Below are 55,124 nucleotides of genomic sequence, written 5' to 3' on the forward strand. Positions count from 1 at the left end.
TGCCGGCAGAGGGGCCGCTCGCCTGGCCGCAGCCATCGACCGATCTGTCGTTGCCCGGCAATGGCAGCCTGCACCTGATCGGTACGGCCCCGGCAGGCCGACTGCAGGTGCGCTACCGAGCCGGCGGCGAGTGGCTGGTACTGCCCGGCCGCGGCCGGCGTGACCTCAAGCGCTTGCTCAATGAGAACGGCGTGCCGGGCTTCGTTCGGGCGCGCCTGCCGCTGCTTTTCTGCGAAGACCAGTTGATCGCGGTGGGCAATCTGCCGCAACTCGACGCAGCTGCCGTTTCGCTGGTCTGGACGTTGCCGCCGGCTGACTGAGGTTTGAGCATGTGGGGCTGATCCAGTAGACTACGCTCCCGTCTCAATACAGCTTTCACGGATCTTCCGAACCGTAGCAGCTGAGCCGTTGCCGCCTCGGGCGCGATGGCACCTTCGCTTTCCCCTCGCGGCGCTAGCCGCTTAACGCAGACTTCTAGGGTTTTTCATGACGCGCTACATCTTCGTCACGGGTGGTGTTGTTTCTTCATTGGGGAAAGGCATCGCCTCGGCTTCATTGGCGGCCATCCTGGAGGCGCGGGGCCTGAAGGTCACGATGCTCAAGCTGGACCCTTATATCAACGTCGATCCGGGCACCATGAGCCCGTTTCAGCACGGCGAGGTGTTCGTCACCCACGACGGCGCCGAGACCGATCTCGACCTGGGCCATTACGAGCGTTTCATTCGCACGCGCATGACCCAGAACAACAACTTCACCACCGGTCGTGTCTACGAAGACGTGCTGCGCCGTGAGCGCCGTGGCGACTATCTGGGTGCGACCATTCAGGTGATTCCGCACATCACCGACGAGATCAAGCGGCGCATCATCAAGGGTGCCGGCGATGCCGAAGTGGCGCTGGTTGAAGTCGGCGGCACCGTCGGCGATATCGAGTCGCAGCCGTTCCTGGAAGCGATTCGCCAGCTGCGTGTTGAGGTTGGCGCCAAGCGCGCCATGCTAATGCATCTGACGCTGGTGCCTTACATCGCCACCGCGGGCGAGACCAAGACCAAGCCGACCCAGCATTCGGTGAAGGAATTGCGTTCCATCGGTCTGCAGCCGGATGTGCTGGTGTGCCGCTCGGAAGTGCCGATCGACCTGTCCTCGCGGCGCAAGATCGCCCTGTTCACCAACGTCGAAGAGCGTGCGGTGATCAGCCTGCCGGACGCCGACACCATCTACAAGATTCCCGGCATGCTGCATGCCCAGGGTCTGGATGACTACGTGCTCGAACGTTTTGGCCTAGAGTGCCGTGGTGCCGATCTTTCGGAATGGGATCGCGTGGTGGACGCCAAGCTGAACCCCGAAAAAGAAGTCACCATCGCCATGGTCGGCAAGTACATGGAACTTCTGGATGCTTACAAATCTCTGATCGAGGCGATGAGTCACGCTGGCATTCAGAGCCGTACCAAAGTGAACCTCCGTTATATCGACTCCGAAGACATCGAGAACCAGGGCACCGGCCTGCTGGAAGGCATGGACGCGATCCTGGTTCCGGGTGGTTTCGGTCTGCGTGGTGTGGAAGGCAAGATCGCCACGGTGCAGTACGCTCGCGAAAACAAGATTCCCTACCTCGGCATCTGCCTTGGCATGCAGGTGGCGGTGATCGAGTTCGCCCGCAACGTGCTGGGCTGGAGCGACGCCAACTCCACCGAATTCGACAAGGACAGTACGCACCCCGTGGTGGGCCTGATCACCGAGTGGGCCGATGCCACCGGTGCGGTGGAGACTCGCAGCGACGCCTCCGATCTGGGTGGCACCATGCGTCTGGGTGCCCAAGAGTGCGGTCTGGAGACCGGCTCCAAGGTGTTCGACTGCTATGGACAGGAGCGCATCGTTGAGCGTCATCGACATCGCTACGAAGTGAACAACAACCTGTTGCCAAAATTGCAGGAAGCGGGGTTGAAAATCACCGGACGGTCCGGTGACGGTGCGCTGGTCGAGGTCGTGGAAGCGCCCGATCATCCCTGGTTCGTGGCCTGTCAGTTCCACCCCGAATTCACCTCCACGCCGCGTGACGGTCATCCGCTGTTCAGCGGTTTTGTCCAGGCGGCGCTGGATTACAAGGCGAGCAAGGCATGAGCCAGAAGATCATCCGCGTCGGCAACATAGAAATCGCCAATGACAAGCCGTTCGTGCTGTTTGGCGGCATCAACGTGCTCGAATCGCGTGACCTGGCCATGCGGGCCTGTGAAGAATATGTGCGCGTGACCGAGAAACTGGGCATTCCCTACGTGTTCAAGGCCAGTTTCGACAAGGCCAACCGATCCTCGATCAACTCCTTCCGTGGCCCGGGGCTGGAAGAGGGCATGCGGATCTTCGAGGACGTGAAAAAGGCCTTCGGCGTGCCGGTCATCACCGACGTTCACGAACCGCATCAGGCGCAACCCGTGGCCGATGTCTGCGACATCATCCAGCTGCCGGCCTTCCTCTCCCGCCAGACTGATCTGGTGGTGGCCATGGCCAGAACCGGCGCGGTGATCAACATCAAAAAGGCCCAGTTCCTGGCACCCCAGGAAATGAAGCACATCCTTACCAAGTGCGAGGAAGCGGGCAACGATCAACTGATCCTGTGCGAGCGCGGCTCCTCGTTCGGCTACAACAACCTGGTGGTCGACATGCTTGGCTTCGGCATCATGAAGCAGATGAACTACCCGGTGTTCTTCGACGTGACCCACGCGCTGCAGATGCCGGGCGGTCGCGCCGATTCCGCCGGCGGACGGCGCGCCCAGGTCACCGAGCTGGCCCGTGCTGGTCTCAGCCAGGGGCTTGCCGGCCTATTCCTCGAGGCCCATCCGGACCCGGACAACGCCAAGTGCGACGGACCCTGCGCATTGCGTCTGGACAAGCTCGAGCCTTTCCTTGCCCAGCTCAAGCAGCTGGACGACCTGATCAAGAATTTTTCGCCAATCGAAACTGCTTGAAGCCTTGCAGCTATCTACGGAGTGTTAATAAAAATGGCAAAGATCGTCGACATCAAGGGGCGTGAAGTTCTCGATTCCCGTGGCAACCCTACTGTGGAAGCCGACGTGATTCTCGATAACGGTATCGTCGGCAGCGCCTGTGCACCCTCAGGTGCGTCCACCGGTTCGCGCGAGGCACTGGAGCTGCGCGATGGCGACAAGAGCCGTTATATGGGCAAGGGTGTACTGAAGGCTGTCGGCAACATCAACGGCCCGATCCGTGATCTGCTGCTGGGCAAGGACCCGGTCGATCAGAAGGCACTGGATCGCGCGATGATCGAACTCGACGGTACCGACAACAAGGCCAAGCTGGGCGCGAATGCCATCCTCGCCGTGTCCCTGGCTGCTGCCAAGGCTGCTGCGCAGGATCAGGACCTGCCGCTCTACGCGCACATTGCCAACCTCAACGGCACGCCGGGCCAGTACTCCATGCCGGTGCCGATGATGAACATCATCAACGGCGGCGAGCATGCCGACAACAACGTCGACATTCAGGAATTCATGGTCCAGCCGGTTGGCGCCAAGACCTTTTCCGATGCCCTTCGCATGGGTACCGAGATCTTCCACAACCTCAAGGCGGTGCTCCAGGCACGTGGCCTGAGCACCTCGGTTGGCGACGAAGGCGGTTTCGCACCGAACCTGGCGTCCAACGAAGACGCCTTGGCAGCCATCGCCGAAGCAGTCGAGAAGGCTGGCTACAAACTGGGTACCGACGTGACCCTGGCGCTGGATTGCGCTTCCAGCGAGTTCTACAAGGACGGCAAGTACGACCTGGCCGGTGAAGGCAAGGTTTTCGATGCGGCAGGCTTTGCCGATTACCTGGCGGGTCTGGCCCAGCGTTATCCGATCATCTCCATTGAAGATGGCATGGATGAGTCCGACTGGGACGGCTGGAAGGTGCTGACCGACAAGATCGGTGAGAAGGTGCAACTGGTCGGCGACGACCTGTTCGTGACCAATACCCGGATTCTCAAGGAAGGTATTGAGAAGGGTATCGGCAACTCGATCCTGATCAAGTTCAACCAGATCGGCTCGCTGACCGAGACGCTGGAAGCCATCCAGATGGCCAAGGCAGCCGGCTATACCGCGGTGATCTCCCACCGCAGCGGCGAAACCGAAGACCACACCATCGCCGACCTGGCTGTTGGCACTGCCGCTGGTCAGATCAAGACTGGTTCACTGTGCCGTTCGGATCGCGTTTCCAAGTACAACCAGCTGCTGCGCATCGAAGAGCAGCTGGCCGGCAAGGCATCGTACAAGGGTCGCGCCGAATTCCGCGGCTGATCCGCGGTACTTAAAAAAGGGCGGCGCAAGTCGCCCTTTTTTGTTTCAATCGCTCCGTGCCCGCGTGCAAACTCTTCGTGCCTCCAGAGCCGTCGCTGTTTGCCAATACCCGAATTTCAGCTGAAGTCGTTTCATGCCTTCTATGCGTCGCCCCTACTGGTTGTTCGTCGTACTGATACTGCTGCTGGGTGGTCTGCAGTACCGTCTCTGGGTGGGCGAGGGCAGCCTGGCTCAGGTCAATGGCCTGAACAAGCAGATCGCCGAACAGCAGGGTGAGAACGAGCGTCTCCTGGAGCGCAATCGAATCCTCGAGGCGGAGGTTCTGGAGCTCAAGCAGGGCATGGAGACCGTCGAAGAGCGGGCCCGCCAGGAACTCGGCATGGTCAAAGAGGGCGAAACCCTCTATCAGCTGATCGAATGAGCCTGCGCGATCAGCCTGCCTTCTGGGTCGTCATCCCGGCTGCCGGCGTCGGCAGTCGTATGCGTGCTGACCGTCCCAAGCAGTATCTGTTGCTGGGTGAGCGCAGCATTATCGAACACACCCTCGATTGTTTTCTGGACCACCCGGCACTTGCTGGTTTGGTGGTTTGCATCGCGCCTGACGATCCCTACTGGCCGGCGCTGCCCTGCGCCCACGATACTCGCGTGCAGCTTGCACCGGGCGGTCGTGAACGCTGCGATTCGGTACTCAGTGGGCTGCAGCGCCTTGATGAGCTGGGCGCGAATGAGCATGACTGGGTGCTGGTGCACGACGCGGCCCGTCCCAATCTGGCGCGTGAGGATCTGGACAGGTTGCTGGTCGAGTTGGCCGATGATCCGGTCGGTGGTCTGCTGGCTGTTCCGGCGCGGGACACCCTCAAGCGCGTAGGTCCGGATGGGCGTGTGGTGAAGACGGTGGACCGTAGCGTCATCTGGCAGGCTTTCACTCCGCAGATGTTCCGCCTGGGCATGTTGTGCGACGCGCTCGAAGCTGCACTCGCGTCCCGTATGCAGGTTACCGACGAGGCGTCGGCACTGGAGTGGGCAGGTCACTCGCCTAGGGTGGTAGAAGGGCGGGCGGACAACCTGAAGGTCACCCGGCCCGAAGATCTGGAGTGGCTGGCGCAGCGCTGGAAGACAGACCGCGAGTCTTGAGAACGGGCAGGGGTTGCCTGCCCGCCATTTACATCAGAAGCGATAGATCGCCGCCGCGCCGGTGCCGGTCGGCATCCGTTCAGTCGGTACCACAACCACGTCTCCACCTTGCTCGAGTGTCCAGATGGTCAGCTCGTCCAGCAGGTCGGGTGTGTTGACGTCATCTTCGCTGGTCGGCGTTGCCGTTCCGTCAGTTTTGTCGACATGGCCGGGAATCTGCCGCTCGGCCTCCACCAGCAAGGTGGCGACCCGGCCTTGGCGGGTGGCCTGACCGATATCCTCGAGGTGGTCGGATGCCAGCCCCTGGCCATGGGATGCCCCGAACTGGTTGAGCAAGCCTTCCAGGCGCTTGAGATAGCGCGGCTGCATCACCATCCAGCTTTTCTCGCGCAGCTCATTGACGCTCAATGCGTTCTGGCCGGTCTCGATGCCCTCCGGCAACAGGCAGTCATTGTGGCTGAGGCGTCGGAAGTGCGACTGCTGCTCGGGCAGAGCGGCGAGGATCAGCGGCAGGCCGGATGGGCGCGAGTGATGTTCGGTGATGGCGCGATCGACTTCGCGAAAGTAGCGATCACGGTCCCGGTCGATCTCCGCCTGCTTGCCGCTGCCGCCGGCCTCCACCTGCATCGGGTCGCCGCGTTCGCTGGAGCGGCCATAACCCTGGGGAAACCCACTTTGACCCTTCTCGGTGAGGTCGCTGCCCAGGGCGTCGGCGAGTGTCCGGGGCACACCGTCGTGCAGCTTCACCTCGTCGAGGGCATCACGGTTGCCCTCGAACAAGCGTACCGAGTCGCGCGAGAGGCAGAGGATCTGAAAGCGGTCGGCTGACTGCGCAATGCGTACCAGCGGTTTGAGGTGCATGCGCGCGTTGGCCACGGCCATTTCCGGCACGCTGCGTTGCAGTCGATAGACCTGGAAGTAGTCCTTGGCGGCAAAAGCGGCCAGGCCGTCGAGGCTGTGGTTCCAGAAGTCACTGTTATCGATCAGGGCGTAGAACGGCTCGAGCAGGGTGTGTGCCTTGTCGCCATGGCCTTGCTGCTTGAGTGATTCTTCCAGCTGCTTGACCAGGTGCTTGAAGCGGATCGGGTCCTGCTGACGCTCGGGAAAGCTGCGATGAGTGGGTTGGTACACGGACAGGCAGGGCCCGTCTCGTTTTGACAGCAGTTTGGTCAGGGTTTCGCGGTCGAGCAGTCGGTTCATGCGTGGCCTCCAGTAGCGGTGGTTCGGTCCCTCGCAGAAGTGTCGATGGCGCGCTCATTGGCCATCGAGGGCCAGTCAGTGGCGGTTGATCTTGTCCAGAACGTGGCTCAGTGCGTGGTTCAGCTTCTCCGCGGCGCCGTTGATTGCCAGGTCCAGCGTTTCGGCCTTGTGGGTGGCCGAGATGGGGTCGTGACCCTTGACCCTCGCCTCCATCTGGCAGCGCTTGTCATGGGGGCCGCTCTTGCTGCTGTTTTCGTCGTTGAGATGGACCTCGACTCGGGTCAGATGATCATCGAAGCGCTCCAGTTCGGTCTCGACCGTGGCCTTCACTCGCTCTTCCAGATCGGCGGTGACGCTGATGCTGTGGTTACTGTTCACCAGAACCTGCATGGTTTCCTCCTGATTGCAGCGCTGCGCTCGTCCAGCGCGGGCGGCTCGAAGAGCAGCAGCTACACAGGGTACGACGTGGGGGATTAAGGCGGGTTCCGCGTCATTAGAGGCGTCTGACGCGCGGTTCAGTGCCCGTTCCGGTCGCCAGTCCCGGCGTACTCCGAACGTCTGGCAAGACCGGTCTTGAGCGCCTCGATCAAGAGGCGAACTTTCGGTAGCGGGTAGCGCCGTTGCGGGTAAACCGCCCACACGGCGGTATCTGGCGGCTGATTGCTTTCCAGTAGCGAAACCAGCTCGCCGCGACGCAGCGGCCCTTGCACGTAGTAGTCCGGCAGCTGGCACAGGCCAAAGCCACGCAGGGCTGCATCCAGCACCGCCTCGCCACTGTTGCAGCGCCAGTTGCCGCTGGGCTTGAAGTGCTGCTCGCGGCCCTCGATCTGAAACGACCAGATGTCGCTCGTGCCGATCAGGCAGTTGTGTCGCGCCAGCTCCGACAGGGTGTGTGGCCGTCCGTAGCGTTCCAGGTAGCTCGGTGCAGCACACAGGTACATTGCTCGCGGCGCGATGCGGGTGGCGACCAGGCGCGACTCGCCGAGTTTGCCGAGGCGGATGGCCAGGTCGTAGCCCTCCTGAACCAGATCGAGGGTGCGGTTGGACAGCTCGATATCGACGCGCAGTTGCGGGTGCTGGGCCATGAATTCGTTCACCAGCGGCACGATGAAGCGCTCGCCATAGGCCACCGCAGCGGTCATGCGTAACAGCCCGGTCGGTGCGCTGTGCAGATCGCTGATGGCCAGAAAGGCTTCGTCACGTTCCTCGATCAAGCGTTGGCAACGGGTGAAGAAGGTATGCCCGGCCTCGGTCAGCGAGACGCGGCGGGTGGTGCGATAGAGCAAACGCGCCTGCAGGCGTTCTTCAAGGCGCGCGACCTGTCGGCTGACATGCGAGGATGAAACCCGCAGGTGCTCAGCGGCGCGCATGAAGCTGCCGCATTCGGCGACAGCCACGAATTCGTCGAGACCTTCCCAGCGGCTCATGGGTTCTCCGGTGTCAGATTCCAGCAAGCGGGTTGCAAAGATCTTAACGTGATGAGCGCCGATTGTCCCTCAACAGCAATAATGTTTTCCCGGGGCTGTCGTTAATCCCCGTTTGGCCATGAATTACACTCTCTGCTTTCCAGTCACATCGAGAGTGATGTCCATGACCATCAAGTCGCGCGCCGCCGTTGCCTTCGGCCCCAACCAGCCTCTGCAGATCGTGGAAGTGGACGTAGCCCCACCCAGGGCTGGCGAAGTCCTGATCCGCATCGTCGCCACCGGTGTGTGCCACACCGATGCTTACACGCTCTCGGGCGAGGATTCGGAAGGCGTGTTTCCGTGCATCCTCGGTCACGAGGGCGGCGGCATCGTCGAGGCGGTGGGCGAGGGCGTCACCTCGGTTGCCGTCGGCGATCACGTGATTCCGCTCTATACCGCCGAATGCCGGCAGTGCAAGTTCTGCAAGTCGGGCAAGACCAACCTCTGCAGCTCGGTTCGCGCCACTCAGGGCAAGGGCCTGATGCCCGACGGCACCACCCGCTTCAGCTATCAGGGCGAGCCGATTTACCACTACATGGGCTGCTCGACCTTCTCCGAGTACACCGTGCTGCCGGAAGTCTCGGTGGCGAAGATCCCGAAAGAGGCCCCGTTGGAAAAAGTCTGCCTGCTCGGTTGCGGCGTCACCACCGGTATCGGTGCCGTGCTCAACACCGCGAAGGTGGAAGAGGGGGCGACCGTGGCGATATTCGGCCTGGGCGGCATCGGTCTGGCAGCGATCATCGGTGCGAAGATGGCCAAGGCCAGCCGGATCATTGCCATCGACATCAATCCGGGCAAGTTCGCCATTGCCGAAGAACTGGGCGCCACCGATTTCGTCAATCCGAAGGACTACGAAAAGCCGATCCAGGACGTGATCGTCGAGATGACCGACGGCGGCGTCGACTATTCCTTCGAGTGCGTTGGCAACGTTCAACTGATGCGCGCGGCGCTCGAGTGCTGCCACAAGGGCTGGGGCGAATCGACCATCATCGGCGTAGCCGGTGCGGGGCAGGAGATCAGTACCCGTCCGTTCCAGCTGGTCACGGGACGCGTCTGGCGCGGTTCGGCGTTCGGCGGCGTGAAGGGTCGTACCGAGCTGCCGAGCTATGTGGAGAAGGCGCAGAGCGGCGAGATTCCACTGGATACCTTCATCACCCACAACATGCCGCTGGACCAGATCAACGAAGCGTTCGACCTGATGCACGAAGGCAAGAGCATCCGGACCGTCATTCACTTCTGATCCCAGGGTGGATAACGCCGTCGCCAGACGGATTGTCCACCTCGACCGGTGGAAGCCCGCGCGGTTTCCACCTTCGCGAGGCCTGTTCATGACCCTTGAAATCGTTTCCAGCAACAAGAGCTTCGGCGGCTGGCACAAGCGCTATCGCCACCGTTCCAGCAGCCTGAACTGCGACATGGTGTTCGCCGTGTACCTGCCGCCGCAGGCGGAGCAGGGCGAACAGCTGCCGGTGCTTTACTGGCTGTCCGGGCTGACCTGCACCGATGAGAACTTCATGCAGAAGGCCGGGGCGTTGCGGCTAGCTGCCGAGCTCGGCCTGATCATTGTCGCGCCGGATACCAGTCCACGCGGCGCCGGCGTGCCGGACGATCCCGAAGGGGCCTGGGACTTCGGCCTTGGCGCCGGCTTCTACCTCAACGCCACCCAGGAACCCTGGGCTCAGCATTACCGGATGTACGAGTACGTCGTCGACGAGCTGCCGGCACTGATCGAGGAAAATTTTCCCGTTTCCGATCGTCGCGGTATCAGCGGGCACTCGATGGGTGGCCACGGCGCGCTGATCTGTGCGCTGAAGAATCCGGGTCGCTACCAGTCGCTTTCGGCTTTCGCACCCATCAGCAATCCGCTCAACTGCCCGTGGGGCGAGAAGGCGTTCAGCCGCTACCTGGGCGCCGACCATTCGCGCTGGCGCGAGTGGGATGCCTGCGCGCTGATTGCCGATGCCGGCGAGAAGCTGCCGATGCTGGTCGATCAGGGCGATCGTGATGACTTCATGGAGGGTCAGCTCAAACCGCAGGCGCTGCGTGCCGCTGCGGACGCTGTCGGGCACCCGCTGACGCTGCGCATCCAGCCGGGCTATGACCATAGCTACTACTTCATCGCCAGCTTTATCGATGATCACCTGCGTCATCATGCCGAGGCGCTGAAGGCGTAGGGTGGATGACGGTGGAGCCTCAGCCGCGCGTCCGGTTCGGCTCGCCGCGCTGGTCGATACGTCAGGTGCCTGTGCGGCAGGAATAAAAAAGGCCCGTCCGGACATGCCGGTCGGGCCTTTCCATCGCCAGGAGCTTAGAGCGACGGATAATCGGTATAGCCAGCCGCGCCCTGGGCGTAGAACAGCTCGGGTTTCGGCTCGTTCAGCGGTGCGTCCTGACGCAGGCGCTCGACAAGATCCGGGTTGGCGATGTACGGGATGCCGAAGGCCACGGCATCGGCCTTGCCCTCAGTCAGCCAGGCGTTGGCCTGTTCCTTGGTGAAGCGTTCGTTGGCGATATAGATGCCACCGAATATCCTCTTCAGCTGTGGGCCGAGGCTGTCTTCACCGGCTTTTTCGCGAGTGCAGATGAAGGCGATACCGCGCTTGCCCAGTTCACCGGCAACATAGCCAAAGGTCTCGGCGCGGTTGGAATCGCCCATGTCATGGGAGTCGGCACGCGGCGCAAGGTGTACGCCAACACGCCCTGCGCCCCACACGGAGATGGCGGCATCGGTCACTTCCAGCATCAGCCGGGCGCGGTTTTCCAGCGAGCCACCGTAGGCGTCACTGCGCTGGTTGGTGCTGTCCTGCAGGAACTGGTCGAGCAGATAGCCGTTCGCGCCATGAATCTCGACCCCATCGAAACCAGCTTCCTTAGCGTTCTCCGCACCCTTGCGGTAGGCCTCAACGATGCCCGGAATCTCAGCGGTTTCCAGCGCACGAGGCGTCTCGTAATCCTTCATTGGTCGCACCAGGCTGACATGGCCGGCTGGTTTGATGGCGCTGGGTGCGACCGGTAGCTGGCCGTCGAGGTAGATCGGGTCGGAGATACGGCCGACGTGCCAGAGCTGCAGGACGATCTTGCCGCCTTTGGCGTGCACTGCATCGGTGACCTTTTTCCAGCCCTGAATCTGCTCGGCGGACCAGATGCCGGGGGTGTCCGGGTAGCCGACGCCCATCGGGGTCACGGAGGTGGCTTCGCTGATGATCAGGCCGGCGTCGGCGCGCTGGGCGTAGTACTCGGCAATCAGGTCGCCGGGAACGCGGCCGGGCTCGGCGCGGCAGCGGGTCAGGGGAGCCATGATGACGCGGTTGTTCAGTTCCAGATCGCCGATCTTGATCGGGTCGAAAAGTGTGGGCATAGCAATACCGCTCCTTTACTGGTGGTGCGAAAAGGGACTCAGAGTTCCTGGCCGATGCGCTCGACGAACGACTCGATGATCGCGTCGTTGCGCTTGAAGAAGTGCCACTGGCCGACCTTTTGGCTGGTGATCAGCCCGGCTTTCTGCAGGGTCGCCAGATGGGCCGATACGGTTGACTGCGACAGGCCGGCACGCTGATCGATCTGCCCGGCACAGACGCCGTTTTCCAGCGAATGGTGCTGCTCGGAGAAATACCGCTGCGGCTCCTTCAGCCAGCGCAGGATGTCGCGACGCAGCGGGTGGGCGAGGGCCTTGATGATGTCGTCAAAGTCGTCCGGCATGGGATGGCTCTGGGCTGTATATCGGAATGAGGCGAACTATATATCGCTTTTTTCCGATATGAGATCGATTCGACTGATGGTGGTTATTGGCTGTGTCGATGATCGGGAGGTGCCGCGGACACTCAAGCAGCACCCGGCTCCTGTAGAATCGCCGCCTCGAGATTTTCAGGGTTTTGCATCTATGCGTATCGGCCACGGTTACGACGTGCACCGCTTCGGCGAGGGCGATCACATCACGCTTGGCGGCGTGCGGATTCCACACAGGTTTGGGCTGTTGGCTCATTCCGACGGTGACGTGCTGCTGCATGCCTTGAGTGACGCGTTGCTCGGTGCCGCTGCGCTGGGCGATATCGGCAAGCACTTCCCGGACACCGACCCGCAATTCAAGGGCGCCGACAGCCGCGCTTTGCTGCGCCATGTGCTCGTCCAGGTCCAGGCCAAGGGATACGTCGTCGGCAATGTCGACGCCACCATCATCGCCCAGGCGCCGAAGATGGCACCGCACATCGACAGCATGCGCGCGTTGATCGCGGCCGACCTGCAGGTCGAGCTGGACCAGGTCAACGTCAAGGCCACCACGACCGAGAAGCTGGGTTTCACCGGGCGTGAGGAGGGGATCGCCGTTCACGCGGTTGCCTTGCTGGTCCGCGCATGACCGAAGATCAGCTGCTCGGGCCGCGCGCCCATGGCGAGCCCTGTGGCAGTGCCGTGCTGAAAGCGGTTGCCGAGGATTTTCAGGTCGATGAAGTGCTCGATATCCCGCTGTCCGGCGAAGGCGAGCACCTCTGGTTGTGGGTGGAAAAGCGCAATCTGAACACCGAGGAAGCCGCCAAACGCATCGCCCGCGCCGCTGGCGTGCCGCTGAAGATGATCAGCTACGCCGGGCTCAAGGACCGCCAGGCATTGACTCGCCAGTGGTTCAGCCTGCATCTGCCGGGCAAGAGCGATCCGGATCTTGCCGCTGCCGAGGGCGACGGCCTGGCGATCCTCAAGCGCACCCGGCATCAGCGTAAGCTGCAGCGCGGCGCGCACTCGGCCAATGGCTTCCGCCTACGCTTGACGGAGCTGCGCGGTGAGCATGCCGCGCTGGATGAGCGGCTGGCGCGGATCAAGGCCTCCGGCGTGCCGAATTACTTCGGCCTGCAGCGTTTCGGCTATGAGGGCAGCAACCTGCACGGTGCACGGCACTTCGCGGCGAAAGGCGAGCTTCCGGAGCAGCGCAACATGCGTTCGCGGCTGCTTTCGGCTGGCCGCAGTTACCTGTTCAACCGTGTGCTCGCCGAACGGGTTGGGGATGGCAGCTGGGATCAGGCACGGGTAGGCGATCTTCTGGCGTTCACCGACAGTCGCAGCTTTTTCCCGGCCGGGCCGGAGGAGTGCGGCGACCCACGCCTGACGATTCTGGATCTGCATCCGACCGGCCCTTTATGGGGCATGGAAGGCTCTCCAGCATGTGACGAAATTCAGGCACTGGAAAACGCCGTCGCCGAAACTGAACCCGCGGTCGTCAATTGGTTGGCGCAGGCAGGAATGAAGCACGAACGGCGCATTCTTCGCCTCCCCATCGGCGGTTTGTCGTGGCATTATCCCGAGCCTTACATTCTGCAACTGGAATTCGTCCTGCCGACCGGATGCTTCGCCACCGCCGTGGTGCGTGAGCTGGTCAGCCTGGCAGGGCAGACGGACATCTGATGCGTATTCTGATCGCCAACGACGACGGGGTGTATGCACCCGGGCTCGCCGCGCTTTATGACGCGCTGGCCGACTATGCCGAGTGCAAGGTGGTAGCCCCGATCCAGGATATGAGCGGCGCCAGCAGCGCCCTTACCCTGGACCGCCCGCTTCATCCTGTCAGCATGCCGAACGGCTTCATCGGGCTGAACGGCTCGCCCACCGATTGCGTGCATCTGGGCCTGAACGGGCTGCTCGAAGAAACACCGGACATGGTGGTTTCGGGCATCAACCTCGGCGCCAATCTGGGCGACGATGTGCTCTATTCCGGCACGGTTGCCGCGGCCATCGAAGGCCGCTTCACCGGCCGCCCGGCCTTTGCCTTCTCGCTGGTCTCTCGCTCCACGGAAAACCTGCCGACCGCTGCGCATATCGCGCGCCTGCTGGTGGAGAAGCACGACCAGCTCGAAGTGCCGCCGCGCACGGTGCTCAGCGTCAACGTGCCGAACCTGCCGCTTGATCACATTCGTGGTATCCAGCTCACTCGTCTGGGGCATCGCAGCCGTGCCAAGCCGCCGGTCAAGCAGGCCAACCCTCGGGGCAAGGAGGGCTACTGGATATCCGTGGCCGGGGACGTCGAGGATGGCGGACCGGGTACCGATTTTCATGCGGTGATGCAGGGTTACGTATCGATTACCCCGCTGCAGCTGGATCGAACTTTTCATGAGGCCTTCAACGGTCTCGAGAGCTGGCTGGAGAACGTGCTGTGAGACATCGCGAACAAGACAGCCTGCTGCATGGGTCGGGAATGACCTCCCAACGCACCCGTGATCGCCTCATCCAGCGCCTGTACGAGGAAGGTCTTTCCAGCGCCCAGGTGCTCGAAGTCATCCGCCGCACGCCACGTCATCTGTTCGTAGACGAAGCCCTGGCGCACCGTGCCTATGAAGATACGGCGCTGCCGATCGGACACAACCAGACCATTTCCCAGCCGTTCATGGTTGCACGCATGAGCGAGCTGCTACTGGCCGACGGGCCGCTGGACAAGGTTCTCGAAATCGGGACCGGCTCCGGCTACCAGACCGCCGTGCTGGCGCAGCTGGTCGAGCGGGTCTTCTCGGTCGAGCGCATTCAGGCGCTGCAGGACCGAGCCAAGGAGCGCCTCGCCGAACTCAAGCTGCGCAATGTGGTCTTTCGCTGGGGCGATGGTTGGGAAGGCTGGCCAGCATTGGCGCCTTACAACGGGATCATCGTCACCGCAGCGGCAGCCGATGTGCCGCAGGCCCTGCTCGATCAGTTGGCGCCCGGTGGGCGTCTGGTGATCCCGGTAGGGGCCGGCGAGGTCCAGCAACTCATGCTGATCATTCGAGAGGGGAACGGCTTTTCGCGTCATCTTCTGGATACCGTACGTTTCGTGCCGCTGCTCAATGGCCCCGTGATTTGATCATTCAGCGGAAGAAAGCATGAAAGACGCTTTATTGTTGTACGCCAAGGGCATGGCCATGGGCGCAGCGGATGTGGTGCCCGGTGTCTCGGGCGGTACGGTGGCTTTCATCACCGGCATCTACGACGAGCTGCTGCGTTCGATCAGTGCGGTGCCCTATGCCATCCGCCCGTTGCTGCGGGGGCGCGTCGCCGAGGCGTGGAAGACCGCCAACGGCAGTTTTCTGGTGGTGCTGTTTGCCGGCATCCTGACCAGCATCCTCAGCCTGGCCAGGCTGATTACCTTCCTGCTGGAAGAGCATCCGATTCCCGTCTGGTCCTTCTTCTTCGGCCTGATCCTGGTTTCCGTGCATCTGGTGGGCAAGGAGATCCAGCGGCGCAACCTGTCGCGGCTGGTGAGTTTCTGCCTGGGTATCGGTTTCGCCTACTGGATAACGGTGGCGGCCCCGGTGCAATGGGGCAGTGACGGCCTGAGCCTGTTCTTCGCCGGTGCCATCGCCATCTGCGCCATGATCCTTCCGGGGATCTCCGGCAGCTTCATCCTCGTCTTGCTGGGGCTGTATCCGGTGGTGCTGGGTGCGGTAAAGAACTTCGATATCGGCGTGATGGCGATCTTCGCTGCCGGTTGCCTGGTGGGTCTGCTCAGCTTTGCCAAGTTCCTCAGCTGGCTGCTCAAGCGCTGGCGCGACCTGACCCTGGCGTTTCTGACCGGATTGATGCTCGGCTCGCTGAACAAGGTCTGGCCGTGGAAGGAAACGCTGACCTGGCGTACCAACTCCAGCGGCGAGAACGTTCCGGTCCTGCAGCAGAATCTGCTGCCCGGCGCCTATGGCGATCTGACCGGCCAGGACCCGCAGTTGCTGCTGGCCATACTGCTGGCCGTGGGCGGCATCGTCCTGGTGCTGGGTCTCGAGTGGTTCGCCGGGCGACGCCAGCCGATGACGGAAGGCGTTTGACGCACGTGTCTATGAAAGGGAGCGGGCATTGAGGCTCACAGCAGTACGGCGGTGGATTCGCGACCCTTTGGTCCGCTCGATGGTCGGCGTGCTGGTGATCGCCGGCACGCTGGTCGGTTGCGCATCCTCGCCTCCGGGCGGTGGTGTGCAGGTCGTCGATCGCAACCAGCGTGATCGTGTCACCAGTGGGCAGTACATCGTGCGCCGCGGCGACACGCTGTGGTCTATCGCTTTCCGCTTCGGCTGGGACTGGCGCGATCTGGCCCGCGTAAACGGCATTCAGCCGCCGCATGTCATCTATCCCGGTCAGCGGATTCGCTTCAGCGGCGGCGCCACCCGAACGGCCGCTGCTACCCCGCAGCCGGTGCCCAAGCCTTCTAGTCCCGCCCCATCCACCCCGGTCGTGGTCGCCAATCCGGTGCCGCGCCAGCCGGCGATCACCACACAACCTAAGCCCGCGGTTAGCCAGCCGGCGCGCACTCCGGTTACGCCTGTGACCCGCTCTGCAAGCGGTTGGGCATGGCCAGCGAACGGCACGATCATCGGTCGTTTTTCCTCAAACGGTAGTTTGAATAAAGGAATTGATATCGCTGGGGATTTGGGACAGCCTGTCCTGGCTGCTTCTGATGGGACTGTTGTGTACGCCGGCAGTGGATTACGGGGTTACGGCGAACTTGTGATCATCAAGCACAGCGATACCTATGTAAGCGCCTACGGACACAACCGCAGGCTGCTGGTGCGGGAGGGTCAACAAGTCAAGGCTGGGCAAAGTATCGCCGAGATGGGATCGACGGGTACCGACCGGGTGAAGCTGCATTTCGAGATTCGTCGCCAGGGCAAACCCGTAGACCCGCTGCAATACCTGCCAAGACGTTGACCTGTCACCTGCCTGTTCCAGCACTAGGTTGGGCTTGAGCGTAGCCAGGGACCCGCGCCGCTTGGGCCTGTTGTCGAACTCGGAACAGGACAAGAATAAAATGGCACTTAAAGACCACGCGCTGGAGTTTGACGTCGATGATGCGGTTCTGCTCATGGAAACGCCGATCCACTTCGACCAGAAAGACAAAGTGACCAAGGCTGCCAGTGCAGGCAGACCCAAGGCCACATCCAGCAAACAGCACAAGTTCATCGACTACAACCGGGCGCTAGATGCAACCCAGTTGTATCTCAACGAAATCGGTTTCTCCCCCCTCCTGACCCCCGAAGAAGAAGTGCATTTCGCGCGTTTGGCGCAGAAAGGCGATCCGGCGGGGCGCAAGCGCATGATCGAAAGCAACCTTCGCCTGGTGGTCAAGATCGCCCGACGCTACGTCAATCGCGGTCTTTCCCTGCTCGATTTGGTCGAGGAGGGCAATCTTGGTCTGATTCGCGCGGTGGAGAAATTCGACCCCGAGCGCGGCTTCCGCTTTTCCACCTATGCCACCTGGTGGATTCGACAGACGATCGAGCGGGCGATCATGAATCAGACCCGCACGATTCGCCTGCCGATTCATGTGGTCAAGGAATTGAACGTCTACCTCCGGGCCGCTCGCGAGCTGACCCAGAAGCTCGACCACGAACCCAGCCCTGAAGAGATCGCCAACCTGCTGGAGAAGCCGGTCGGTGAGGTCAAGCGCATGCTGGGGCTCAACGAACGCGTCACTTCGGTGGACGTGTCGCTTGGCCCGGACACGGACAAGACGCTGCTCGATACACTTACCGACGATCGCCCGACCGATCCTTGCGAGCTTCTGCTGGATGACGATCTGTCCAACAGCATCGACCAATGGCTGTCTGATCTGTCCGAAAAGCAGCGGGAGGTGGTTATCCGTCGTTTTGGCCTGCGCGGCCATGAAGCCTCGACGCTGGAGGAGGTGGGGCAGGAGATCGGCCTGACCCGCGAGCGTGTTCGCCAGATCCAAGTGGAGGCGCTGCGCCGTCTGCGCGAGATTCTCGAGCGTAACGGCCTGTCGAGCGACGCGCTGTTCCAGTGACATCAATGTCGTCGGGTCTGGTGCCGGGCCCGACGACAATCCCGCCGCTGCTGCACTCTTCCTGACCCCTTACACACGCGGCCTTGGGTCGATCCCTTGGCTTAATCCGCCGCGGTCGATTTTCCTGGTTGTCCTCTCCCTGTGTACGCATTTGCTTACAAGCGTTGTAAGCAAAGCCCACGAAACAACTACGGCGACCGGCGATTTATGCCCGGCTCACTACGCAAATTACTGATTTTTATATAAATTATTAGATGCTCTGGATGGGCCAGGCAGTGCTGCGGCTGGATGCCACAGCTTGTTGTCGTCACGCCGATCATTAATATCGCACCCGTGCTCAGGGATTAGCGCGGCCTTCAGGATGAAGGTCAAGGACCGCCGCAGGAAGCGGTGTCATCTAGGAAGATGAGAAGGGATACAGGGAACAAGGAAGGAGGCGGGCGGGGTCAAACCCGCCCCTTTTTTTTGCCTGCGAGAAACTCCCGCTGAACCGAGTGGCCGGGGCACGGCCTAATGGGAACAGTCCATCAGCGGAGAACCACATGAACGGCGACCAGCACAACGACCAGCCCACCAAAGAGCAGGACGACGTGACCCGTCGGCCGGATGAGGCTGACGAAGATCAGCTCGATGAGGCTATCGAAGAAACCTTTCCAGCCAGCGATCCGATCTCGCCCTGATCAACCGGAGGCGCACGCTCAAACGGCTTGTTCCTTCCCCTCCGTACGCATCAATAGCGCAGGCATGATATGCCTGCGCAACAGCGGCGCCACATCCTCCCTCGCGCATGGCGCGATCTCCATCCAACCCAGTTCTTCCAGTTCGGCCTGCACCTTCACTGCGTGGGGCAGGCGTCCGATGAACACATCCGCCTCCACCTGATGGTCCGGCTCGTTGGCAGCCGGTGCGCGGAAGTGCCCGAACGACTCGAGGTCATCATCCTCGAGCCTCAGGTCGAGTTCTTCATGAAGCTCACGCTTGAGGGTTTGCAGAGGTGTTTCGCCCGGCTCTGCCTTGCCCCCGGGGAGCATGAAGAAGCGGGTGCTGCGTTTGCGCACGACCAGGAGGCGTCCGCGTTCGTCGATCAGGCAGGCGATGGCGATGTTCAGGGTTGCAGCTGGCATGGGCATCATCCTTCGGTCATGGAGCAGGGCAATCAGTGCCTTGGTCCGTCGGTAGCGGGCCAGTCGGTCGGCCAGGGTGTCAGGCAGCTGGTCCGTCATGACGAAGCCAAGTCGCGTATAGAAATCCAGAAGTTCCGGTTTACAGAACAGCCAGACCGGTCCGCTGTTCGACATCAGCGCTTCGCGTACAAGCTGCGCGCCGATGCCGCGGCTCCGCTGCGAAGGGGTCACCAACAAGCCGGTCAGAAAATGCCCATCCGCTACTGGCGTCAGGCAGAGCCCACCCAGGATGGCGCCGCGCCGGGCCACCCAGCATGTGGCCTCGGGACGTATGCGGTTACGGCTGTTGTGGGCTCGATAGAACCTGACCAGCAGCGGCTGCAAAGCCTTGGGGAGCGGCGAATAGTCGAGAGTGGGCATGACCGACCGTGGATTCTTCGAGGGCGCTAGTCTAGCGCCTGTGCTGCGATCACCAAACGCCCTGTATCCGACCGCTGCCGTTCATCCGTTCGCTGCATCTTTTCCGTCGTCTTGGCGCTCTCACCCTTAGCGTTTCCAACGACAGGAATAACAACATGTTGGATCTACTGATTGTGCTCGCATTCGTTTTCTACGGCCTTTCGGCAGGGATGCGCGCCCGCTCCAAAGCCTCGCAGAGCCTTCACGAATACTTTCTTGCCGGACGAACCATCAAGGGCTGGCGTGCAGGTGTGTCGATGTCCGCCACGCAGTTCGCGGCCGATACGCCGTTGCTGGTCAGCGGTCTGGTCGCGACTGCCGGGGTTTTTGCGTTGTGGCGGCTGTGGATATATGGGTTGGCATTCCTGCTGCTGGCATGGGTATTCGCCTCCGGCTGGCGCCGTGCCGGGGTGCTCACCGACGCCGAACTCACTCGTGTGCGCTACAGCGGTCCCGCAGTGGTGCCGTTGCGGCTGTTCAAGGCGATTTATTACGGCACCGTTATCAACTGTGTGGTGCTGGCAATGGTACTGGTCGCGGCCATTCGCATTGCCGAGGTGTTTCTGCCATGGCACGAGTGGCTGCCGGGCGGCGTCTACGCGGTGATCATGGGCGCAGTGGAAGCCAGCGGCATACGGCTTGGTAAGAGCATCAGTGGGCTCGATCAGCTGACGACCAGCACCAACAATCTCATTTCTATCCTGTTGATCCTGACCTTCACGGCGATGTACTCGATCACCGGAGGCCTGCGTGCGGTGGTGCAGACCGATGTCATGCAGTTCAGCGTGGCGATGCTGGGTACGTTGGTATACGCCTGGTTCGTGGTGGACGCAGCCGGTGGACTGGGCGGCCTGACCGATCGGATCGTCGAGCTGTATGGCAGCGAGCAGGCGGCCAAGATGCTTTCGTTCTCGCCGCCGAGCAATGCTGGCGAGGCGCTGACGCCATTCCTGGTGATCGTCGGTTTGCAGTGGCTGTTCCAGATGAATTCCGACGGTACCGGATACCTGGCGCAGCGCAGCATGGCTTGCCCGACAGATCGTGAGGCGCGTATTGCCGGTTTGGTATTCACCTGGCTGCAGATATTCCTGCGCAGCCTGTTCTGGCTGGCGATCGCGATCGGTCTGCTGGTGCTGTACCCGTTCAGTCCGGAAGAGATGAGTGGTGAAGGCTTCACCGCTGCGCGCGAGGCGCTGTTCGTCACCGGTATCGAAGAATTGCTACCGCCGGGTTTCCGCGGGTTGATGCTGGTGGGCCTACTGGCGGCCCTGGCGTCGACCGTGGATACGCATCTCAATTGGGGCGCTTCGTACTGGAGCAATGATGTCTATGGTGGGGTCGTCGCGCCGAAGCTGCTCAAGCGCAAGCCCAAGGACAAAGAGCTGGTTCTGGTTGCGCGTCTTTCCAACGTGCTGATCCTGCTGATCGCGATGGTCATCATGGCCAACCTCGGTTCGATCCAGACGGCCTGGTTCATCTCCTTGCTGTTCGGTGCCGGAATGGGTTCGGTGCTGGTACTGCGCTGGCTCTGGGAGAGGATCAATCTGTACTCCGAGCTGACGGCAATGATCGCATCGCTGATCACCGCCCCCTTGCTGCTCTACTACCTGGGCACCGATCCGGAGCGTGAGTGGATACGTCTGGGCATCATGTCCTTGGTTACCTGCAGCGCCGCGATTCTGGTCAGCTACATCACCCCGCCCACGGACAAGGAGACGCTGGATCGCTTCTATCGCAGGGTGCGGCCGTTCGGCTTCTGGGGACAGACCGCCGTGCGTTGTGGCGTCTCGCGCCGGGAGTCGCTCAAGGCCCTCGGTGTACGCCTGTTTGCGGTAGGCGTTACGGCGCTATCGGTCTACACGTTATTGATCGGCGTGGGGCGGTTGCTGTTCCCACAGCCGGAAGGAAGTTCTGTGCTGGCGTGGATATGTATCGCCGTTGGGTTGGCCTTGACACCCGTGTGGATGTATCTCGCGTTCAGCCGTTATTTCGATGATGAACGGGAAGATGATGCGCTTGAACTTCACGAGAAGAGTGCGGATGTGGCTGGCTGATTGAATGGACAGGTTTATATGTATATCACGCAACGATTCTATAACTGCCTTTCTAATATCTATTTGAAGGCTGTTGTGCTGGCATAACAGTATTGCGCTCAAGGCTAAATTTATAAAAATCATCGAATTGACGCTTTTTTCTATTGTTTTGCATGAAAAGCCGGTCATTCGTCGATTCCTTTGAGCAGTCTCAGGGTTTACATGCTTGTCTCAGGAATACGCATTGCTATTGCGTATTTCATAACAAGCACAAAAGCAGAGGTGCCGTCATGAATCGACTTTTCAAAACTTCCTTAAGGATGGTCTGAAGTAGTTGTGTATTTCTGGCTGACTTCAGCCCCTGCCGATTTTAAAAGCGGCAAATCGATCAAAAACGCTCAGATCACCCGCTTATTTCTGTGTTTTTAGCCGCCGCGAGCACTCGGACGGCGTTAAGACAAAGCAGGCGGCGGGTTTGGCCATGTGGGTTATTAATCAGTGGCTTTGGAGTCGCGCCAGTATATCGATATGTTGTTAAATAAACGAACTACCCGCTCGGGACACTAGCGTTCGCATAGATCGTCTAGCAAGAATCGTACTCAGAATTCATGATCGGGCTAATCGGGCGTTGCGGAGAAATATTGGAGCCGCATTGCACTGAAAGGCGGCGCGTTTTCTCAGGTCAGGCACCAATCTTGTGCGCGGTTGCCAGGTTGTCGTCTGGGATGTCTGAGGTATCCTTTTTACCTGTTTCCTACGGCGCATTCGCGCGGGGTTTGCTTCGCAAGGGGAGTCTTATGTTTGTACTTGATTCACGTCTGGAGCAGGACACGTTGCTGCTTGGTGACTTCCCGCTCTGCCGGTTGCTGTTGATGAACGACGCCCAGTATCCCTGGTTCATTCTGGTGCCGCGTCGCGATGAGATTAGTGAGCTGTTTCAGCTGGATGCGGCTGATCAGCTGGCGCTGTGGAAGGAGGCCACTGCGCTGGCCGAGACCGTCAAGGACACCTTCTGCGCCGACAAGATGAATGTCGCCACGCTTGGTAATGTCGTCGGGCAGCTGCATATGCATGTCATTGCGCGGCGACGCGATGATGCTGCCTGGCCAGCGCCGGTGTGGGGCAGGCATCCGGCGAAGCCTTACAGTGACGAGCAGGTGGCAGCCATCAGGGACAAGCTAAAGTTGGTGCTGACCGATCACTTTCGTTTTGGAGTATGACTGTGGACCTTGAATCGAGAGTGATGGATCTGGAAACGCGTCTGGCGTTTCAGGACGATACGATCCAGACGCTGAACGATGTGCTCGTCGAGCAACAGCGGATCATGGAGCGTCTGCAGCTTCAGCTGCGCGCACTGGCAAAACGTCAGGAGGAAATGCAGGTTCCAATGGACGCTGGTGAGGACGAGGCGCCTCCACCGCATTATTGAATTGTGAAACGGGGCGGCGTGGTGACTTCGCCCCGTGGCAGCTTGCTCGGTCCTCCTACTCGATCGGGACGACGTCTTCGGCCTGCAGTCCCTTGTCCCGCATCATGATGGTGAACTCCACGCGCTGGCCCTCGACCAGGATGCGGTGCCCTTCGCCGCGGATGGCGCGAAAGTGGACGAATACATCATCTCCGCTGTCCCGGGAAATGAATCCGAACCCCTTGGATGTGTTGAACCATTTTACGGTGCCAGCCTCGCGCCCTACTGCCGATGGCGCGCGGGTGTTTGTGCGAGCCGGTTTTGCCTGCTTGCTCAGGCCGCGTGGCGTGGCGAGGTGCAGCAGCACGGCCACAAGGGCGAGCAGCAGGCTGGCGAGTGTTGCGGGCTGGCCGGCGATCTGCGGCAAAGCTACAAGTACGATGACGGCCTGCAGCGCGATAGATAGGAGTAGCAGCGCTGACGCAGCGATTATGACTGGCCGGGTGCGGCTGTCGATCAACTGGGCAGATGGGGCGAATTGAACGTTCAGCAGGCCAAGCATCAGCAGGCACAAGGCGTCGGGTTGCAGCAGTAGTGGCATTGCGCCGCGCAGGCTTGGAACAAAGGACAGCAGCAGGGCAATGACGCCCGCCAGGACATGGACGATCTTTAACATTCTGTATGGCTCACGGTTGATAACACGACAGAGAAGCCGCAGGCCTGGAGCTCGTGGAAAACGTTCGTCGGGTCAGGGCTGAACACTGTTCGAGAAACCGCGCGGGTCCGGGCTGCAGCGCGGCGTATTTAACAGGAAAGGAGGAGGGGGCTCAAATAAGCCTGTTCGCCGTCGTGGCTTCGGGTGCGGAGAATGCTCGAAGACGGGCTGTTTCGTAGCAGATGCGTTGCGATCTGGGCAGAGCGCATGTGGCGCTCCGCCCAGTAGCGAAACTTAGGCCGAAAGCAGGCTGCGCAGCATCCATGCAGTTTTTTCGTGGCTCTGCATGCGTTGAGTCAGGAGGTCGGCGGTCGGCTCGTCGTTGACCTTATCCAGTAGCGGGAAGATACCGCGGGCGGTTCGTACAACGGCTTCCTGGCCTTCGACCAACAGCTTGATCATCTCTTCGGCGGAGGGGACGCCTTCCTCTTCCTTGATCGAGCTCAGGCGGGCGTATGCCGCGTAGGTACCCGGCGCCGGGAATCCCAGCGTGCGGATGCGTTCGGCAATATCGTCCACGGCGATGGCGAGTTCGGTGTACTGGGTTTCGAACATGGTGTGCAGCGTGTTGAACATCGGCCCCGTAACGTTCCAGTGGAAGTTATGGGTCTTCAGATACAGGGTGTAGGTGTCGGCGAGCAGGCGCGACAGGCCCTCGGCGATGGCTGCCCGGTCCTGTTCGGCGATGCCAATGTTAATTTCCATGTTTTTCTCCTGGTGGATGGTTCAGCCGTTAGTTATGCCAGAAAAATGCGTGGTGTTGTAAAGCGATACGTTTCTGGTCGAATGCTCACCGTTGGAAGGCTCTGATCGATTCAGGGTTCCATCAATGGCCCGATTTCGAGTTGGCGAGGGCAACGGCTGCGCCGCGGTGATTATGTCGATATAATCCCGCGCTTGTGCCTGGCGGTCCCAGTGCGTGCTGCGGCGCCCGGCGTCAATGCGGTATCGCGTACGGTACATGCCGCTTGCGCAGAGCAGTCACGGTCTTGTCAGTCTGTCGCGGCTCTGGCGCCCCATCGAATTCAAGATACGAGAAGCGAACTTCACCATGATGCGCAGCCACTATTGCGGCCAATTGAACGAAAGCCTGGACGGCCAGGAAATCACTCTTTGCGGCTGGGTACATCGCCGTCGTGACCACGGCGGGGTGATCTTCCTCGATGTGCGTGATCGTGAGGGCCTGGCTCAGGTGGTCTTCGATCCGGATCGCGCCGAAACCTTTGCGACCGCCGACAAGGTGCGTAGCGAGTATGTAGTGAAGATCACCGGCAAGGTCCGCCTGCGCCCCGCTGGTGCGGTGAACCCGAATATGGCTTCCGGTGCCATCGAGGTGCTGGGCTACGAGCTGGAGGTGTTAAACGACGCCGAAACCCCGCCGTTCCCTCTCAACGAATACAGCGATGTGGGCGAGGAGACGCGACTGCGCTATCGCTTCATCGACCTTCGTCGCCCGGAAATGGCCGAGAAGCTCAAGCTGCGCTCGCGTATCACCGCGAGCATTCGTCGGTACCTGGATGACAACGGCTTCCTCGATGTGGAAACCCCGATCCTGGGGCGTCCGACACCTGAAGGCGCGCGTGACTATCTGGTGCCGAGCCGCACCCATGCCGGTAATTTCTTTGCGCTGCCGCAGTCGCCGCAGCTGTTCAAGCAGCTGCTGATGGTTGCCGGTTTCGACCGCTACTATCAGATCGCCAAGTGCTTCCGTGACGAAGACCTGCGCGCTGATCGCCAGCCCGAGTTCACCCAGATCGACATCGAGACCAGCTTCCTCGATGAAGCGGACATCATCGGTATCACCGAAGGCATGATCCGCAAGTTGTTCAAGGAAGTGCTGGATCTGGAGTTTGGCGAATTCCCGCATATGCCATTCGAAGAGGCCATGCGCCGGTACGGCTCGGACAAGCCCGACCTGCGCATCCCGCTGGAACTGGTGGATGTTGCCGATCAGCTCAATGCTGTCGAGTTCAAGGTGTTCTCCGGTCCGGCCAATGACCCGAAAGGCCGCGTTGCCGCGCTGCGCGTCCCGGGTGCGGCGAGCATGCCGCGCAGCCAGATCGACGATTACACCAAGTTCGTTGGCATCTATGGGGCCAAGGGCCTGGCCTATATCAAGGTCAATGAACGCGCCAAGGGCGTTGAAGGCCTGCAGTCACCGATCGTCAAGTTCATCCCGGAAGACAACCTCAATGTGATTCTCGATCGCGTCGGTGCGGTTGATGGCGATATCGTTTTCTTCGGTGCAGACAAGGCGAAGATCGTTTCCGAGGCCCTGGGTGCGCTGCGCGTCAAGATCGGTCACGACCTCAAGCTGTTGACCTGCGACTGGGCGCCGCTATGGGTGGTCGACTTCCCGATGTTCGAACAGAACGATGACGGCTCGCTGAGCGCGCTGCACCACCCGTTCACCGCGCCGAAGTGCTCGCCTCAGGAGCTCGAGGCCAATCCGGCTGCGGCGCTGTCGCGTGCCTACGACATGGTGCTCAACGGTACCGAGCTGGGTGGCGGTTCGATCCGTATCCATCGCAAGGAAATGCAGCAGACTGTGTTCCGCATTCTCGGCATTGATGAGGCCGAGCAGGAAGAGAAGTTCGGCTTCCTCCTCGATGCGTTGAAATTCGGCGCTCCGCCACATGGTGGTCTGGCCTTCGGTCTGGATCGCCTGGTGATGCTGATGACCGGTGCGCAGTCGATTCGTGAAGTGATTGCCTTCCCGAAAACCCAGAGTGCGGCGGACGTCATGACCCAGGCGCCGGGTGCGGTGGACAGCAAGGCGCTACGCGACCTGCATATCCGTCTGCGCGAGCAACCGAAGGCGGAGTAAGCGCTACCCGAAGCCTGGTTCTGCCAGGCTTCTTCGTCTTGCAGCTCTGAGTGCGAGACATTACGGCGATAGCCGGCCGCTGTCTTTATCGAGTGGTGACAGACGGATCCGGTTATCGAGATTTTCTGATTCAGTCGAAGAATGGAGTGAGTTATGGCTGGTCATTCCAAATGGGCCAATATCAAGCACCGCAAAGAGCGTCAGGACGCCAAGCGGGGCAAGATCTTCACCAAGCTGATCCGTGAGCTGACCGTGGCGGCCAAGCACGGCGGCGGCGTGCCGGCGGACAATCCGCGTCTGCGATTGGCCGTGGACAAGGCGCTGACAGCCAACATGTCGCGTGACGTCATCGATCGCGCCATCGCCCGGGGCGCAGGCTCCAGCGAAGCGGACAACATGACCGAGCTGAGCTATGAGGGTTACGCGCCAAGCGGGGTGGCGATCATCATCGAGGCCATGACCGACAACCGCAACCGTACCGCGGCCGAAGTGCGTCACGCCTTCAGCAAGAACGGTGGCAATCTCGGTACTGACGGCTCGGTCGCCTACATGTTCGATCGTAAAGGCCAGATCAGCTATGCGCCCGGCGTCGATGAAGACGCGCTGATGGAAGCGGCGCTGGAGGCGGGCGCCGACGACGTCGTCAGTCAGGAGGATGGGTCGGTCGAGGTCTATACCAGCTTCGCCGATTTCCTCTCGGTCAACGAAGCGCTGACAGAAGCCGGATTCCGCGGCGACGAAGCAGAAGTGGCGATGATTCCCTCCATCATGGCGCCCATCACCGACGTCGAGACGGCGCAGAAGGTTCTGCGTCTCATCGATGCGCTGGAAGATCTGGATGACGTGCAGAACGTCTACCACAACGCGGAAATCTCCGACGAGATCATGCAGCAGCTGGGCTGAATGTCGTGGTGTCCGCAGCCGGGAGCCGCATTGCTGGGCTCCCGGCTTTTTTATAGGCACGCATCGCTGGCAACGTAGTGACTATCTGGGCGCATATTGTTGTCGGTGGCGGAGACGGCAGCGCCTCCGTATACTCGCCACTGGATAAATAGACAGCACGGCACGGCATGACGCTGATTTTGGGTATCGATCCCGGCTCTCGAATCACCGGCTACGGCGTCGTACGGGACACCGGCCGCGGTTGTGAATACGTCGCCTCTGGTTGCATTCGTACCGGCACCGGCGAGCTGCCTGATCGCTTGCGTGCCGTTTTCAGTGGTGTGAGCGAGGTCATTCGGACCTATGGCCCGGTAACGATGGGCATCGAGCAAGTATTCATGGCGCGTAATGCCGATTCCGCGCTCAAGCTCGGCCAGGCTCGGGGTGCAGCCATCGTTGCTGGCGCGGAGGCAGGTCTGCAGATCGCAGAGTACACCGCGACGCAGGTCAAACAGGCCATCGCCGGAACGGGCGGGGCTGATAAGCAGCAGGTGCAGATGATGGTCATGCACCTGCTCAAGCTTCTGGAAAAACCCCAGATCGATGCTTCGGACGCGCTGGCCATTGCGTTATGTCATGCGCATCACCGGCAAAGCCTCATTCCGCACGGCCTGGCCGGCGCCAAGCGACGAGGCGGGCGGTTGCGTCTGTAGTCGGCGCAAACTCTCTTGGTTGAACGAATAATCGACTGGTCGTCAGCGGATGCGATGGCCATGGAGGAAACAGCTTGATCGGACGTTTGCGTGGCACGCTGGTGGAAAAGCAACCCCCACATCTGATTCTCGATGTCAACGGTATCGGCTATGAGGTCGAAGTGCCGATGACGACGCTGTATCGCCTGCCGGCGGTCGGCGAGCCGGTGACGCTGCATACGCACCTCGTCGTGCGTGAAGACGCACAACTTCTTTATGGCTTCGCCGAGAAGCGCGAGCGCGAGCTGTTCCGTGAGCTGATCCGTTTGAACGGTGTGGGACCGAAGCTGGCGTTGGCGTTGATGTCCGGACTGGAAGTGGATGAGCTGGTGCGTTGTGTACAGGCGCAGGATACGTCGGTCCTGGTGCGCATTCCAGGCGTTGGCAAGAAGACCGCCGAGCGGCTTCTGGTGGAGTTGAAGGACCGCTTCAAGGCGTGGGAGAGCATGCCCGCCATCGCGACCTTCGTGGTTGAACCCGGGAGCAAAATGGCAGTCACAAGCGCCGAGAATGATGCGGTCAGCGCGTTGATCTCCCTGGGCTTCAAGCCACAGGAAGCCAGCCGTGCAGTGTCCGCCATACAGGAAGATGATTTGAGCAGTGAAGAAATGATCCGCCGCGCCCTCAAGGGCATGGTGTAAGCCATGATCGAAGCGGATCGTATCGTCACGGCAGGCAGTCGCGATCGCGACGAGCAACTGGATCGTGCCATTCGGCCACTCAAGCTGGCCGAGTACATCGGTCAGCCGGTCGTGCGCGAGCAGATGGATCTGTTCATCCGCGCCGCCAAGGGCCGTCAGGAAGCGCTCGATCACACGCTCATCTTCGGTCCGCCGGGGCTGGGCAAGACTACCTTGGCGAACATCATCGCCGAAGAGATGGGTGTGTCGATCAAGAGCACGTCGGGCCCGGTGCTTGAGCGACCGGGTGACCTGGCCGCATTGCTGACCAATCTGGAGGCGGGCGACGTTCTGTTCGTCGACGAGATCCATCGCCTTTCGCCCATTGTCGAGGAGGTTCTGTACCCGGCGATGGAAGATTTCCAGCTGGATATCATGATCGGCGAGGGGCCTGCGGCTCGCTCGATCAAGCTGGATCTGCCGCCGTTCACCCTTGTGGGCGCCACCACGCGGGCCGGTATGCTGACCAATCCATTGCGAGACCGATTCGGTATCGTCCAGCGTCTGGAGTTCTATTCCACCGAGGACCTGGCGACCATCGTCAGCCGTTCCGCCGGTATCCTCGGTCTGCCGACCGAGCCGGAGGGTGCATTCGAGATTGCCCGTCGGGCGCGAGGGACGCCGCGTATCGCTAACCGCTTGCTACGTCGTGTGCGAGATTTCGCAGAAGTGCGGGGTCGTGGCGAGATCACCCGGCAGATTGCCGACCTTGCCTTGAACATGCTCGACGTCGATGAGCGAGGCTTCGATCATCAGGATCGCCGGCTGCTACTGACCCTGATCGAGAAGTTCGACGGTGGACCGGTGGGGATCGACAGCCTGGCCGCTGCGATCAGTGAAGAGCGGCACACCATCGAGGATGTGCTCGAGCCGTACCTCATCCAGCAGGGCTACATCATGCGCACGCCGCGCGGTCGGGTCGTGACGCGTCACGCCTATCTCCATTTCGGCCTCAACCTGCCCAAGCGCATGAGCGATGCTCCAACGCCGGATCTGTTCGATGGCGACATAGTTTGAAGAAAATATTGTTCTGTTACCCGATTGGCATTTACAGGGCCGAGCACTAGTATGCGCGCGCAAGCCGGAGCTGAAATCTTTACCCACCGCTGTCGAGTCTATTACGAGGACACCGACGCGGGCGGCATTGTCTACTACGTCAATTACCTCAAATTCATGGAGCGAGCTCGTACCGAGCGGTTGCGCAGCCTGGGATTCGCCCAGTCGCAGCTGGCCGGTGAGGACTTGCTGTTCGTCGTGCATTCGGTCGAAGCCCGCTACCGAGCACCGGCTCGCCTGGACGATGAATTGCTGGTGACGGCCGAGGTGGTTGAGGTGAATCGCGCCAGTCTGCGGTTTCGCCAGCAGGTCCGGCGTGCACTAGATGATGTTCTGCTTTGTGAGGGGCAGGTGCTGGTTGCCTGCGTGCGTGCCGAAAGTTTGAAACCCCGAGCCATTCCCGAAGCGCTGCGTGTCGCCTTCGCTGGCTCGGGTCTATCCCCTGCAGGAGAGTAAGCGTGGAAGCCAACGTCGATCACATGTCCATGTGGAGCCTGATCAGCAACGCCAGCTTCGTGGTGCAGCTGGTCATGCTGATTCTGGTGGCCGCTTCGGTCGCATCATGGATTCTGATTTTTCAGCGCGGCAGTATGCTGCGTGCCGCGAAGCGAGCACTTGATACCTTCGAAGAGCGCTTCTGGTCCGGTATCGACCTGTCCAAGCTGTATCGCCAGGCAGGCAGCAACCCGGATCCGGATTCTGGCGTCGAGCAGATCTTTCGCGCCGGCTTCAAGGAATTTTCCCGTCTGCGTCAGCAGCAGGGTGTCGATCCCGATGCGGTGATGGATGGGGTCAATCGCGCCATGCGCGTGGCGATTTCCCGTGAAGAGGAAAAGCTCGAGCAGAGCTTGCCATTCCTGGCCACCGTTGGTTCCACCAGCCCTTACATCGGCCTGTTCGGTACCGTCTGGGGGATCATGAACTCCTTTCGCGGCCTGGCTCAGGTTCAGCAGGCAACTCTAGCGACTGTGGCGCCAGGCATCGCCGAAGCGCTGATCGCTACGGCGATCGGTTTGTTCGCCGCGATTCCTGCGGTGATCGCCTACAACCGTTTCGCCGCGCGGGGCGAGATGCTCATCGGTCGTTATTACACCTTTGCCGATGAGTTCCAGGCCATCCTCCACCGCAAAGTTCACACCACCGAAGACTGAGGCCCACGGCCATGGCCAGAATCCGCAACAGACGCAAGCCCGTCGCCGAGATGAACGTGGTGCCTTACATCGATGTGATGCTGGTGCTGCTGGTTATCTTCATGGTCACGGCGCCGATGCTCAATCAGGGCGTCAAGGTCGATCTGCCCAAGGTCAGCAGCGAAGCCTTGCCGCAGGATAACGACAAGCAGGTGCTGACCATTTCCATCAAGGCTGACAAAACCTATTACTGGAACGTCGGTAGCGAGGTCGATACCGACAGCAAGGGCAACGAGGCCGTCGCACTGGCAGACATGACGCAGGCTGTCGTTGCCATTATGCGCCAGCGTCCGGATACCCAGGTGTTCATCCGTGGCGATCGCGCGGTTGATTATGGTTCGGTGATGGAGGCCATGGGCGGTCTGCAGGAAGCCGGCGTGGGTAATGTCGGTCTGATCACCGAGGCGCCTTGATGCAGCAGCGTGAGTCATCGCCTTCGCAGAGCTACTTCTGGCCGACCGTGCTGGCGGTCGCTCTGCACGTCATTATTTTCGGCATGCTGTTCGTCAGCTTTTCGATGACGCCCGAGCTGCCGCCGTCCAAGCCGATCGTTCAGGCCACCTTGTATCAGTTGAAGTCGCAGAGCCAGGCGACGACTCAGACCAATCAGAAGATTGCCGGCGAAGCGAAGAAGACTGCTGCCAAGCAGTTCGAAAGCGAGCAGATGGAACAGCGCAAGGTCGAGCAGCAGAAGCAGGCCGCTGCCGCCCGTGCTGCGGAACAAAAGAAGGCGGAAGAGGTTCGAAAGGCGGATGCAGCGAAAGCTGCAGCCGATAAAGCGGCTGCGGCGAAAAAGGCCGAGGAAGCCAAGAAGGTCGAACAGCAGAAGCAGGCCGATATCGCCAAGAAAAAGACTGCTGAAGAACTGGCCAAGAAGAAGGCAGCAGAGGAGGCCAAGAAGAAGGCCGCTGAAGAAGCCAAGCGCAAGGCGGCTGAGGAAGCGAAGAAGAAAGCTGCCGCCGAAGCTGCCAAGAAAAAAGCTGCTGAAGATGCCAAGAAGAAGGCTGCGGCAGAGGCCGCGCGCAAAGCGGCAGAAGACAAGAAGGCGCAGGCGCTTGCCGAGCTGCTCTCTGACACTACCGAGCGCCAGCAGGCACTGGCTGATACCCATGGTGATCAGGTTGCCGGCAACTTCGATGATCTGATCCGGCTGCGTGCAGCAGAAGGCTGGACCCGACCGCCGTCGGCGCGCAATAACATGACCGTGCAGCTCCAGGTAAACATGCTTCCGGATGGCACTATCACCAACGTCAGCGTCTCCAGATCGAGCGGAGATGTGCCATTCGACAATTCTGCGGTTGCCGCAGTAAAGAACATCGGTCGGCTGACGGAAATGCAGGGCCTGAGCCCGCAGGACTTCCAGCCTTACCGGTCCTTCAAAATGACATTTACGCCTGAGGATCTTGCGTTGTGATCAACTCCCTTCGAGGTCTACTTGTCCTGCTCTGCTGCCTGGCGGGAATGGCGGTGGCGCAGGAAAAAAACATCGTCGTCACCAGTGGTGCCGACCGTGCGATCCCGATCGCGGTCGTTCCATTCGGTTGGCAGGGCGGCACCGTACTGCCTGAGGACATGGCGGAAATCGTCGGCAACGACCTGCGCAATTCCGGTATTTTCCAGCCCATTCCGCGGCAGAACATGATCAGCATGCCGACCCGCGGCAGCGAGATCATCTATCGCGACTGGAAGGCTCTGGGCGCCCAGTACGTGATGGTCGGCAATATCGAGCCGGCCGGTGGCCGCCTTCAGGTCCGTTACGAAGTGTTCAACGTAACGACCGAACAGCAGGTGATGACTGGAACCGTTGGTGGTTCCCCGGATCAGTTGCGCGACATGGCGCACCATGCGGCGGATCAGTCCTTCGAGAAACTCACCGGCATCAAGGGCGCGTTTTCCACGCGTCTGCTGTATGTGACGGTTGAGCGGCTGGGTGGCGCCAACACGCGCTACACGCTGCAGCGTTCGGATTATGACGGCGCTCGGGCGGTGACTCTGCTGCAATCGCGCGAGCCCATCCTCTCCCCGCGTTATTCGCCGGACGGACGCCGGATTGCCTATGTGTCCTTCGAGCAGAAGCGTCCACGTATTTTCATCCAGCACATCGACACGGGTCGCCGCGAACAGGTCACCAACTTCGAAGGTTTGAACGGTGCGCCGGCATTCTCGCCAGATGGCAATCGCCTGGCGTTCGTACTGTCGAAAGATGGCAATCCGGAAATCTATGTGATGGACCTCGGCTCGCGGCAGTTGCAGCGCCTGACCAATCACTACGCGATCGATACCGAACCCTTCTGGGGTGCTGATGGTCAGACCATTTATTACACCTCTGATCGTGCTGGCAAGCCTCAGGTCTACAAGCAGCGGTTGGGCAGCAATTCGGCTGAGCGTGTGACGTTCGTTGGCAACTACAACGCCAACCCGAAGCTGTCGGCCGACGAGAAGACGCTGGTCATGATCCATCGCCAGGACGGTTACACAAACTTCAAGGTTGCTGCGCAGGATCTGCAGCGTGGCAATTTGCGAATACTCTCGGATACCAGTCTGGATGAATCGCCCACTGTTGCGCCTAATGGCACCATGCTAATCTACGCCACCCGCCAGCAGGGCCGGGGAGTCTTGATGCTCGTGTCCATCAATGGACGCGTTAGGCTCCCGCTTCCTACAGCTCAAGGCGAAGTCCGAGAGCCGTCCTGGTCCCCTTACCTGAACTGATGCGGTATCAACGCTTTTAACCAAAACACACCTGGGGTTGTTACAAATGGAAATGCTGAAATTCGGTAAGTTCACCGCTCTGGCTCTGGCCATGGCTGTTGCTGTCGGTTGTTCCTCCAAAGGCGGCGACGATTCGGGCGAAGGTTCGGGCGCGATCGATCCGAATGCAGGTTACGGTGCTGATTCCGGTTCCGTCGATAGCAGCATGAGCGAAGAAGCCGCTCTGCGCGCCATCACTACCTTCTACTTCGAGTACGACAGCTCCGACCTGAAGCCGGAAGCCATGCGCGCTCTGGACGTTCACGCCAAGGACCTGAAAGGCAACGGCGCTCGCGTCGTTCTGGAAGGCCACACCGACGAGCGTGGTACCCGTGAGTACAACATGGCTCTGGGCGAGCGCCGTTCCAAGGCCGTACAGCGTTACCTGGTACTGCAGGGCGTTTCCCCGGCTCAGCTGGAGCTGGTTTCCTACGGCGAAGAGCGTCCAGTTGCCATGGGTAACGACGAGCAGTCCTGGGCCCAGAACCGTCGCGTCGAACTGCGCAAGTAATTCGTCATGCGTAAGTACCGTCATGCTCTGACTCTTACAGTGCTCGCGCTGCCGCTGATGGCGGTGGCTCAAGTGCCGGTGGTGGATTACGAAGAAGGTGCCGCTAGTGGCAACTCGGATTACTCCACCGCCGCGCCGAGCGGTGACGGTGCCTATGCCGGAGGTGGAGCCACCGCTCCATCTTCGGCACAGGGCATGCTCTTCATGCAGCTACAGCAGATGCAGGAAGAGATCGCGCAACTGCGCGGCATGCTTGAGGAACAACAGAATCAGATCCAGCGCCTGCAACAAGAGGGGCTGGAACGCTATCAGGACCTGGATCGCCGTCTGTCCAGCGGATCCGCGGCAGGCAATCAGCCTGCTCCGTCCAGTAATACGGCGGCGTCAGCTGGAAGTTCGGCACCCGCCGCTGCCAGCCACGGCCAGTCGCAAAGCGCATCGGGCGATCCTGCAAAGGAAAAGCTCTATTACGACGCTGCTTTCGACCTGATCAAGGCGAAGGATTTCGACAAGGCCAGCCAGGCTTTCGCTGCATTCCTGCGCAAGTACCCTGACAGTCAGTACGCTGGCAACGCCCAGTACTGGCTTGGCGAGGTCAACCTGGCAAAGGGCGACCTGCAAGGGGCCGGTCAGGCGTTCGCTCGAGTGAGCCAGGCGTATCCGCAGCACAACAAGGTGCCGGATTCCCTCTACAAGCTGGCAGATGTTGAGATCCGTCTGGGTAATCGGGACAAGGCGCAGGGCATTCTGCGTGAGGTCATTGCCCAGTATCCGAATACATCGGCTGCACAATTGGCTCAGCGTCAGCTCAATCGCTGAGGCACACTGGCGAGACGAACGAAACCCGCCCATCGCGCGGGTTTTTTCGTTAGAATCGCCGCCCCTATTTCCCGCAACGGAGGCGGATGGCCTGTTTAGCCGTCACGCCCGTGGCTGATATGACCCTGCGAATTACCGAGATTTTCTACTCGCTGCAGGGGGAGACGCGGACCAGTGGATTGCCTACTGTGTTCGTTCGCCTGACCGGCTGTCCCCTGCGCTGTCAATATTGCGATACCGCCTACGCATTCAGCGGCGGAGAGTTGATGACGCTCGACGCGATCGTCGAGCGGGTTGCCTCCTACAATCCCCGTTACGTCTGCGTGACCGGGGGAGAGCCGCTGGCGCAGCCCAACTGCGTGCCTTTGCTGCAGCGATTGTGCGATGCGGGATATGAGGTTTCACTGGAGACCAGTGGTGCACTCGATATCTCCGTGGTGGATGAGCGTGTCAGCCGTGTAGTGGACCTGAAAACACCGGGTTCCGCCGAGGTCGCGCGTAACCGCTACGAGAACATCGCCTGCATAACGCGCAACGATCAGGTCAAGTTCGTCATCTGTTCCCGCGAGGATTATGACTGGGCTGTCAGCAAGCTGATCGAGTACGGGCTGGATCGACGTGCCGGAGAGGTGTTGTTCTCGCCGAGTCACGGTCAGGTCGATGTTCGTGCCCTTGCGGACTGGATCGTTGCTGACAATCTGCCGGTGCGCTTGCAGCTTCAGTTGCACAAGATTATCTGGAACGACGCGCCCGGCCACTGAGTCGCTGGCATTGGCGGCTCGTCCCTGGCTGGTCGTGCTCATCCGTTTTGAAGGTATCGCGAAATGAACGAGAAGAAAGCAGTCATCCTGCTGTCCGGCGGGCTTGATTCGGCTACGGTGGTCGCCATGGCCCGTGCTCAGGGCTACGCCTGCTACACCATGAGCTTTGACTACGGCCAGCGTCATCGCGCCGAACTGCAGGCGGCCGAACGTGTTGCTCAACAACTGGGAGTGGTCGAACACAAGGTGATCGGCCTGGACCTCAATGGCATCGGCGGCTCGGCATTGACCGACGACAGCATCGATGTGCCTGAGGTGCCTGGTGAGGGTATTCCGGTCACATACGTCCCGGCGCGCAATACGGTGTTTCTCTCGTTGGCCCTTGGCTGGGCTGAGGTGCTGGGTGCCCGTGACATCTTTATCGGCGTCAATGCGGTCGATTACTCGGGCTACCCGGATTGTCGACCGGAGTTCGTTGCGGCATTCGAGCGAATGGCCAATCTGGCCACCAAGGCAGGCGTAGAAGGGCTGGGGTTTCGCATCCAGGCACCACTGCAGGAGATGAGCAAGGCGCGGATCGTGCAGGAGGGGTCTCGTCTGGGCGTGGACTATGCGGCGACGGTTTCCTGCTATCAGGCCGACACGGATGGGCGTGCCTGTGGCAAGTGCGACAGCTGTCGATTGCGCGCCGCCGGTTTTGCCGAAGCGGGGCTGGCTGACCCCACTCGCTATTTCTGAGCGGCCTGCGCCAGTACTGGGGGGGGCGTCAAACGAAGGCGATCACGAACTTTTTCAAAAAAAAGTTTGTTTTCATCAATCAAATCAGTATCATGCGCCCCGCATTGGGTCGTTAGCTCAGTTGGTAGAGCAGTTGGCTTTTAACCAATTGGTCGTAGGTTCGAATCCTACACGACCCACCATATCGCTCCAGAGAGAGCACAAGAAGCCGGAGACCTGTCAGGGTTATCCGGCTTTTTTAATGGCTGCAATTTTGCGTTGCTGCAGGCTGCTACGTTCGGTCATAAGAAGCGTTTTTCTCTACGACCTTAGTAGGTGGCTCAAGCGTTTTTAAACGTAATAGACTGCGGCCCCTTCCGATTACCGTTGGTTCGAGGCTCAAATGTATTCTGATCGTATCCGCTTGTCCTCTCTGCAGAACAAGGTCATGAGTGCCCACGAGGCAGCTGCCCTTATTCGCGACGGCATGACCGTTGGCATGAGCGGCTTCACCCGTGCGGGCGAAGCCAAGGCTGTGCCCCTCGCGCTGATCGACCGTGCCAAGGACGAGAAGCTGCAGATCAGCCTGGTCACTGGCGCCAGCCTGGGTAACGATCTCGATGGCAAGATGGCTTCCGCGGGTCTACTGGCCCGTCGCATGCCGTTCCAGGCCGATCCGGTACTGCGCAAGGCGATTAACGCCGGTGAGGTCATGTTCATCGACCAGCACCTGTCGCATACCGTCGAGCAGATGCGCAATCATCAGATCAAGCGTCCCGACGTCACCATCGTCGAAGCGTTGTGCATCACCGAGCAGGGCCACATCGTACCGACCACTTCAGTAGGCAACTCGGCCAACCTGGCCATGTTCGCCGACCAGGTGATCATCGAGCTGAACCTGGCACACAACCTGAACCTGGAAGGTCTGCACGACATCTACTTCCCGGGTGAGCGCCCGAACCGCGGCCCGATCCCGCTGACCAAGGTCGATGATCGTCTTGGCGCGACTTCGATCCCGGTCGATCCGGCCAAGATTGCCGCCATCGTCATCACCAATCAGCCGGATTCCTACTCCACGGTCACTCCGCCGGACGAAGAAACCCAGGCCATCGCCAACCATCTGGTCGAGTTCTTCAAGAGCGAAGTCGAAGCCGGCCGTATGGCGAAGAACCTCGGCCCGATGCAGGTCGGTATCGGCAACATCGCCAACGCAGTGATGTGCGGTCTGATCGATTCGCCGTTCGAAGACCTGGTGATGTACTCCGAAGTACTGCAGGACTGCACCTTCGAGCTGATCGATGCGGGCAAGATGACCTTTGCTTCCGGTTGCTCCATCACCCTGTCCGAGCGTTGCAATGATCGCGTGTTCGGCAACCTGGAGAAGTACAAGGACAAGCTGATCCTGCGTCCTCAGGAAATCTCCAACCATCCTGAGCTTGTGCGCCGTCTTGGCATCATCGGTATCAACACCGCGCTCGAGTTCGACATCTATGGCAACGTCAACTCCACTCACGTGGGCGGCACCAAGATGATGAACGGCATTGGCGGTTCGGGCGATTTCGCGCGTAACGCTCACATGGCCATCTTCGTGACCAAGTCGATCGCCAAGGGTGGCAACATCTCCAGCGTCGTGCCGATGGTTGCTCACGTTGACCACACCGAGCATGACGTCGAGATTCTGGTTACCGAGCAAGGCCTGGCTGACCTGCGTGGCCTCGCTCCGCGCGAGCGCGCCCGCGCCATCATCGACAACTGCGTGCACCCGTCCTACCGCGATGCGCTGAACAAGTACTTCGACGACGCCTGCAAGAAGGGCGGCCAGACGCCGCACCTGCTGGGTGAAGCGATGCAGTGGCACATCAACCTGGAGGAACGTGGACACATGCTCAAGGGCGAGTGATCCAGAAGAAAAGAACCGCCGGCTGATGCCGGCGGTTTTCGTTTGGCTGGGTGCAATGCCCGGCTTTTCACGCTTTTTTACCGTGCTTTCCCTTTTGTAGAGGCTTCGGCTAGTATTCCTGCCCCGTTGAAAGGCAGGAGGCGTGTCTGAATCCTGCGCGCCTCGTCTCTACTGACAAGCCCGAATTCCCGGCCTGGGCCGTTATACTCGGCGCTTCGTGCAATCCCGTGCTGGCAGGACCCGTCCATGACGCAGATACCCGAACGCATTCTCGTGCAGGCTCACTTGGCAGCCAAGCAGCCCAAGCCGCTTACGCCTGAGCAGGAAGCGCGGCTGCGCAGTGAGATAGCCGCCGAGTTGAAGCGCCAGAATGCGGTGCTGGTGGCGCATTACTACACCGATCCGGTGATCCAGGCATTGGCCGAGGAAACCGGCGGCTGCGTTTCCGACTCCCTGGAAATGGCGCGCTTCGGCAACGAGCACCCGGCCCAGACCGTGCTGGTAGCCGGCGTCAAGTTCATGGGCGAAACGGCGAAGATCCTCAATCCTGAGAAGCGCGTGCTCATGCCCACGCTCGAGGCGACCTGTTCTCTTGATCTGGGCTGCCCTGTCGAAGAGTTTTCAGCGTTCTGCGATCAGCATCCGGAGCGCACCGTGGTCGTCTATGCCAACACTTCGGCGGCGGTAAAGGCACGGGCTGACTGGGTGGTGACATCCAGTTGTGCGCTGGAAATCGTCGAAAGCCTGATGGATAACGGCGAAAAGATCATCTGGGCGCCGGACAAGCATCTGGGCAACTACGTACAGCGCGAGACCGGTGCCGACATCCTGCTCTGGGATGGCGCCTGTATCGTCCACGAAGAGTTCAAGGCCAAGCAATTGGCTGACATGAAGGCTCTTTACCCGGATGCCGCGATTCTGGTGCATCCGGAGTCCCCGCAGGCGGTGGTCGAACTCGCCGATGCGGTAGGTTCGACCAGTCAGCTGATCAAGGCTGCGCAGACCTTGCCGCAGCAGACGCTGATCGTTGCGACGGATCGGGGCATCTTTTACAAGATGCAGCAGTTGTGCCCTGAAAAAACGTTCATCGAAGCGCCGACCGCCGGCCAGGGTGCAGCCTGCCGAAGCTGTGCGCATTGCCCCTGGATGGCGATGAACACGCTGGAGCGGACCCTGGAATGCCTGCGCGCTGGCAGCAATGAAATCTTCGTCGATCCGGCGATCATTCCGCGTGCGGTCAAGCCCCTCAAGCGGATGCTCGATTTCACCCAGGCCGCGCGGCTGAAACAGGCCGGCAACGCCTGAGCCTTTGCATCGGCGCTGAATGTTCAGCGCCGTTTTCAACTCAGCGCAGCATTTCCTCGACCATTCGTTTTTCTTCGATCAGCTGTTTCTGGCGCGCGTCGATCCGTGATGCGATCTGGAAGTTGCTGGCACGACGCTTGGCGAGGTCGAGTTGCTCGATGCCCTGGTCATAGTCGCCTACCAGGGCGAAGTACTCCGCGCGGGCCTGATGCAGGCCAACGATGTTGCCGCTGAGCCCGCGCACTTCGGCGACCTGATACCAGATATCGGGGTCCTGGCGGCGCTGCTCCACCAGCTTGTCCAGCTCGCGCTCGGCTTGCTGTGTCTCGCCCTTCTCCATCAGAAGGTCAATGTGCATCTGGCGCACCGGGTAGTTGCCCGGATATAGCTGCAGCAACCGCTGTAAACGGGTCTGCGCCTGTTGCAGGCGGTTGGCGGTGATGTCGAGTTCGATCTGCGCGAGGTTGTAGGTGATGTCGTCCGGTGCCTTGGTTAGAAGCGGGGCAAGGCTGCTGTTCGCTTCGTCGAGTTGCCCAGCTTTGACTTGCGCGAGCGCAAGGCCATAGCGTGCGGCATCCATCTCTGGATTTTCGCTGAGCATCGCGCGGAATCGCTTGGCCTCGACGCCCGGTGTTCTTTCGAACTTCAATTGCGTTCGAGCGCGCATCAGCTGGTAGCGCAGGCTGTCCTGTGCTCCACCCTGTGGATACTGTTCCGCTCGGTTTGTGGTATCCGCGATGCGTGATTCACTGACCGGGTGCGTCAGCAGGAATTCCGGTGGCTTCTGATCGTAACGATACTGGCGCATGAGGCGACCGAACATTGAGGGCATCGCACGCGGGTCGTAACCGGCCCGCTCGAGGTTGACGATGCCGATGCGGTCGGCCTCCTGTTCGTTCTGCCGGGAAAAGCGGCGCTGGGCCTGGATGGCAGCGGCCTGGGTAGACACGATGGCGGCGATGCCGGCATCACCTGCGCCGGCTGCGGCTGCGACGACGCCGGCCAGCATGGCGGCCATCAGAGGCAGTTGCATGCGCTGTTGCGCTTCCAGTCCGCGGGCGAAATGGCGCTGGGAAAGGTGCGCCAGTTCGTGAGCCATCACCGAGGCATATTCGGCTTCGGTCTGGGCATAAATGAACAGGCCCCCGTTGACACCAATGATCCCGCCTGGAGCTGCGAAGGCATTCAGCTGCGGGCTGTCCAGCAGGACGAATTCGAGGCGACGATCCTGCAGCTGACTGGTCTCGGCCAGGCGATAGACACTGCTTTCTACATAGTCCTTGAGCTGTGGGTCCGAGAGCTGGCTTACCTGCCCGCGCAGCAGGCTGAGCCATGCCCGGCCGAGCTGGTGCTCCTGTTCAGGTGAAACGATGGAGGAGCTGGCATCGCCGAGCGAAGGCAGGTCGTTGGCCAATGCTGGCAGTGCACTCAGGCAGGCGAGCGTGAGCAGGGCGGGGCGCAGCAATTTCATCCAGACAGGCTCGTTGAGTTGAGAGCGGCTACTGTAGCCTTGACCTTGGCCGGCTGGCCAGAGGCCCGCTGTGCTAGGTATGCTGCGAGGCTTTTCTGTGGAGGCGAACCATGACCGAAGCGCGACCGCAATCGCTTGAATGCGATGCCGAACTGGATGCTGTTGGGCTTGACTGCCCGATGCCTCTGCTCAAGGCCAAGCTGGAGCTGAACCGTATGTCCAGCGGTGCAGTGCTCAAGGTCATTGCCAGCGATCCGGGTTCGCAAAGGGACTTCCGCAGCTTCGCCAAACTGGCCGGTCATGCATTGCTGCATGAAGAGGTCGAAGGTGGTCTTTATCGCTACTGGCTGCGCAAGGCCTGACGATTCGCTTCGAGGAATGAAATGCTCAAGGTATTACGCGGCTGGATGCAGCGTTACTTCTCCCATGAGGAGGCAGTGGTTCTTGCGGTCTTACTGTTTCTGGCTTTCGCCGCTGTCCTGATTTTTGGTCGGATGCTGGCGCCGGTACTGGCGGGATTGGTGCTGGCGTTCCTGATGCAGGGGTTGGTGGGCGCGCTGGAACGGCTGCGAGTGCCGCATCTGCTCGCGGTGTGGCTGGTATTTCTGATGTTCATCGGTGTGATGGTGGTCTGCACGCTGTTCATTGTGCCCTTGCTCTGGCAGCAGGTTCTGACCCTGTTCAACGAGCTGCCGCGCATGCTGGTCGAGTGGCAGTCGTTGCTGCTATTGCTGCCGGAGCGCTACCCGCAGCTGGTGACCGAGGAGCAGGTGCTGCGCGGCATCGACTTTATTCGAAGCGAGATCGGCCGTTATGGCCAATTGGTGCTGACATCGTCGCTGTCCAGCCTGCCGCTGCTGATCGGACTGATGATTTATCTGGTCCTGGTGCCGATCCTGGTGTTCTTTTTCCTCAAGGACCGGCAGCAGATCAGCGATTGGATCAAGAGCTATCTGCCGCGCGAGCGCGGGCTGATCACTCAGGTCTCGCAGGAAATGAATCTGCAGATCGCCAACTACATCCGTGGCAAGGCGATCGAGATCCTGATCTGTGCCGTGGTGTCGTATGCAGTCTTCGCCGCGCTGGGGCTTAACTATGCCGCGCTGATGGCGATGCTGGTCGGCGTCTCGGTCGTGGTGCCCTATATCGGCGCGACGGTCGTGACCATTCCGATCGCGCTGATCGGAATATTCCAGTGGGGGCTGGGCGACCAGTTCTTCTATCTGATGGTGGCTTACGCGATCATCCAGACGCTGGATGGCAACGTGCTGGTACCCCTGCTGTTCTCCGAGGCGGTGAATCTGCACCCGGTGGCGATCATCTGCGCGGTACTGCTGTTTGGAGGGTTGTGGGGCTTCTGGGGCGTGTTCTTTGCCATTCCGTTGGCGACCTTGTTCAAAGCCGTTCTCAATGCGTGGCCAGGCGAGCCTAAGGCGGGTTTGGTAGAAGTGGCTGAATGACGCGGGAAGGGCTGGCGCTGTGGTCAGCCTTTTTCATTCGGCGTTCAGTGCTTGCGCGGCTTGAAGGACCGCCTCTACGTGGCCCGGCACCTTGACCGTACGCCACTCCTGCCGCAACACGCCGTTGCGGTCGATGAGAAAGGTGCTGCGATCCACGCCGAGGTATTCCTTGCCGTAGAGCTTTTTCAGTTTGATCACGTCGAACAGCTGGCAGAGCTGCTCTTCTTTGTCACTGATCAGCTCGAACGGGAAGCCCTGCTTGGCGCGAAAGTTCTCATGGGTCTTCAGGCTATCACGGGAAACGCCGAATACCAGGGTGTTCGCCGCCATAAAAGCCTGGTGGTGATCGCGAAAGCCCTGGCCTTCGGTTGTACAGCCGGGTGTGTTGTCCTTCGGGTAGAAGTAAAACACGACCTGCTTGCCGGCCAGCGACTCGAGTTCGATCAGCTGACCACTGGTGGCCTGAGCCTGAAAGGGCGGGACGGGGCGGTCGATTTCAACGGCCATTGTGGGCTCCTGGTTACTGATCTCAAGGGTTCTGCGGACGCCAGGGCTCGATCAGTGCGTCGAGGTTCAGTGCGTCGGCGAAATCGAGGAACTGGTCGCGCAGCCAGCTGATCTGCGTACCCGCCGGGAGCGTGACGGTCAGTGTGGCGTTGAGCATGGTTCCGCCGGTCTGTGGGGCCTGGTAGGTGTCGCAGGTCAGGCTTTCCAGTTCGACGCGATGGTCGATGAAGAACTGGCACAGCTCATTGAGGATGTCGGGACGAAAGGCGGCGCTCACATAAGCGACGTAGGGCAGTGCCTGCGGGCGATTTTCCAGCGCCTCGCTACGCACCACGTTGGCGGTGAAGGCGTGCTTCTTCGCAAGCCCCGGCAGGGTCGTTTCCATCCGGGCCAATGCGTCCCAGCTGCCAGTGACTTCCAGAACCAGTGCACTGCATTCGCCGTGGCGGGTCAGCCGCGTGCTGACAACCGCGCAGCGATTCTCGTTGGCGGCCCGGCAGAGCACGTTGGTCAGCTCCATCGGGTTGGCGCCGAGCGCGCTGATGACGAGAAATTGTTCGCGGGGTAGAGGGGGGGTGGACATGCAGCATTCCTGGCGGTGGTGAATCGGTCGGCCAGCCAAGCCGAAAACGGCTAAGGGTAGCGAAAACCGAGGGCAGAGGGAATGCGCACTGCCAAATGGCCCCCGTGGCCAGGGCTCGGCGCCTGGTCCCCATCGGCTTTGTGCAGCGTGCTTCAGGCTACTCGCAAAGCGCTGGGGAGCCTTGTACCATTACGCCTCTTTTTATTATTCCGGCAGGAGTGGTTGCATGATTGCGGGCAGTATGGTGGCGCTGGTCACGCCCATGGATGCGCAGGGCGGTCTGGACTGGGACAGCCTGAGCAAACTGGTGGACTTCCACTTGCAGGAAGGCACCAATGCAATCGTTGCTGTCGGGACTACCGGTGAGTCGGCCACGCTTAGCGTCGCCGAGCACATCGAAGTGATCCGGCGCGTCGTCGAACAGGTCAATGGCCGGATTCCGGTCATCGCCGGTACGGGCGCCAACTCCACCAGCGAAGCCGTCGAGCTGACCGAGAACGCCAAGTCCGCAGGCGCCGATGCCTGCCTGCTGGTGACCCCGTACTACAACAAGCCGACCCAGGAAGGCCTCTACCTACACTTCAAACACATCGCCGAGGCCGTGGCGATTCCGCAGATTCTCTACAACGTGCCCGGTCGTACCGTTTGCGACATGCTGCCGGATACCGTCGAGCGGTTGTCCAAGATATCCAACATCATCGGGATCAAGGAGGCCACTGGCGACCTCAAGCGCGGCCAGGAAGTGCTGGATCGCGTCAGCAAGGATTTCCTCGTGTACTCCGGTGATGACCCCACTGCCGTCGAACTGATGCTGATGGGCGGCAAGGGCAACATCTCCGTGACCGCAAACGTGGCGCCACGCGCCATGAGCGATCTCTGCGCCGCGGCGATGGCCGGCGATGCCGTCACTGCTCGCGCAATCAACGAGCGTTTGATGCCGTTGCATCGCGCTCTGTTCCTGGAAGCCAACCCGATCCCGGTCAAGTGGGCACTGCACGAGATGGGCCTGATGGGTAATGGCATCCGTCTGCCGCTGACCTGGCTGAGTCAGAGCTTCCAGGAACCGCTACGCCAGGCAATGCGCCAAACCGGCGTACTGGCTTAATAACAAAGGAATACGCATGAAGCGACTGGCCGGACTTTCGACCCTTGCCCTGATGATCTCTGCAACCAGTGGCTGCGGCTGGCTGTGGGGCGATGATGGATATTTCCGTGACCGCGGTAGTGATTACCTCTCGGCGCGTCAGACCGCACCGATGCAGGTTGCAGTCGATGGCGAGACCCGCCCGCTCGACCCGCTGCTGCCGATTCCGCAGCAGGTTGCTGACAGCACTGGCGTCCCCGGCAAGTACGAAGTGCCGCGCCCTCAGCGTTTGCAAGTGGCGGCAGAACTCAGTGATTTCAGCGTGCAGTCATCCGAGGATTCTCGCTGGCTGGTGGCACAGTACACACCGTCACAGGTCTGGACCGCCGCGCGGCAGTTCTTCACCGACAACGGCTTCAGCATTGCTGAAGAGCGCCGCCAGACCGGCGAGTTCACCACGGCCTGGCAAGGCGCCGCGGGGCTGAACGACGCGTTGGTACGCAATCTGGGCATTCAGGATGGCGAAACCCGGGTACGTGTTCGCGTCGAGCCGGGTGTACAGCGCAATACCAGCGAGATCTTCGTGGTCAGCGTCAAGCGTCCAGCCGGCAGCACCGCCGACGTGGCCTGGCCGGAGACTTCCAACAACAAGGAACTCGATCGGGTACTGCTCGACGAGTTGCAAGCCAGCCTTACCCAGAGCGCCAAGCAAGGCGGATCGGTATCGTTGCTGGCAGAGCGTGATTTCGATGCGCCGAGTCGGGTGAATCTGACCGAGGACGGTAGCGGCAATCCTCTGCTGCAGCTGGATAGCGATTTCGATCGCGCCTGGTCCAGTATCGGTCGAGCCCTTCAGGCGGCGGACGTACGTGTTGACGATCTGGACCGCAGTCTCGGCGTGTATTACGTGAATCTGAGCGAGCGTGCCGACGATCCGGATGACAAGCCCGGCTTCTTCAGCCGTCTGTTCGGTGGTGCACCGGACAAGGAAGAGATCGAGGCGCGGGCTGAGCGTTATCAGGTACGTCTGACCCGTGTCGGCAATGGCGTTCAGGTCTCGCTCGACAAGAGCGTCGACACCGTCGCACCGGCCGATGTTGCACGCCGGGTGCTCAGTCTGCTCAAGGACAACCTGGGCTAAGCGAGAGCTGCCCTTGCAACACGACACGGATAGGCGAAACCCTCGGTTTCGCCTGTTTCGTTTCTGCCGACCTGCCAACCGCGGAAGTTTCGTATGACCACTCCCACCGCCCTCAGCCTGAAGAAGATCTATTCGGGCAAGGTTCGTGATCTCTACGAGATCGACGACAAACGCATGCTCATGGTCGCCACCGATCGTCTATCGGCGTTCGACGTGATTCTCGCCGAACCGATTCCGGAGAAAGGCAAGATACTCACCGCGATCTCCAACTTCTGGTTCGACAAGCTCAACGGCCTGATCCCCAACCACTTCACCGGTGACAAAGTCGAAGACGTTGTGCCGGCAGCCGAGTTGCCGCTCGTAGAAGGCCGTGCCGTGGTCGCCAAGCGTCTAAAGCCGGTAGCAGTGGAGGCGATTGTGCGTGGCTACATCGTCGGCTCCGGCTGGAAGGAATACCAAAAGAGCGGCACGGTTTGCGGCATCCAGCTCCCGGTTGGTTTGAAAGAAGCTGCCAAGCTGCCGCAGCCAATCTTCACACCTTCGACCAAGGCGGCAGTGGGCGATCACGACGAGAACATCTCGTTCGAGCAGTGCGAGGCTATCATCGGCAAGGAGCTTGCTGCCCAGGTGCGCGACGTGTCCATCGCGCTCTATAGCGCGGCAGTCGAGTACGCAGCCACGCGCGGCATCATCATCGCCGACACCAAGTTCGAGTTCGGGCTCGACGACGACGGCACGCTGACACTGATGGACGAAGTGCTCACTCCTGACTCGAGCCGCTTCTGGCCAGCCGATAGCTACGAGGAAGGCAAGAACCCGCCGAGCTTCGACAAGCAGTTCGTCCGTGACTGGCTCGAATCGACCGGCTGGAACAAGCAGCCGCCGGCTCCAGCTGTTCCGGCCGACGTTGCGCAGCGAACTGCCGACAAGTACCGCGAGGCGCTGACCCGTCTGACGGCCTGACCGAACTGCATGACCAGGCTCGCCCTTCGTCCGCTCATGGTGGGACGCAAGAGACTGAAAACGGTAAAAAATCTATGCAGTTGGGGTTCGACAAACCTGCTCCAGCTGCTATGATGCGCGCCGCTGGAGAGATGCCGGAGTGGCCGAACGGGACGGATTCGAAATCCGTTGTACCCTCGCGGGTACCTAGGGTTCAAATCCCTATCTCTCCGCCACACAAAAAAGCCCCGTAATTCAATGAGTTACGGGGCTTTTTCATGTCTTTCAGATAGGTAAAAAACCGCTTGGGGGCAAAATTGGGGGCATTTGGGGGCAAAATCTAAGCCTCCGAGACCGCTACGCACCGCTCCAATCCACCCCAAATCCCATTTGCTCGGAGACATCACTACCCATCCGTTTTGTGTCATCAGGGATCAGCTTTGCATAGTGTTTCTTAATCATGGTGGTGTCAGCGTGACCAAGCTGCTTGGCTAGCCACTCCAGTTTGACGTGACTGGATAGGGCCTGGCTCGCAAACGTATGACGGCACTGGTTGATGCCTCGGTGGTTCACCTTGGACTTGACCAGATGCTCCTTAAACCATTCATCCAGGTGGTCAGGATTCCAGGCCTTGTCCGTAGTCCAGTCTCTGAACAGGAAGGTGACTCGCTCCTGTTCGCTGGTTAGGTTGTCCCGCTGAGTGACATCAATCTGCTGTGGTTTGCAGGCAGCGGTGTCTTCCAGGATAAGTTTCATCAACTCAGCCGCAGGTTTGATCAGCTCGACAAAGCGTTCACGTGTCTCCTCCTTTGGGATGCGGTAGATGCCATCCACGTACGCCCGCCGGACATGGATCACCAGGTTATCGAGATCGACATCCTCACGGGCCAGTCCCATCAACTCAGAGCGTGACAAGCCGATCCAGCAGTTCATAACCACCACGCGTGCTTCACGCAGCCTTTCAGGGTCTGCACGGCGGATACGGTCGATTTCTACACGTGTGAACGGATCAGCCAGGCTTTTGTATTTCACCTTGTGGTTATGGATGTTCTTCAGGTGGTTGTTGGCGATGAGACCATTTGCACTGGCATCAGCCCATACCCCGCGGACTACTGTCAGAACGTCATTGACGGTCTTTGGAGACAGCCCCTTCGTACCGTTCTCAGGCTTCACAAGGCGATTGCGAAATAATCTGAGATCTTGAATCGTTACCCGGTCAATGGGGGTGTCGCCAAAGTACCGGATGACATGTCCTGCTTTGCACTTGTAGTTTAGGTACGTCGTCGACGCCTTATCGCTTTTCGATACACGCAGCCAGAGCATCACGCCTTCTTTGACCGTCATGGTTGTGGATGCGGGCTCTGAATGCGTCGCAGTAGGTTGGACAGGAAGAGGACGCTGCACCTGACCGGCCGCTTCAGTCTGAGTCACCTTTGCTGAGTCGGGGAATCGACGTTGGTAGTCAAACACGCCGCGCTTGATCTCATCGACCACCAGTTCGCGAACGCTTTTGGCGTACGCGATGGTTTTTGCGCTCACCGACATGTCCCGGATCACCTCACGCTGGCGTTTGCCATTAAGCATGAAGCTGATCCGGACTTTCCCGTTGTGAATTTCAACTCCTTTTGGCATCTCCATAGTCATAGCGCTCCTGACATCCATTTCTCGATGGCTTCGCGGTTATATACGATCCGTCTAGCAGGATCGCGATCCCAATGTTTGCCCTCATGCCACTGGCCGCTGGCACGATATTTCCGAGCGGCCTCGGTACTGATGCCAAAAATCGGGAATATCAGTTCCTGTCTGACCCACTTAGCAGGATGGATGACGAATAAATGCTTAGCCCCAAGGGCGGGAACGTCATAGTTATTGATGAGTTGTTCCGCTGTTGCTGTCATTGCTTTTCCTTTCGGTAGTTAAAATAGCAAATGCTATTAATGGGGGTAAAAAAAACCGCAAACTAGGCCTTGGCGCGGCGCTGCCTCAATGAAGCTATGACCGTACCCACGACCAAAGCATCATCTTCGATACGATGCATCCTGTCCGGGTAATGGTCATTGAGAGTTTCGAGATACCGCCCATTCAAAGTTTGCCGCAGCCGACCGAATCCTGGTGCTCCTTTTGGATCAAGGATCACAATGTCATCCGTACTTTTCGGTGTTACGGCAGGATCGACTAGGACGAGGTCGTTTGGCAGATATTCAGGTTCCATAACGTCGAAGGAAATCCTCATCCAGAAAGCCTGGGGACTCTGCTCGAAGGGGCTAAGAAAATATCCTTCCTCTGAAGGGCTCAGGTGGGCCCGCTCTGGGCTCCGCAGTGCTTGGTCTGTCCAAGAGATGATCGGCAGCACTGATGGTGAACGCAAATGCGTCCCAGCAGATCGTTGTGAAGGCACATCTTCCGTTTCGGGTTGAACTACGGCGCCGTTGAGCAAAGTCTGCCACCGATTTTGCTGTAGCTCTTCTCTTGGCAGAAGCCCAAAATCTTGGCGTACAGCCGCAGATCTAGCCTTATCAAGGTTCCCGCCGTGAACGAGCCAGTCAGGCGTGACATGCAGCGTCTTAGCCAATTCGAGAATCTTTTTAGTGCCTTTATTTCGCCCGGTTTCCAGATTGCCAATGGTTGCCTGGGAGAGCCCTGATCTGGAGGCCAATTGAGCCTGCGTGAGGCCGCACTGCTCTCTTCGGAACGTCAGCCTAGCCGCAAAGCTATCCAGTGCTCGATGCATTACGAGCGTTACGTCACTGTTGCTTTTGTCCTGTCCTCCCGGGCGGTTTCCTTCCGGAGCATGTGCCGCTGAGGTTCCGTCGAAACTATCCCCGTAAAGAAGCCACTCCACCGGTACATGAAGAGCCTGAGCGAGCTCCATCGCGTTATTTGAGGTCTTCGATGACCCGCTTTCTAGTAGAGCAATGCTCGACTGAGTGATACCGGCCAGCTTGGCAAGCTTGGCTTGGGTGAGCTGTCGGGTTTTGCGCGCTAGTGCAATACGGCCGCCGAGTGTGTTTGGGTCGATAGGCTTCATCAGCATCGTTTCCTCTGTATTGGCTGAATAGTACTCATCGGTAATAGCATTGTCAATAAAAGCTGTTGACAATAGCCAAATGCTTATTAATATAGGCGGCCATAGCAGATGCTATTAAATCAAGCTGACGGTGAGGCGAGAGCGTGAGAGAGAGAAAGAGGTTTACTAAGCACGAAGATGCTTTCCTGAAAATCTACAAAACCGTGGGTTCAACACTGGTGCGCGTATTGGAGTGGGAGCCGCAGAATGGATAATGTCAGCCCGATGCAGCACCTAAGGCAGGCTACGAAAAAATATCCAAGCATGTCTTCTTGGGTCGCGACGTTCCTCAAGGCTAAGGGCGAGCCGGGGGAGCAAGAATGGCCGAACTGGTGTTTTCTTCCAATGGCGGCTTGGGCAGCCATAATCCAGACGCAGGCTCGTAAAAGTAATCGGTACGCGAGCCCCATGGAAGTTGCCGCTACAGTAGGCACGCTCTCGGCAATCGGCACCTGGCGCTATTCGCAGGGCATTTACCGTATGGACGCGCATCTTCTTGCTGAACTTGCTAGGACTGAGTGTTCAGGCGTACTGCCGTGTGACGTACTCCGGCGGCTGCCTGAATGGTGTGTCTACATTGAAACGCCTGGATTAACGTATTTCGAGTCCGCGCTACATGGCTTTTGGGCGCATTTGGAATGGGACATGAATCTTCAGCGAGAGGAGCTTAGATTGGTATTGAATACCACCCAAGGCCTGATCCCTGAGCCGTTACATCTGGGTGAATGGTCAGTCGAGGAGGCGGTGACTAAGGTACTCAAGGTCGTGAGCACGAATCTCGGAGGGCTTCTTGATACCGGGCAGCTTGGATCACTTTTGCAGGAGTACAAGGTTAAACAGCTAAGACCGCTTATCTCGATCTTGTTATATCTATGCTCTGAAGAGCCGGACATCGATCCAGCCCTGATGCCTGAGCCATCATCCCGCAAATCAGTTTTTAAAAAGGGAAAGAGTGGTCTATATCTCTTCACGCCAGAGAAGCCGAAGATCTTCAACGTAGGCAGTAAAGTTGGACGGAGCTTTCGAAATGAGCATGAGGCTCAGCTGAATGGGCGGTCGGTAAAAGCGCATCTGCGAAGAGGTCACTGGCATGGTTTCTGGAAAGGGCCTCGCTTAGGTGACCGAACCTTCATCTATCGTTGGATTTCGCCTCTCGTTGTTAAAGGAAAAAGGCAAATGTATGCGTCGGATAGCGAGACGGGGCGCGGCGCGGCCGTCGAAGTATGAAGGGCAGGCGCGATAGAGCAATGTATAGAGGGCCAGCTGCGCCGTAGTTCTGACGGCCTACTGAGGCGTTGACGCTCATGGTTGCCGCGTGCCAAAGCTGAAACCACTTTCAGTTATGACTTGGCGGAAATCTAGCATTCTCGGATACCGGATCCTACCCCGCCAGGTCTGGAGCAACAATTCGGTTGCTGCTTTAGGCCTTCCCTTACGAGACCCGTCTAACGGCTGACACCTGTGCAGCAATGCGTGTGCGTGCTTGCGACTATCAGCGAATGCGCAAACTGCTGACAGATGCTTAAGCCCTAACGCTGCTTGGCGTTGACCGAAGGCAGGGCCTTTTGGGCAATCCGGCTGCGCATCAGCGCCCACCCGCCGATGTCAATAACCGGGCGAGTCCGCGATGTTACTCTGATCAGTTTACAAGCGCGGCCTTGGCGAGCCTTCGGTTCAGGGGCCCCTTCATTGGAACCGTCAGTTGCGAGCGTGACCCCCCCGAGACATTCGCTAGCTAGTTTCGCTGTTCGTTGCCCGGAAACAAGGTGGAGACACCGGCGGCATCAACATCCATCCGTAATGTATGCCTACGCTGATGTGCTGCCTTCATTAGGTTGGACAGATTTCGCATGTCTCATTAGTAGGTCTGTCGGGTATGCAATCAGGCAACGCTTTATATGTTTGCGTGCGTTAACCACTAACTTGACAATATACATGTATTAGAAATACCGCTTGTCGAGAAAGTGTGTGTGGCGAATATAAAAAGTACTTGACGCCTAAGTTAAACGGTTGGACTATGCCTACACATTATATGTGTCGGTGGTGATTAATGTTTAATCGTTTGGTTAATCCAGTAGGCTTAAGGTTAGAGGCGGCGAAGCTGCGCCAAGCTATGATGCTAAATCATCGACATGCTATTCAGTTGGCCGAGGAGGCAGGTTTCGTTCCAGGCTATATCCCGAACCACCAACAATGCCTTGAGCTCATTGCGCGGCAATGGGGGTTCGGCGGTTATCTCGATTTTCATAGAAATCAGGAACATCTAGCGGCGTACATAGAACTCAATCTCAAAGCTAGGATTTGGCCCAGCTTTCGCCCCGTTCGACCGTCGATCCAAGCTTACACGCGTTGCGTTGAGGCGATTGAGGACGCCTTGAGCAAAAGGATACCTCTTGCCGTGGCTGCGCATCTGCAAGGCGCAAACTTCGATGGTTTCGAATTCAGCGACGCACTGGCGTGGCGGTTCGGGGCTAGGCTTTGCAGGTCGACCATTAGCTTCGCTGGCTTGCGGGGACGCGGCGCGTTGATCTCGGGTATTTGGGCGATGTCTGTGAGTAGTTTTGTCCGCGCTGACTTGAGCGAGGCCAAGTTCTACTCTTCTGACGATACGGGAGTAATTGGGCCGGGCATTCGACTGGGCCAGATTGACCTCAGCGGCGCTAATCTGGAAGGAGCAGATCTACGATGTTCATATTTCTCCCAATGTTCCTTTTTGGATGCGCGTATCGGCGGGGCAGATCTTAGATGTTGTCATCTTACGTCGTCGTACTTTGACAATGTAGCTAAGCCGTTAATAGCTTCAGTAAAGCATTCTCGCTTTAAAAAATCTTGGATCTACAGTCCTCTCCAGCCGGATCAGCTTGCTGCCTGTCCAGCCTAGTTTTTGTTAGGTGGTTTAGGGTTAATAACTATAAACCGCATATTCGATCTTCAAGCTATATATAGGCAATAGTCAGTACTGACATTTATTGGGACACAGTTTTTTCATCCTTGGGGCAGGTTGTTCACCAGGCAGGGGAGTTTCGCCAAAATTCTGCCTTATTAGATCTTGATTACCCAGATAAGGAGAGGGTATGGACGATTTAAAGAAAGTATCCGATTTATTATACGCCCCGGGTGAGGTAATGCCTGGTATCGACATGTCGTTGGAGGAGGCATGTGCGCGGGGGGCTGCGGCTGGGTTTATTGATGAAAAACCATTCTGTGTCGTGCGTGACTGGATTTGGATTGATCTTATCGTGCCCGACGCACTACGAGAAGCGTTACAGGCGTCCGGTCAACAGCCGGTAATGGTGTATGCAAGCCAAGTGTTGTACGACAGCGCCCAGCGATTCAATTTTGGTGATTGTGTAAGAACGACGCAACTTGTTGAGTTTGCTGACGGGTGCATTTTTAGAACACGCAATACCCGATATGTGCTTGTTGGCCCAGGCGTTCGTAAGAGCGCCGAAGCCTCCACAGTTCTTAAGATGTTTTGGTAGAGGCTCGGTATGGGGAGGGGCGAAATGGCAATGACGGCCAATCGTCACCCTGACGTGCATTGCGACGTCTGCGGTAACTCCACGCGGGTGCCTGGGTACGGCGAGCAGTTCGCTCTGTTGAAAGCGCATTGGGGGTATGGCGCGCGCCATGACGGTGAGCGTTACCGCGTCCGGTTGTGTGAGACCTGCTTCTTCATGGCTTTGGCGCACCTCCGGCAGGAGCGACGCATACATCACTTGTTTGATGAGGCACCGCAGCATGACGACCACGATTTTGGGCGCATCGCTCGCGACGACTATTGGGCCGACAGCTAGGCGTGTATTCAGGCCGAATTGCGGCGTTCTTGATCTTTCTTTCGAGCCAACCGAGTCTTGTCATGCGTATTCACCTGCTATCCGATCTGCATCTTGAGGTGAGCTCTTACCAGCCGGTCATCACGGACGCTGATGTGGTCATTCTGGCGGGTGACGTTCACACCAAAGCCCGTGGCGTTCGCTGGGCTTTGGATAACTTTAGTGGAGCGGTTCTCTACGTGCCCGGTAATCACGAGTTCTATTCCGGCCACCTGACCTACACATTGGTGACGATGCGTTCCTCCGCTCGGGACGGTCGTGTACAGGTCATGAATATGCACGAATCAGTGATTGGATGCGTTCGTTTTCTCGGATGCACGATGTGGACGGACTACGCGGCAATGGGTAATGCGCACCTGGCCGGGTGGCATGCGCGTACTTGCATGAACGATTTTCGGTACATCCGCACCGAGTCGCTCCGGCGGATCGTGCCGAACGATCTGGTGAAGGAGTCTCTTAAAGCGCGCGCATGGCTGCGCTCGAAACTAGCCGAGCCGTTCGACGGAAAAACAGTGGTGATTACCCATCACGCGCCCTCGCTTCGCTCGTTGGTCGATAGTCCCGATGCCGGCACATTGCTTGATGCAGCCTATGTCCATGACTGTGAAGATTTGATGTGCGGTGAGCGCGTTGCGCTGTGGGTGCATGGGCATTCGCACACAGCGGTCGACTACGACTTTGAGGGCACCCGGGTTGTCTGTAACCCCCGCGGTTATCCAAATGAAGAGACGGGTTTCAATCCTGATTTGGTGCTAACGATATGAAGCTTCCAATCCATAACAGCGGGGAGGCGACGACTACGGCAGCAGCCAAGCTTGAACGTGCCATTAGCACCTCGTTCGGCCGCCCAGTGACAGCTTATTTAACCGACTGTTATTTCCTTACCGGATGCTGTCTTGGTATTACACACAGACATGTTCGAAATGACATTCATGGGCGATTCGCGGACGGTCATCGGATTCGAACCTCGCAAATAATTGAGGCGCACCGATATGGAGAATTTTGGCTTCTACACACGTATAGCGGCAGCTTCTATGTCGTGGTGACATTTCGGGAGGAGGGCGGTCTTGAGTCGCTTTATACGATGTTGACGATTCTCCTGACCGGCGTTCATCCGGCTCCCCCGTCTCTTCACTGATGCTGATGTACGGCCATTACGCCGGTCGGTTTCATCCAAGCTCACGTCTTTTTTTTGGTGGGAATATGCAATCGCTCATCTCGTTTGAAGTCGGTTATCCAACGCTGTTCTCACAGAGCGGCGTCAACAGAATATTTGCTGCTGACGTGTGCGCGTACGATGAGCAGAGGTTAGTCAGGC

The 55,124-nt window shown here is 59.5% G+C and carries 60 protein-coding genes and 2 tRNA genes (2 of these 62 running past the window's edge); 48 read left to right on the forward strand and 14 right to left on the reverse strand.

Translation table 11 applies throughout. The features are described 5' to 3' along the window. The 6 genes from tilS to ispD all read left to right on the forward strand — a co-directional run. Nucleotides 1-320: the final stretch of a tRNA lysidine(34) synthetase TilS gene (gene tilS, locus CW305_RS03740; RefSeq protein ID WP_003299351.1), read on the forward strand. The gene continues 973 nt to the left of window position 1, outside the view; only the last 320 of its 1,293 coding nucleotides appear in the window; the start codon falls outside the window, past its left edge; it ends in the stop codon at nt 318-320. A 166-nt stretch (nt 321-486) separates the two neighbouring features. Continuing rightward, complete coding sequence (locus CW305_RS03745; protein WP_104097123.1) at nt 487-2,118, forward strand: CTP synthase; 1,632 nt, start codon at nt 487-489, stop codon at nt 2,116-2,118. Beyond that, nucleotides 2,115-2,960, forward strand: a complete 846-nt coding sequence (kdsA, locus tag CW305_RS03750) for a 3-deoxy-8-phosphooctulonate synthase (protein WP_104097124.1) — start codon at nt 2,115-2,117, stop codon at nt 2,958-2,960. Before CW305_RS03745 ends, kdsA begins: the two co-directional genes overlap by 4 nt. A 33-nt stretch (nt 2,961-2,993) precedes the next feature. Then, entirely contained in the window at nt 2,994-4,283 is a 1,290-nt protein-coding gene (gene eno, locus CW305_RS03755) for a phosphopyruvate hydratase (protein WP_104097125.1), read from the forward strand. A 142-nt stretch (nt 4,284-4,425) separates the two neighbouring features. Continuing rightward, nucleotides 4,426-4,704, forward strand: coding sequence for a cell division protein FtsB (gene ftsB / locus CW305_RS03760; protein WP_014819920.1), 279 nt, complete (start codon nt 4,426-4,428; stop codon nt 4,702-4,704). After that, nucleotides 4,701-5,417 (forward strand): 2-C-methyl-D-erythritol 4-phosphate cytidylyltransferase, encoded by a 717-nt coding sequence (gene ispD, locus CW305_RS03765; protein ID WP_104097126.1) that lies wholly within the window; start codon nt 4,701-4,703, stop codon nt 5,415-5,417. The genes ftsB and ispD overlap by 4 nt, the downstream gene beginning before the upstream one ends. A gap of 33 nt (nt 5,418-5,450) precedes the next feature. On the opposite strand, the gene CW305_RS03770 is transcribed toward ispD, so the two are convergent. The 3 genes from CW305_RS03770 to CW305_RS03780 all read right to left on the reverse strand — a co-directional run bounded on the left by CW305_RS03770 (nt 5,451) and on the right by CW305_RS03780 (nt 8,044). Further along, nucleotides 5,451-6,617: a baeRF3 domain-containing protein gene (locus tag CW305_RS03770; protein ID WP_014819922.1), complete on the reverse strand. Its 1,167-nt coding sequence runs from the start codon at nt 6,615-6,617 to the stop codon at nt 5,451-5,453. A gap of 75 nt (nt 6,618-6,692) precedes the next feature. Next, nucleotides 6,693-7,007, reverse strand: coding sequence for an HPF/RaiA family ribosome-associated protein (locus CW305_RS03775; protein ID WP_104097127.1), 315 nt, complete (start codon nt 7,005-7,007; stop codon nt 6,693-6,695). Between the two features lie 125 nt (nt 7,008-7,132). Continuing rightward, a complete protein-coding gene (locus tag CW305_RS03780) occupies nt 7,133-8,044 on the reverse strand; it encodes a LysR family transcriptional regulator (RefSeq protein WP_104097128.1) in 912 nt (303 codons plus the stop codon). 163 nt (nt 8,045-8,207) lie between these two features. On the opposite strand from CW305_RS03780, the gene CW305_RS03785 reads away from it, so the two are divergent. Both CW305_RS03785 and fghA read left to right on the forward strand, forming a co-directional pair. Continuing rightward, nucleotides 8,208-9,323 (forward strand): S-(hydroxymethyl)glutathione dehydrogenase/class III alcohol dehydrogenase, encoded by a 1,116-nt coding sequence (locus CW305_RS03785; protein ID WP_104097416.1) that lies wholly within the window; start codon nt 8,208-8,210, stop codon nt 9,321-9,323. 88 nt (nt 9,324-9,411) lie between these two features. Next, a complete protein-coding gene (fghA, locus tag CW305_RS03790) occupies nt 9,412-10,257 on the forward strand; it encodes an S-formylglutathione hydrolase (RefSeq protein WP_023443759.1) in 846 nt (281 codons plus the stop codon). A 134-nt stretch (nt 10,258-10,391) separates the two neighbouring features. Here fghA and CW305_RS03795 read toward each other — a convergent pair whose 3' ends face one another. Next, on the reverse strand, nt 10,392-11,441 hold the full coding sequence (locus CW305_RS03795) for an alkene reductase (RefSeq protein WP_023443760.1): 1,050 nt from the start codon (nt 11,439-11,441) through the stop codon (nt 10,392-10,394). Nucleotides 11,442-11,479: 38 nt separating this feature from the next. Then, nucleotides 11,480-11,782, reverse strand: coding sequence for an ArsR/SmtB family transcription factor (locus CW305_RS03800; RefSeq protein ID WP_003285796.1), 303 nt, complete (start codon nt 11,780-11,782; stop codon nt 11,480-11,482). 181 nt (nt 11,783-11,963) lie between these two features. On the opposite strand from CW305_RS03800, the gene ispF reads away from it, so the two are divergent. From ispF to CW305_RS23335, 8 genes are all read left to right on the forward strand, one after another. After that, nucleotides 11,964-12,437, forward strand: coding sequence for a 2-C-methyl-D-erythritol 2,4-cyclodiphosphate synthase (gene ispF / locus CW305_RS03805; protein WP_003299334.1), 474 nt, complete (start codon nt 11,964-11,966; stop codon nt 12,435-12,437). Then, nucleotides 12,434-13,474 (forward strand): tRNA pseudouridine(13) synthase TruD, encoded by a 1,041-nt coding sequence (gene truD / locus CW305_RS03810; RefSeq protein ID WP_104097129.1) that lies wholly within the window; start codon nt 12,434-12,436, stop codon nt 13,472-13,474. The genes ispF and truD overlap by 4 nt, the downstream gene beginning before the upstream one ends. Further along, nucleotides 13,474-14,223 carry a 5'/3'-nucleotidase SurE gene (surE, locus tag CW305_RS03815; RefSeq protein ID WP_003299332.1) on the forward strand — a complete coding sequence of 250 codons (750 nt, stop codon included), beginning with the start codon at nt 13,474-13,476 and terminating at the stop codon, nt 14,221-14,223. Before truD ends, surE begins: the two co-directional genes overlap by 1 nt. 38 nt (nt 14,224-14,261) lie before the next feature. Next, complete coding sequence (locus tag CW305_RS03820) at nt 14,262-14,897, forward strand: protein-L-isoaspartate(D-aspartate) O-methyltransferase (RefSeq protein WP_104097417.1); 636 nt, start codon at nt 14,262-14,264, stop codon at nt 14,895-14,897. 19 nt (nt 14,898-14,916) lie between these two features. Beyond that, on the forward strand, nt 14,917-15,852 hold the full coding sequence (locus CW305_RS03825; protein WP_023443764.1) for a polyprenyl-phosphate transporter: 936 nt from the start codon (nt 14,917-14,919) through the stop codon (nt 15,850-15,852). Nucleotides 15,853-15,931: 79 nt separating this feature from the next. Then, on the forward strand, nt 15,932-16,729 hold the full coding sequence (locus CW305_RS03830) for a peptidoglycan DD-metalloendopeptidase family protein (RefSeq protein WP_104097130.1): 798 nt from the start codon (nt 15,932-15,934) through the stop codon (nt 16,727-16,729). A gap of 100 nt (nt 16,730-16,829) precedes the next feature. Next, a complete protein-coding gene (gene rpoS / locus CW305_RS03835) occupies nt 16,830-17,825 on the forward strand; it encodes an RNA polymerase sigma factor RpoS (RefSeq protein WP_003299327.1) in 996 nt (331 codons plus the stop codon). Nucleotides 17,826-18,367: 542 nt separating this feature from the next. Then, entirely contained in the window at nt 18,368-18,505 is a 138-nt protein-coding gene (locus CW305_RS23335) for a hypothetical protein (RefSeq protein WP_003299325.1), read from the forward strand. Nucleotides 18,506-18,523: 18 nt separating this feature from the next. On the opposite strand, the gene CW305_RS03840 is transcribed toward CW305_RS23335, so the two are convergent. Continuing rightward, on the reverse strand, nt 18,524-19,369 hold the full coding sequence (locus CW305_RS03840; protein ID WP_104097131.1) for a GNAT family N-acetyltransferase: 846 nt from the start codon (nt 19,367-19,369) through the stop codon (nt 18,524-18,526). A gap of 155 nt (nt 19,370-19,524) precedes the next feature. Between CW305_RS03840 and CW305_RS03845 the strand changes: the two genes are divergently transcribed. From CW305_RS03845 to CW305_RS03855, 3 genes are all read left to right on the forward strand, one after another. Beyond that, nucleotides 19,525-21,462, forward strand: a complete 1,938-nt coding sequence (locus CW305_RS03845) for a sodium:solute symporter family protein (RefSeq protein ID WP_104097132.1) — start codon at nt 19,525-19,527, stop codon at nt 21,460-21,462. Between the two features lie 776 nt (nt 21,463-22,238). Beyond that, the gene (locus CW305_RS03850) at nt 22,239-22,661 is read left to right on the forward strand and encodes an HIT family protein (RefSeq protein WP_014821045.1); all 423 of its coding nucleotides are present in this window, start codon (nt 22,239-22,241) and stop codon (nt 22,659-22,661) included. 2 nt (nt 22,662-22,663) lie between these two features. Beyond that, nucleotides 22,664-22,870: a SlyX family protein gene (locus tag CW305_RS03855; RefSeq protein ID WP_014821044.1), complete on the forward strand. Its 207-nt coding sequence runs from the start codon at nt 22,664-22,666 to the stop codon at nt 22,868-22,870. Nucleotides 22,871-22,925: 55 nt separating this feature from the next. On the opposite strand, the gene CW305_RS23865 is transcribed toward CW305_RS03855, so the two are convergent. Both CW305_RS23865 and CW305_RS03865 read right to left on the reverse strand, forming a co-directional pair. Then, nucleotides 22,926-23,525 (reverse strand): cold-shock protein, encoded by a 600-nt coding sequence (locus CW305_RS23865; RefSeq protein WP_044314466.1) that lies wholly within the window; start codon nt 23,523-23,525, stop codon nt 22,926-22,928. 273 nt (nt 23,526-23,798) lie between these two features. After that, entirely contained in the window at nt 23,799-24,269 is a 471-nt protein-coding gene (locus CW305_RS03865; RefSeq protein ID WP_003300673.1) for a Dps family protein, read from the reverse strand. Between the two features lie 346 nt (nt 24,270-24,615). Between CW305_RS03865 and aspS the strand changes: the two genes are divergently transcribed. The 17 genes from aspS to nadA all read left to right on the forward strand — a co-directional run bounded on the left by aspS (nt 24,616) and on the right by nadA (nt 39,715). Beyond that, nucleotides 24,616-26,391, forward strand: coding sequence for an aspartate--tRNA ligase (gene aspS, locus CW305_RS03870; RefSeq protein WP_104097418.1), 1,776 nt, complete (start codon nt 24,616-24,618; stop codon nt 26,389-26,391). A gap of 153 nt (nt 26,392-26,544) precedes the next feature. After that, nucleotides 26,545-27,294 (forward strand): YebC/PmpR family DNA-binding transcriptional regulator, encoded by a 750-nt coding sequence (locus CW305_RS03875; protein ID WP_090521351.1) that lies wholly within the window; start codon nt 26,545-26,547, stop codon nt 27,292-27,294. Nucleotides 27,295-27,461: 167 nt separating this feature from the next. Next, the gene (ruvC, locus tag CW305_RS03880) at nt 27,462-27,986 is read left to right on the forward strand and encodes a crossover junction endodeoxyribonuclease RuvC (protein WP_014821039.1); all 525 of its coding nucleotides are present in this window, start codon (nt 27,462-27,464) and stop codon (nt 27,984-27,986) included. 74 nt (nt 27,987-28,060) lie between these two features. Further along, a complete protein-coding gene (gene ruvA, locus CW305_RS03885) occupies nt 28,061-28,666 on the forward strand; it encodes a Holliday junction branch migration protein RuvA (RefSeq protein ID WP_014821038.1) in 606 nt (201 codons plus the stop codon). 3 nt (nt 28,667-28,669) lie between these two features. Next, on the forward strand, nt 28,670-29,722 hold the full coding sequence (ruvB, locus tag CW305_RS03890) for a Holliday junction branch migration DNA helicase RuvB (protein ID WP_003300681.1): 1,053 nt from the start codon (nt 28,670-28,672) through the stop codon (nt 29,720-29,722). 51 nt (nt 29,723-29,773) lie between these two features. Beyond that, entirely contained in the window at nt 29,774-30,217 is a 444-nt protein-coding gene (gene ybgC, locus CW305_RS03895; protein WP_023446262.1) for a tol-pal system-associated acyl-CoA thioesterase, read from the forward strand. 2 nt (nt 30,218-30,219) lie between these two features. After that, nucleotides 30,220-30,912 (forward strand): protein TolQ, encoded by a 693-nt coding sequence (gene tolQ / locus CW305_RS03900; protein WP_014821036.1) that lies wholly within the window; start codon nt 30,220-30,222, stop codon nt 30,910-30,912. 11 nt (nt 30,913-30,923) lie between these two features. Then, nucleotides 30,924-31,364 carry a protein TolR gene (gene tolR / locus CW305_RS03905; protein WP_003300685.1) on the forward strand — a complete coding sequence of 147 codons (441 nt, stop codon included), beginning with the start codon at nt 30,924-30,926 and terminating at the stop codon, nt 31,362-31,364. Continuing rightward, the gene (tolA, locus tag CW305_RS03910) at nt 31,364-32,365 is read left to right on the forward strand and encodes a cell envelope integrity protein TolA (protein ID WP_104097133.1); all 1,002 of its coding nucleotides are present in this window, start codon (nt 31,364-31,366) and stop codon (nt 32,363-32,365) included. The genes tolR and tolA overlap by 1 nt, the downstream gene beginning before the upstream one ends. Continuing rightward, complete coding sequence (gene tolB, locus CW305_RS03915) at nt 32,362-33,663, forward strand: Tol-Pal system beta propeller repeat protein TolB (RefSeq protein WP_041014614.1); 1,302 nt, start codon at nt 32,362-32,364, stop codon at nt 33,661-33,663. Before tolA ends, tolB begins: the two co-directional genes overlap by 4 nt. Before the next feature lie 46 nt (nt 33,664-33,709). Further along, a complete protein-coding gene (gene pal, locus CW305_RS03920; RefSeq protein WP_003280313.1) occupies nt 33,710-34,213 on the forward strand; it encodes a peptidoglycan-associated lipoprotein Pal in 504 nt (167 codons plus the stop codon). Nucleotides 34,214-34,219: 6 nt separating this feature from the next. Continuing rightward, on the forward strand, nt 34,220-35,032 hold the full coding sequence (gene ybgF, locus CW305_RS03925) for a tol-pal system protein YbgF (protein WP_104097134.1): 813 nt from the start codon (nt 34,220-34,222) through the stop codon (nt 35,030-35,032). A 119-nt stretch (nt 35,033-35,151) separates the two neighbouring features. After that, nucleotides 35,152-35,793 (forward strand): 7-carboxy-7-deazaguanine synthase QueE, encoded by a 642-nt coding sequence (gene queE / locus CW305_RS03930; RefSeq protein ID WP_023446256.1) that lies wholly within the window; start codon nt 35,152-35,154, stop codon nt 35,791-35,793. A gap of 63 nt (nt 35,794-35,856) precedes the next feature. After that, a complete protein-coding gene (gene queC, locus CW305_RS03935; RefSeq protein WP_104097135.1) occupies nt 35,857-36,531 on the forward strand; it encodes a 7-cyano-7-deazaguanine synthase QueC in 675 nt (224 codons plus the stop codon). A 106-nt stretch (nt 36,532-36,637) separates the two neighbouring features. Next, a tRNA-Lys gene (locus CW305_RS03940) sits at nt 36,638-36,713 on the forward strand. 200 nt (nt 36,714-36,913) lie between these two features. Next, the gene (gene scpC, locus CW305_RS03945; protein ID WP_014821030.1) at nt 36,914-38,410 is read left to right on the forward strand and encodes a succinyl-CoA:acetate CoA-transferase ScpC; all 1,497 of its coding nucleotides are present in this window, start codon (nt 36,914-36,916) and stop codon (nt 38,408-38,410) included. A gap of 246 nt (nt 38,411-38,656) precedes the next feature. Beyond that, a complete protein-coding gene (nadA, locus tag CW305_RS03950; protein ID WP_101274776.1) occupies nt 38,657-39,715 on the forward strand; it encodes a quinolinate synthase NadA in 1,059 nt (352 codons plus the stop codon). Between the two features lie 40 nt (nt 39,716-39,755). Here nadA and CW305_RS03955 read toward each other — a convergent pair whose 3' ends face one another. Further along, complete coding sequence (locus CW305_RS03955) at nt 39,756-41,186, reverse strand: M48 family metalloprotease (protein WP_101274777.1); 1,431 nt, start codon at nt 41,184-41,186, stop codon at nt 39,756-39,758. 110 nt (nt 41,187-41,296) lie between these two features. Between CW305_RS03955 and CW305_RS03960 the strand changes: the two genes are divergently transcribed. Both CW305_RS03960 and CW305_RS03965 read left to right on the forward strand, forming a co-directional pair. Beyond that, complete coding sequence (locus CW305_RS03960) at nt 41,297-41,548, forward strand: sulfurtransferase TusA family protein (protein WP_014821027.1); 252 nt, start codon at nt 41,297-41,299, stop codon at nt 41,546-41,548. A 21-nt stretch (nt 41,549-41,569) separates the two neighbouring features. After that, the gene (locus tag CW305_RS03965) at nt 41,570-42,646 is read left to right on the forward strand and encodes an AI-2E family transporter (protein ID WP_014821026.1); all 1,077 of its coding nucleotides are present in this window, start codon (nt 41,570-41,572) and stop codon (nt 42,644-42,646) included. A gap of 33 nt (nt 42,647-42,679) precedes the next feature. Here CW305_RS03965 and CW305_RS03970 read toward each other — a convergent pair whose 3' ends face one another. Both CW305_RS03970 and CW305_RS03975 read right to left on the reverse strand, forming a co-directional pair. Further along, entirely contained in the window at nt 42,680-43,153 is a 474-nt protein-coding gene (locus tag CW305_RS03970) for a peroxiredoxin (protein ID WP_104097136.1), read from the reverse strand. Between the two features lie 22 nt (nt 43,154-43,175). Continuing rightward, entirely contained in the window at nt 43,176-43,736 is a 561-nt protein-coding gene (locus tag CW305_RS03975) for a glycine cleavage system transcriptional repressor (protein ID WP_041014606.1), read from the reverse strand. Nucleotides 43,737-43,962: 226 nt separating this feature from the next. Here CW305_RS03975 and dapA point away from each other — a divergent pair, with 226 nt between their 5' ends. The 4 genes from dapA to CW305_RS03995 all read left to right on the forward strand — a co-directional run bounded on the left by dapA (nt 43,963) and on the right by CW305_RS03995 (nt 47,139). Next, nucleotides 43,963-44,841: a 4-hydroxy-tetrahydrodipicolinate synthase gene (gene dapA, locus CW305_RS03980; protein WP_104097137.1), complete on the forward strand. Its 879-nt coding sequence runs from the start codon at nt 43,963-43,965 to the stop codon at nt 44,839-44,841. 16 nt (nt 44,842-44,857) lie between these two features. Further along, nucleotides 44,858-45,961 carry an outer membrane protein assembly factor BamC gene (bamC, locus tag CW305_RS03985; protein WP_044315276.1) on the forward strand — a complete coding sequence of 368 codons (1,104 nt, stop codon included), beginning with the start codon at nt 44,858-44,860 and terminating at the stop codon, nt 45,959-45,961. Between the two features lie 93 nt (nt 45,962-46,054). Next, nucleotides 46,055-46,924, forward strand: a complete 870-nt coding sequence (locus tag CW305_RS03990) for a phosphoribosylaminoimidazolesuccinocarboxamide synthase (RefSeq protein ID WP_041014603.1) — start codon at nt 46,055-46,057, stop codon at nt 46,922-46,924. 125 nt (nt 46,925-47,049) lie between these two features. Further along, nucleotides 47,050-47,139: transfer RNA gene (locus CW305_RS03995), tRNA-Ser, on the forward strand. A gap of 121 nt (nt 47,140-47,260) precedes the next feature. On the opposite strand, the gene CW305_RS04000 is transcribed toward CW305_RS03995, so the two are convergent. The 3 genes from CW305_RS04000 to CW305_RS04010 form a co-directional block, all read right to left on the reverse strand. Beyond that, nucleotides 47,261-48,547: an Arm DNA-binding domain-containing protein gene (locus CW305_RS04000; protein ID WP_245890965.1), complete on the reverse strand. Its 1,287-nt coding sequence runs from the start codon at nt 48,545-48,547 to the stop codon at nt 47,261-47,263. Beyond that, nucleotides 48,544-48,801: an excisionase family protein gene (xisR, locus tag CW305_RS04005; RefSeq protein WP_104097139.1), complete on the reverse strand. Its 258-nt coding sequence runs from the start codon at nt 48,799-48,801 to the stop codon at nt 48,544-48,546. The genes CW305_RS04000 and xisR overlap by 4 nt, the downstream gene beginning before the upstream one ends. 62 nt (nt 48,802-48,863) lie before the next feature. After that, entirely contained in the window at nt 48,864-50,003 is a 1,140-nt protein-coding gene (locus CW305_RS04010) for a helix-turn-helix domain-containing protein (RefSeq protein WP_146067135.1), read from the reverse strand. Between the two features lie 174 nt (nt 50,004-50,177). Between CW305_RS04010 and CW305_RS04015 the strand changes: the two genes are divergently transcribed. The 6 genes from CW305_RS04015 to CW305_RS04045 all read left to right on the forward strand — a co-directional run. Further along, complete coding sequence (locus tag CW305_RS04015; RefSeq protein WP_104097141.1) at nt 50,178-51,197, forward strand: AcrVA2 family anti-CRISPR protein; 1,020 nt, start codon at nt 50,178-50,180, stop codon at nt 51,195-51,197. Nucleotides 51,198-52,020: 823 nt separating this feature from the next. After that, complete coding sequence (locus CW305_RS04020) at nt 52,021-52,851, forward strand: pentapeptide repeat-containing protein (RefSeq protein ID WP_104097142.1); 831 nt, start codon at nt 52,021-52,023, stop codon at nt 52,849-52,851. Between the two features lie 193 nt (nt 52,852-53,044). Further along, complete coding sequence (locus CW305_RS04025; RefSeq protein ID WP_104097143.1) at nt 53,045-53,452, forward strand: DUF6957 family protein; 408 nt, start codon at nt 53,045-53,047, stop codon at nt 53,450-53,452. A 24-nt stretch (nt 53,453-53,476) separates the two neighbouring features. After that, nucleotides 53,477-53,767, forward strand: coding sequence for a hypothetical protein (locus CW305_RS04030; protein ID WP_181063845.1), 291 nt, complete (start codon nt 53,477-53,479; stop codon nt 53,765-53,767). Between the two features lie 62 nt (nt 53,768-53,829). Then, nucleotides 53,830-54,570: a metallophosphoesterase gene (locus CW305_RS04035; RefSeq protein ID WP_104097145.1), complete on the forward strand. Its 741-nt coding sequence runs from the start codon at nt 53,830-53,832 to the stop codon at nt 54,568-54,570. A gap of 439 nt (nt 54,571-55,009) precedes the next feature. After that, nucleotides 55,010-55,124 carry the 5' portion of a hypothetical protein gene (locus CW305_RS04045; protein WP_104097147.1) on the forward strand. Its footprint extends 320 nt past the window's final position, so the window shows 115 of its 435 coding nt (coding positions 1-115); it begins with the start codon at nt 55,010-55,012; its stop codon lies off the right edge, out of view.

This window comes from Stutzerimonas kunmingensis (assembly GCF_002929225.1).
GTDB lineage: Bacteria > Pseudomonadota > Gammaproteobacteria > Pseudomonadales > Pseudomonadaceae > Stutzerimonas.

What these genes read in the sequence shown, in the direction of transcription:
- CW305_RS03745 (WP_104097123.1), top strand. Translation starts at nt 487, where the DNA reads ATGACGCGCTACATCTTCGTCACGGGTGGTGTTGTTTCTTCATTGGGG.
- kdsA (WP_104097124.1), top strand. Translation starts at nt 2,115, where the DNA reads ATGAGCCAGAAGATCATCCGCGTCGGCAACATAGAAATCGCCAATGAC.
- eno (WP_104097125.1), top strand. Translation starts at nt 2,994, where the DNA reads ATGGCAAAGATCGTCGACATCAAGGGGCGTGAAGTTCTCGATTCCCGT.
- ftsB (WP_014819920.1), top strand. Translation starts at nt 4,426, where the DNA reads ATGCGTCGCCCCTACTGGTTGTTCGTCGTACTGATACTGCTGCTGGGT.
- ispD (WP_104097126.1), top strand. Translation starts at nt 4,701, where the DNA reads ATGAGCCTGCGCGATCAGCCTGCCTTCTGGGTCGTCATCCCGGCTGCC.
- CW305_RS03770 (WP_014819922.1), bottom strand. Translation starts at nt 6,617, where the DNA reads ATGAACCGACTGCTCGACCGCGAAACCCTGACCAAACTGCTGTCAAAA.
- CW305_RS03775 (WP_104097127.1), bottom strand. Translation starts at nt 7,007, where the DNA reads ATGCAGGTTCTGGTGAACAGTAACCACAGCATCAGCGTCACCGCCGAT.
- CW305_RS03780 (WP_104097128.1), bottom strand. Translation starts at nt 8,044, where the DNA reads ATGAGCCGCTGGGAAGGTCTCGACGAATTCGTGGCTGTCGCCGAATGC.
- CW305_RS03785 (WP_104097416.1), top strand. Translation starts at nt 8,208, where the DNA reads ATGACCATCAAGTCGCGCGCCGCCGTTGCCTTCGGCCCCAACCAGCCT.
- fghA (WP_023443759.1), top strand. Translation starts at nt 9,412, where the DNA reads ATGACCCTTGAAATCGTTTCCAGCAACAAGAGCTTCGGCGGCTGGCAC.
- CW305_RS03795 (WP_023443760.1), bottom strand. Translation starts at nt 11,441, where the DNA reads ATGCCCACACTTTTCGACCCGATCAAGATCGGCGATCTGGAACTGAAC.
- CW305_RS03800 (WP_003285796.1), bottom strand. Translation starts at nt 11,782, where the DNA reads ATGCCGGACGACTTTGACGACATCATCAAGGCCCTCGCCCACCCGCTG.
- ispF (WP_003299334.1), top strand. Translation starts at nt 11,964, where the DNA reads ATGCGTATCGGCCACGGTTACGACGTGCACCGCTTCGGCGAGGGCGAT.
- truD (WP_104097129.1), top strand. Translation starts at nt 12,434, where the DNA reads ATGACCGAAGATCAGCTGCTCGGGCCGCGCGCCCATGGCGAGCCCTGT.
- surE (WP_003299332.1), top strand. Translation starts at nt 13,474, where the DNA reads ATGCGTATTCTGATCGCCAACGACGACGGGGTGTATGCACCCGGGCTC.
- CW305_RS03820 (WP_104097417.1), top strand. Translation starts at nt 14,262, where the DNA reads ATGACCTCCCAACGCACCCGTGATCGCCTCATCCAGCGCCTGTACGAG.
- CW305_RS03825 (WP_023443764.1), top strand. Translation starts at nt 14,917, where the DNA reads ATGAAAGACGCTTTATTGTTGTACGCCAAGGGCATGGCCATGGGCGCA.
- CW305_RS03830 (WP_104097130.1), top strand. Translation starts at nt 15,932, where the DNA reads ATGGTCGGCGTGCTGGTGATCGCCGGCACGCTGGTCGGTTGCGCATCC.
- rpoS (WP_003299327.1), top strand. Translation starts at nt 16,830, where the DNA reads ATGGCACTTAAAGACCACGCGCTGGAGTTTGACGTCGATGATGCGGTT.
- CW305_RS23335 (WP_003299325.1), top strand. Translation starts at nt 18,368, where the DNA reads ATGAACGGCGACCAGCACAACGACCAGCCCACCAAAGAGCAGGACGAC.
- CW305_RS03840 (WP_104097131.1), bottom strand. Translation starts at nt 19,369, where the DNA reads ATGCCCACTCTCGACTATTCGCCGCTCCCCAAGGCTTTGCAGCCGCTG.
- CW305_RS03845 (WP_104097132.1), top strand. Translation starts at nt 19,525, where the DNA reads ATGTTGGATCTACTGATTGTGCTCGCATTCGTTTTCTACGGCCTTTCG.
- CW305_RS03850 (WP_014821045.1), top strand. Translation starts at nt 22,239, where the DNA reads ATGTTTGTACTTGATTCACGTCTGGAGCAGGACACGTTGCTGCTTGGT.
- CW305_RS23865 (WP_044314466.1), bottom strand. Translation starts at nt 23,525, where the DNA reads ATGTTAAAGATCGTCCATGTCCTGGCGGGCGTCATTGCCCTGCTGCTG.
- CW305_RS03865 (WP_003300673.1), bottom strand. Translation starts at nt 24,269, where the DNA reads ATGGAAATTAACATTGGCATCGCCGAACAGGACCGGGCAGCCATCGCC.
- aspS (WP_104097418.1), top strand. Translation starts at nt 24,616, where the DNA reads ATGATGCGCAGCCACTATTGCGGCCAATTGAACGAAAGCCTGGACGGC.
- CW305_RS03875 (WP_090521351.1), top strand. Translation starts at nt 26,545, where the DNA reads ATGGCTGGTCATTCCAAATGGGCCAATATCAAGCACCGCAAAGAGCGT.
- ruvC (WP_014821039.1), top strand. Translation starts at nt 27,462, where the DNA reads ATGACGCTGATTTTGGGTATCGATCCCGGCTCTCGAATCACCGGCTAC.
- ruvB (WP_003300681.1), top strand. Translation starts at nt 28,670, where the DNA reads ATGATCGAAGCGGATCGTATCGTCACGGCAGGCAGTCGCGATCGCGAC.
- ybgC (WP_023446262.1), top strand. Translation starts at nt 29,774, where the DNA reads ATGCGCGCGCAAGCCGGAGCTGAAATCTTTACCCACCGCTGTCGAGTC.
- tolR (WP_003300685.1), top strand. Translation starts at nt 30,924, where the DNA reads ATGGCCAGAATCCGCAACAGACGCAAGCCCGTCGCCGAGATGAACGTG.
- tolA (WP_104097133.1), top strand. Translation starts at nt 31,364, where the DNA reads ATGCAGCAGCGTGAGTCATCGCCTTCGCAGAGCTACTTCTGGCCGACC.
- pal (WP_003280313.1), top strand. Translation starts at nt 33,710, where the DNA reads ATGGAAATGCTGAAATTCGGTAAGTTCACCGCTCTGGCTCTGGCCATG.
- ybgF (WP_104097134.1), top strand. Translation starts at nt 34,220, where the DNA reads ATGCGTAAGTACCGTCATGCTCTGACTCTTACAGTGCTCGCGCTGCCG.
- queE (WP_023446256.1), top strand. Translation starts at nt 35,152, where the DNA reads ATGACCCTGCGAATTACCGAGATTTTCTACTCGCTGCAGGGGGAGACG.
- queC (WP_104097135.1), top strand. Translation starts at nt 35,857, where the DNA reads ATGAACGAGAAGAAAGCAGTCATCCTGCTGTCCGGCGGGCTTGATTCG.
- scpC (WP_014821030.1), top strand. Translation starts at nt 36,914, where the DNA reads ATGTATTCTGATCGTATCCGCTTGTCCTCTCTGCAGAACAAGGTCATG.
- nadA (WP_101274776.1), top strand. Translation starts at nt 38,657, where the DNA reads ATGACGCAGATACCCGAACGCATTCTCGTGCAGGCTCACTTGGCAGCC.
- CW305_RS03955 (WP_101274777.1), bottom strand. Translation starts at nt 41,186, where the DNA reads ATGAAATTGCTGCGCCCCGCCCTGCTCACGCTCGCCTGCCTGAGTGCA.
- CW305_RS03960 (WP_014821027.1), top strand. Translation starts at nt 41,297, where the DNA reads ATGACCGAAGCGCGACCGCAATCGCTTGAATGCGATGCCGAACTGGAT.
- CW305_RS03965 (WP_014821026.1), top strand. Translation starts at nt 41,570, where the DNA reads ATGCTCAAGGTATTACGCGGCTGGATGCAGCGTTACTTCTCCCATGAG.
- CW305_RS03970 (WP_104097136.1), bottom strand. Translation starts at nt 43,153, where the DNA reads ATGGCCGTTGAAATCGACCGCCCCGTCCCGCCCTTTCAGGCTCAGGCC.
- CW305_RS03975 (WP_041014606.1), bottom strand. Translation starts at nt 43,736, where the DNA reads ATGTCCACCCCCCCTCTACCCCGCGAACAATTTCTCGTCATCAGCGCG.
- dapA (WP_104097137.1), top strand. Translation starts at nt 43,963, where the DNA reads ATGATTGCGGGCAGTATGGTGGCGCTGGTCACGCCCATGGATGCGCAG.
- bamC (WP_044315276.1), top strand. Translation starts at nt 44,858, where the DNA reads ATGAAGCGACTGGCCGGACTTTCGACCCTTGCCCTGATGATCTCTGCA.
- CW305_RS03990 (WP_041014603.1), top strand. Translation starts at nt 46,055, where the DNA reads ATGACCACTCCCACCGCCCTCAGCCTGAAGAAGATCTATTCGGGCAAG.
- CW305_RS04000 (WP_245890965.1), bottom strand. Translation starts at nt 48,547, where the DNA reads ATGACTATGGAGATGCCAAAAGGAGTTGAAATTCACAACGGGAAAGTC.
- xisR (WP_104097139.1), bottom strand. Translation starts at nt 48,801, where the DNA reads ATGACAGCAACAGCGGAACAACTCATCAATAACTATGACGTTCCCGCC.
- CW305_RS04015 (WP_104097141.1), top strand. Translation starts at nt 50,178, where the DNA reads ATGGATAATGTCAGCCCGATGCAGCACCTAAGGCAGGCTACGAAAAAA.
- CW305_RS04020 (WP_104097142.1), top strand. Translation starts at nt 52,021, where the DNA reads ATGTTTAATCGTTTGGTTAATCCAGTAGGCTTAAGGTTAGAGGCGGCG.
- CW305_RS04025 (WP_104097143.1), top strand. Translation starts at nt 53,045, where the DNA reads ATGGACGATTTAAAGAAAGTATCCGATTTATTATACGCCCCGGGTGAG.
- CW305_RS04030 (WP_181063845.1), top strand. Translation starts at nt 53,477, where the DNA reads ATGGCAATGACGGCCAATCGTCACCCTGACGTGCATTGCGACGTCTGC.
- CW305_RS04035 (WP_104097145.1), top strand. Translation starts at nt 53,830, where the DNA reads ATGCGTATTCACCTGCTATCCGATCTGCATCTTGAGGTGAGCTCTTAC.